Origin of the sequence: Paucibacter sp. Y2R2-4, from assembly GCF_025717535.1 — a bacterium.
Classification (GTDB): Bacteria; Pseudomonadota; Gammaproteobacteria; order Burkholderiales; family Burkholderiaceae_C; genus Paucibacter_A.
This window is the reverse complement of the sequence record NZ_JAJIRO010000006.1, coordinates 282,612-340,282: the sequence shown is the minus strand read 5'-3', so window position 1 is coordinate 340,282 and position 57,671 is coordinate 282,612. Positions and strand designations below refer to the sequence as shown.

The 57,671-nt window shown below is 62.7% G+C and carries 46 protein-coding genes (2 of these 46 cut by a window edge); 28 read left to right on the top strand and 18 right to left on the bottom strand.

Annotation, left to right across the window (positions count from 1 at the left end; all coding sequences use genetic code 11):
- The 8 genes from LNV06_RS22440 to LNV06_RS22405 all read right to left on the bottom strand — a co-directional run.
- Window positions 1–1,124, bottom strand: partial view of a tryptophan halogenase family protein gene (locus LNV06_RS22440; RefSeq protein WP_263540536.1) — the 5' portion only. Its footprint begins 403 nt before the window's first position; 1,124 of the gene's 1,527 nt are visible here — the first part of the coding sequence; the start codon lies at window positions 1,122–1,124; its stop codon lies beyond the left edge, outside the window.
- Window positions 1,125–1,172: 48 nt separating this feature from the next.
- A complete protein-coding gene (locus tag LNV06_RS22435; protein WP_263540535.1) occupies window positions 1,173–2,279 on the bottom strand; it encodes an ABC transporter ATP-binding protein in 1,107 nt (368 codons plus the stop codon).
- A gap of 14 nt (window positions 2,280–2,293) precedes the next feature.
- Window positions 2,294–3,187 carry a carbohydrate ABC transporter permease gene (locus LNV06_RS22430; RefSeq protein ID WP_263540557.1) on the bottom strand — a complete coding sequence of 298 codons (894 nt, stop codon included), beginning with the start codon at window positions 3,185–3,187 and terminating at the stop codon, window positions 2,294–2,296.
- A 14-nt stretch (window positions 3,188–3,201) separates the two neighbouring features.
- Window positions 3,202–4,113, bottom strand: coding sequence for a carbohydrate ABC transporter permease (locus tag LNV06_RS22425; RefSeq protein WP_263540534.1), 912 nt, complete (start codon window positions 4,111–4,113; stop codon window positions 3,202–3,204).
- Between the two features lie 13 nt (window positions 4,114–4,126).
- Entirely contained in the window at window positions 4,127–5,362 is a 1,236-nt protein-coding gene (locus LNV06_RS22420) for an ABC transporter substrate-binding protein (protein WP_263540556.1), read from the bottom strand.
- Between the two features lie 41 nt (window positions 5,363–5,403).
- Complete coding sequence (locus tag LNV06_RS22415) at window positions 5,404–6,810, bottom strand: GH1 family beta-glucosidase (protein WP_263540533.1); 1,407 nt, start codon at window positions 6,808–6,810, stop codon at window positions 5,404–5,406.
- The gene (locus tag LNV06_RS22410) at window positions 6,807–9,392 is read right to left on the bottom strand and encodes a glycoside hydrolase family 3 protein (RefSeq protein ID WP_263540532.1); all 2,586 of its coding nucleotides are present in this window, start codon (window positions 9,390–9,392) and stop codon (window positions 6,807–6,809) included. The genes LNV06_RS22415 and LNV06_RS22410 overlap by 4 nt, the downstream gene beginning before the upstream one ends.
- 155 nt (window positions 9,393–9,547) lie before the next feature.
- Window positions 9,548–12,328, bottom strand: a complete 2,781-nt coding sequence (locus LNV06_RS22405; RefSeq protein ID WP_263540531.1) for a TonB-dependent receptor — start codon at window positions 12,326–12,328, stop codon at window positions 9,548–9,550.
- Between the two features lie 187 nt (window positions 12,329–12,515).
- On the opposite strand from LNV06_RS22405, the gene LNV06_RS22400 reads away from it, so the two are divergent.
- The 7 genes from LNV06_RS22400 to LNV06_RS22370 all read left to right on the top strand — a co-directional run bounded on the left by LNV06_RS22400 (window position 12,516) and on the right by LNV06_RS22370 (window position 21,299).
- On the top strand, window positions 12,516–13,208 hold the full coding sequence (locus tag LNV06_RS22400; protein WP_263540530.1) for a response regulator transcription factor: 693 nt from the start codon (window positions 12,516–12,518) through the stop codon (window positions 13,206–13,208).
- A 10-nt stretch (window positions 13,209–13,218) separates the two neighbouring features.
- Window positions 13,219–14,730 (top strand): sensor histidine kinase, encoded by a 1,512-nt coding sequence (locus tag LNV06_RS22395; protein WP_263540529.1) that lies wholly within the window; start codon window positions 13,219–13,221, stop codon window positions 14,728–14,730.
- Between the two features lie 77 nt (window positions 14,731–14,807).
- Window positions 14,808–16,145, top strand: a complete 1,338-nt coding sequence (locus LNV06_RS22390; protein WP_263540528.1) for an ABC transporter substrate-binding protein — start codon at window positions 14,808–14,810, stop codon at window positions 16,143–16,145.
- A gap of 88 nt (window positions 16,146–16,233) precedes the next feature.
- Complete coding sequence (locus LNV06_RS22385; RefSeq protein WP_263540527.1) at window positions 16,234–16,713, top strand: VOC family protein; 480 nt, start codon at window positions 16,234–16,236, stop codon at window positions 16,711–16,713.
- A gap of 242 nt (window positions 16,714–16,955) precedes the next feature.
- Window positions 16,956–17,246 carry a co-chaperone GroES gene (gene groES / locus LNV06_RS22380; RefSeq protein ID WP_263540526.1) on the top strand — a complete coding sequence of 97 codons (291 nt, stop codon included), beginning with the start codon at window positions 16,956–16,958 and terminating at the stop codon, window positions 17,244–17,246.
- Window positions 17,247–17,427: 181 nt separating this feature from the next.
- Window positions 17,428–19,077 (top strand): chaperonin GroEL, encoded by a 1,650-nt coding sequence (gene groL, locus LNV06_RS22375; RefSeq protein ID WP_263540525.1) that lies wholly within the window; start codon window positions 17,428–17,430, stop codon window positions 19,075–19,077.
- 209 nt (window positions 19,078–19,286) lie between these two features.
- Window positions 19,287–21,299, top strand: a complete 2,013-nt coding sequence (locus tag LNV06_RS22370; RefSeq protein ID WP_263540524.1) for a DUF1631 family protein — start codon at window positions 19,287–19,289, stop codon at window positions 21,297–21,299.
- Window positions 21,300–21,330: 31 nt separating this feature from the next.
- On the opposite strand, the gene yihA is transcribed toward LNV06_RS22370, so the two are convergent.
- Window positions 21,331–22,143, bottom strand: coding sequence for a ribosome biogenesis GTP-binding protein YihA/YsxC (gene yihA, locus LNV06_RS22365; protein ID WP_263540523.1), 813 nt, complete (start codon window positions 22,141–22,143; stop codon window positions 21,331–21,333).
- Between the two features lie 68 nt (window positions 22,144–22,211).
- Here yihA and LNV06_RS22360 point away from each other — a divergent pair, with 68 nt between their 5' ends.
- From LNV06_RS22360 to LNV06_RS22300, 13 genes are all read left to right on the top strand, one after another.
- Entirely contained in the window at window positions 22,212–22,835 is a 624-nt protein-coding gene (locus tag LNV06_RS22360) for a c-type cytochrome (protein ID WP_263540522.1), read from the top strand.
- A gap of 107 nt (window positions 22,836–22,942) precedes the next feature.
- A complete protein-coding gene (locus tag LNV06_RS22355) occupies window positions 22,943–25,111 on the top strand; it encodes a cytochrome c biogenesis protein ResB (protein WP_411970149.1) in 2,169 nt (722 codons plus the stop codon).
- Entirely contained in the window at window positions 25,108–26,520 is a 1,413-nt protein-coding gene (gene ccsB, locus LNV06_RS22350; protein WP_263540521.1) for a c-type cytochrome biogenesis protein CcsB, read from the top strand. The genes LNV06_RS22355 and ccsB overlap by 4 nt, the downstream gene beginning before the upstream one ends.
- Window positions 26,521–26,553: 33 nt before the next feature.
- Window positions 26,554–27,387 (top strand): substrate-binding periplasmic protein, encoded by an 834-nt coding sequence (locus LNV06_RS22345; protein ID WP_263540520.1) that lies wholly within the window; start codon window positions 26,554–26,556, stop codon window positions 27,385–27,387.
- Between the two features lie 148 nt (window positions 27,388–27,535).
- Complete coding sequence (msrP, locus tag LNV06_RS22340) at window positions 27,536–28,534, top strand: protein-methionine-sulfoxide reductase catalytic subunit MsrP (RefSeq protein ID WP_263540519.1); 999 nt, start codon at window positions 27,536–27,538, stop codon at window positions 28,532–28,534.
- A gap of 12 nt (window positions 28,535–28,546) precedes the next feature.
- Entirely contained in the window at window positions 28,547–29,176 is a 630-nt protein-coding gene (gene msrQ, locus LNV06_RS22335) for a protein-methionine-sulfoxide reductase heme-binding subunit MsrQ (protein ID WP_263540518.1), read from the top strand.
- A gap of 59 nt (window positions 29,177–29,235) precedes the next feature.
- Window positions 29,236–30,018: an SDR family oxidoreductase gene (locus LNV06_RS22330; RefSeq protein WP_263540517.1), complete on the top strand. Its 783-nt coding sequence runs from the start codon at window positions 29,236–29,238 to the stop codon at window positions 30,016–30,018.
- 21 nt (window positions 30,019–30,039) lie between these two features.
- Entirely contained in the window at window positions 30,040–30,450 is a 411-nt protein-coding gene (locus tag LNV06_RS22325; protein ID WP_263540516.1) for a dihydroneopterin aldolase, read from the top strand.
- Window positions 30,447–31,412 carry a tRNA 2-thiocytidine(32) synthetase TtcA gene (ttcA, locus tag LNV06_RS22320; RefSeq protein ID WP_263540515.1) on the top strand — a complete coding sequence of 322 codons (966 nt, stop codon included), beginning with the start codon at window positions 30,447–30,449 and terminating at the stop codon, window positions 31,410–31,412. Before LNV06_RS22325 ends, ttcA begins: the two co-directional genes overlap by 4 nt.
- A gap of 56 nt (window positions 31,413–31,468) precedes the next feature.
- Window positions 31,469–32,095: a DUF4136 domain-containing protein gene (locus tag LNV06_RS22315; RefSeq protein ID WP_263540514.1), complete on the top strand. Its 627-nt coding sequence runs from the start codon at window positions 31,469–31,471 to the stop codon at window positions 32,093–32,095.
- A gap of 100 nt (window positions 32,096–32,195) precedes the next feature.
- Window positions 32,196–33,587, top strand: coding sequence for a bifunctional UDP-N-acetylglucosamine diphosphorylase/glucosamine-1-phosphate N-acetyltransferase GlmU (gene glmU / locus LNV06_RS22310; protein WP_263540513.1), 1,392 nt, complete (start codon window positions 32,196–32,198; stop codon window positions 33,585–33,587).
- Window positions 33,588–33,717: 130 nt separating this feature from the next.
- The gene (locus LNV06_RS22305) at window positions 33,718–34,167 is read left to right on the top strand and encodes a hypothetical protein (RefSeq protein WP_263540512.1); all 450 of its coding nucleotides are present in this window, start codon (window positions 33,718–33,720) and stop codon (window positions 34,165–34,167) included.
- A gap of 85 nt (window positions 34,168–34,252) precedes the next feature.
- A complete protein-coding gene (locus tag LNV06_RS22300) occupies window positions 34,253–34,786 on the top strand; it encodes an SRPBCC family protein (protein ID WP_263540511.1) in 534 nt (177 codons plus the stop codon).
- Window positions 34,787–34,909: 123 nt separating this feature from the next.
- On the opposite strand, the gene LNV06_RS22295 is transcribed toward LNV06_RS22300, so the two are convergent.
- Together LNV06_RS22295 and LNV06_RS22290 are read right to left on the bottom strand one after the other, a co-directional pair.
- Window positions 34,910–35,794, bottom strand: a complete 885-nt coding sequence (locus LNV06_RS22295) for an N-formylglutamate amidohydrolase (RefSeq protein ID WP_263540510.1) — start codon at window positions 35,792–35,794, stop codon at window positions 34,910–34,912.
- Window positions 35,795–35,799: 5 nt separating this feature from the next.
- The gene (locus tag LNV06_RS22290; RefSeq protein WP_263540509.1) at window positions 35,800–36,783 is read right to left on the bottom strand and encodes a tripartite tricarboxylate transporter substrate binding protein BugE; all 984 of its coding nucleotides are present in this window, start codon (window positions 36,781–36,783) and stop codon (window positions 35,800–35,802) included.
- Window positions 36,784–36,893: 110 nt separating this feature from the next.
- On the opposite strand from LNV06_RS22290, the gene LNV06_RS22285 reads away from it, so the two are divergent.
- Complete coding sequence (locus LNV06_RS22285) at window positions 36,894–37,817, top strand: LysR substrate-binding domain-containing protein (protein WP_263540508.1); 924 nt, start codon at window positions 36,894–36,896, stop codon at window positions 37,815–37,817.
- Here the strand turns inward: LNV06_RS22285 and LNV06_RS22280 are convergent.
- Both LNV06_RS22280 and LNV06_RS22275 read right to left on the bottom strand, forming a co-directional pair.
- Window positions 37,814–38,707: a transposase gene (locus tag LNV06_RS22280; protein WP_263540507.1), complete on the bottom strand. Its 894-nt coding sequence runs from the start codon at window positions 38,705–38,707 to the stop codon at window positions 37,814–37,816. The genes LNV06_RS22285 and LNV06_RS22280 overlap by 4 nt on opposite strands.
- A gap of 115 nt (window positions 38,708–38,822) precedes the next feature.
- Window positions 38,823–39,323 (bottom strand): thioredoxin family protein, encoded by a 501-nt coding sequence (locus LNV06_RS22275; protein WP_263540506.1) that lies wholly within the window; start codon window positions 39,321–39,323, stop codon window positions 38,823–38,825.
- Between the two features lie 93 nt (window positions 39,324–39,416).
- Between LNV06_RS22275 and LNV06_RS22270 the strand changes: the two genes are divergently transcribed.
- From LNV06_RS22270 to LNV06_RS22255, 4 genes are all read left to right on the top strand, one after another.
- The gene (locus LNV06_RS22270) at window positions 39,417–40,334 is read left to right on the top strand and encodes a DUF808 domain-containing protein (protein WP_263540505.1); all 918 of its coding nucleotides are present in this window, start codon (window positions 39,417–39,419) and stop codon (window positions 40,332–40,334) included.
- 94 nt (window positions 40,335–40,428) lie between these two features.
- A complete protein-coding gene (locus tag LNV06_RS22265) occupies window positions 40,429–40,656 on the top strand; it encodes a hypothetical protein (RefSeq protein WP_263540504.1) in 228 nt (75 codons plus the stop codon).
- Window positions 40,657–40,680: 24 nt separating this feature from the next.
- Window positions 40,681–41,331, top strand: coding sequence for a UPF0149 family protein (locus tag LNV06_RS22260; RefSeq protein ID WP_263540503.1), 651 nt, complete (start codon window positions 40,681–40,683; stop codon window positions 41,329–41,331).
- Between the two features lie 19 nt (window positions 41,332–41,350).
- Window positions 41,351–42,874, top strand: coding sequence for a M48 family metalloprotease (locus tag LNV06_RS22255; RefSeq protein ID WP_263540502.1), 1,524 nt, complete (start codon window positions 41,351–41,353; stop codon window positions 42,872–42,874).
- On the opposite strand, the gene LNV06_RS22250 is transcribed toward LNV06_RS22255, so the two are convergent.
- Window positions 42,871–44,022 (bottom strand): PEP-CTERM sorting domain-containing protein, encoded by a 1,152-nt coding sequence (locus LNV06_RS22250; RefSeq protein ID WP_263540501.1) that lies wholly within the window; start codon window positions 44,020–44,022, stop codon window positions 42,871–42,873. The two genes, LNV06_RS22255 and LNV06_RS22250, sit on opposite strands and share 4 nt — an antisense overlap.
- Before the next feature lie 227 nt (window positions 44,023–44,249).
- The gene (locus LNV06_RS22245; RefSeq protein WP_263540500.1) at window positions 44,250–46,964 is read right to left on the bottom strand and encodes a S9 family peptidase; all 2,715 of its coding nucleotides are present in this window, start codon (window positions 46,962–46,964) and stop codon (window positions 44,250–44,252) included.
- 109 nt (window positions 46,965–47,073) lie between these two features.
- Between LNV06_RS22245 and LNV06_RS22240 the strand changes: the two genes are divergently transcribed.
- A complete protein-coding gene (locus LNV06_RS22240; protein WP_263540499.1) occupies window positions 47,074–47,448 on the top strand; it encodes a hypothetical protein in 375 nt (124 codons plus the stop codon).
- Window positions 47,449–47,510: 62 nt separating this feature from the next.
- On the opposite strand, the gene LNV06_RS22235 is transcribed toward LNV06_RS22240, so the two are convergent.
- On the bottom strand, window positions 47,511–48,920 hold the full coding sequence (locus LNV06_RS22235; protein WP_263540498.1) for an esterase-like activity of phytase family protein: 1,410 nt from the start codon (window positions 48,918–48,920) through the stop codon (window positions 47,511–47,513).
- 217 nt (window positions 48,921–49,137) lie between these two features.
- Between LNV06_RS22235 and LNV06_RS22230 the strand changes: the two genes are divergently transcribed.
- Window positions 49,138–50,658, top strand: coding sequence for a BCCT family transporter (locus tag LNV06_RS22230; protein WP_263540497.1), 1,521 nt, complete (start codon window positions 49,138–49,140; stop codon window positions 50,656–50,658).
- A gap of 64 nt (window positions 50,659–50,722) precedes the next feature.
- Here the strand turns inward: LNV06_RS22230 and uvrA are convergent, their stop codons facing one another.
- Window positions 50,723–56,377, bottom strand: coding sequence for an excinuclease ABC subunit UvrA (uvrA, locus tag LNV06_RS22225; RefSeq protein ID WP_263540496.1), 5,655 nt, complete (start codon window positions 56,375–56,377; stop codon window positions 50,723–50,725).
- Window positions 56,378–56,834: 457 nt separating this feature from the next.
- On the opposite strand from uvrA, the gene LNV06_RS22220 reads away from it, so the two are divergent.
- On the top strand, window positions 56,835–57,389 hold the full coding sequence (locus tag LNV06_RS22220; protein ID WP_263540495.1) for a response regulator: 555 nt from the start codon (window positions 56,835–56,837) through the stop codon (window positions 57,387–57,389).
- 150 nt (window positions 57,390–57,539) lie between these two features.
- Here the strand turns inward: LNV06_RS22220 and LNV06_RS22215 are convergent, their stop codons facing one another.
- A protein-coding gene (locus LNV06_RS22215; protein WP_263540554.1) for a 3-hydroxybutyrate oligomer hydrolase family protein crosses the window boundary here: on the bottom strand, window positions 57,540–57,671 show its 3' end. Its footprint extends 2,010 nt past the window's final position; the window shows 132 of its 2,142 coding nt (coding positions 2,011–2,142); its start codon lies off the right edge, out of view; the stop codon is at window positions 57,540–57,542.

Genomic DNA, 57,671 nt, shown 5'->3' with positions numbered 1-57,671 from the left:
TACTCATCGATGTCGGCCGCATCGAGCCCGCCGTGCGGGAAAAAGCTGATCAGCCGCGCCAAAGCGGTCTGGATCAAATGAATGCTGGTCGACTCCAAAGGCTCCAAAAAGCCTCCGGCCAGGCCCACGCCCACGCAGTTCTGCTGCCATGCCTTATCGCGCCGACCGGGCTGGAACTTGATCAAGCGTGGCTCGGCCAGCGGCTTACCGTCCAGATGGCGCATCAGCACCTCTTTGGCCTCGGCCTCATCCATGAATCGACTGGCGAAGACATGGCCGTTTCCGGTGCGGTGCTGCAGCGGGATGCGCCACTGCCAGCCAGCGCTGTGGGCCGTAGCGCGGGTGATGGGCAGCAAGGGGCCGGCGGACTCGCAAGGCACGGCGATGGCCCGGTCACAAGGCAGCCAGTGCGACCAGTCTTCAAAGCCCACGCCCAAAGTCTTGGCCATCAGCATGGCATGCATGCCGGTGCAGTCGAGGAAGAAGTCGCCCTCAATCAAAGCGCCGCCGTCCAGGCGCAAGGCTTGCAAGCGGCCGTCTATGGATGAGCGTTGCACCTCGGTGATGCGCCCCTCGCTGCGGCGCACGCCGCGCTGCTCGGCATAACGACGCAAATAGCGGGCGTAGAGCGAAGCATCGAATTGATAGGCGCTGGCAATGTCCGCCAAGGGAGAACCTGCCATATCGGGCCGGGCGCGCATGAACTTGGCTTGCAGCGGCGCCATGGTGTTGATCGAGTACTCACCCAGCTCTGCAGCCAGGCCTGCGCGGCGCAAGCGCAACCATTGCTGGTGAAAGCCGACCGAGCCAAAGTCCTGACCAAACTTGCCAAATCCGTGGATGTAGCGCTCGCCGATGGCGCCCCAGTTGACGAACTCAATACCCAGCTTGAACGTGCCTTGAGTCGCGCGGATGAAGTCGTCTTCATCAATGCCCAAAGCGGCATTGAAGTTCTTGATATTGGGAATGGTGGCTTCGCCCACCCCAATCGTGCCGATCTCCTCCGACTCGACCAGATGGATCTCATAAGCGTCGGGCAGCAGGCGGGACAGCGCCGCAGCGCTCATCCAACCCGCCGTGCCGCCGCCCGCAATGACGATGCGGCGCAAGGGTGGAAGGCTCATCTGAAAACTCTCCGCGGATGGGGCTCGGGTCTTGATGCTGAAAGGCGCTTAAAGCCGCTGCTCGCTGCGCTGATCAAACAGCGAGGCGCGCGCCAGGTCGAGCTGGAAGCTCACCGTTTGATCCGGCTGCAACTGCACATGGTCTTCGACGATGGCGGCCAAGAGCTGCTCGCCCGACTTCAACCAGACCACCTGGTGGTTGCCCATGGGCTCGATCAAATGGACGACGCCGCGCCAGGCGCCTTGCGGGTCCAGGCGCACATGTTCGGGGCGAACGCCCAGCAGCACCTGCTGATTCGACTGTGGGCGAGTCTGGAAGGGATAGGCGCTCAGCTCGGCATTCAGGCCGCCGCGCAAAGACACCGCGCCATCGGCTGCAAGGTCCAGCGTGCCCGGCACCAGATTCATGCCCGGCGCGCCCAAAAAGCCCGCCACGAAGAGATTGGCCGGCCGCTCATAGACCTCGGTCGGCGCGCCAATTTGCTGGATCACGCCGCCCTTCATCACCACGATGCGGCTGGCCAGAGTCATGGCCTCCACCTGATCGTGGGTGACGTAAATCATGGTCGAGCCAAGGTTTTTGTGCAGCAGCTTGAGCTCGCGGCGCAGCTCGGCGCGCAGCTTGGCGTCCAGATTGGACAGGGGCTCGTCAAACAACAGCACCGCCGCCTCGCGCACCAAGGCGCGGCCGATGGCCACGCGCTGACGTTGGCCGCCGGACAGCTGGCCCGGCTTGCGCTGCAAGAGCGGCTCCAGCTGCAGCATGGCGGCCACGCGCTGCACCCGGCGTTGCAACTCGTCCTTGGGGCAGCCGGCAACGCGCAGGCCGAAGGACATATTTTTCTCCACCGTCATCGTCGGGTAGAGGGCGTAGGACTGAAACACCATGCCGATGCCGCGCTCGCTGGGGTCGGCGAAGGTCATGTCCTGACCGGCAATCTCAACGGTGCCTTCGGCAATGCTCTCAAAATCGGTCAAGCCGGCAATGCTGTGCAACAAGGTGGACTTGCCGCAGCCCGAGGGGCCGAGCAAAACCAAGAACTCGCCCTCATGGATCTCCAGATTCAGGCCCTTGATGACCTCGTTGCCATCGAAGCGAATGCACAAGTCGCGGATGCTGACTCCACTCTTGGGCTGTGGGCTCGTCGTCGTCATCATTTTTCTCTCAATCAACCTTTGACCGCGCCGGCCGCAATGCCGCGCACAAACCAGCGTCCGGAGACGAAATAAACCAGCAAGGGCACCATGGAGGTGAGGATGGTGGCCGCCATGTTCACGTTGTAAAGCCGCTCACCGGTGGTGGTGTTGATCACGTTGTTGAGCTGCACCGTCATCGGCAGATGCTCGCGACCGGCGAAGACCAGGCCGAGGATGTAGTCGTTCCACACACCGGTCACTTGCATGATGGCCGCCACCACGATGATGGGCGTGGACATGGGCAACATCAGCTGCAAGAAGATGCGCCAGAAGCCGCCACCATCGATGCGCGCCGCCTTGAACAGCTCTTGCGGAATGGCGCTGTAATAGTTGCGAAACAGCAGCGTCATCACCGGCATGCTGAAGATCAAATGCACCGCCACGATGCCGGGCAGCGAGCTGTAAATGCCCAGCGTCGCCATCACCTTGACCAGCGGATAAATCATCACTTGCACGGGAATGAAAGCGCCCAGCATCAAGATGCCAAACAGCAGATTGGCGCCACGCGGCCGCCAAAAGCTCAGCGCATAGCCATTCAAAGCACCGATGAACACCGGCAGGATGGTGCTGGGCACGACGATGGCGACCGAGTTCCAGAAGCCCGCGCTGATGCCTTCGCAAGACACGCCCGTGCAGACCTCACTCCAGGCAGCGCGCCAGGGGTCCAGCGTGGCCTGCATGGGCAGCGCAAAGAGCTGGCCCAGGCGAATCTCCTCCATGGTCTTGAAAGAGGTGACCAGCATGATGTAGAGCGGCGCCAGGAAGAACAGGGCCGCCGTCACCAAGAAGGCGTAGATGCCCCAGCGCGCTGGGTTGAACTGCCCGCGCGCTTTGGCGCGGCGGGCGGCCTGAGTTTTTTCCATCATTGCAGCTGAGTGGCTCATGCGCCTCTCCCCTGCCCTGCCTTGCGGCTGCGGGCGTAGAAAAATGGCGCCACCAAGGCCAGCACGGTCAGCAGCAACACGATGGCGCCGGCTGAAGCCAGGGCGATATTGGCGCGACCGAACAAGTGGTCCATGATGAATTTGGCCGGCACATCACTGGCCGTGCCGGGTCCGCCTTGGGTCATGGCGGCGACGGCGTCAAACACTTTCACCGCGGCGGTGAAGAGCAGCACGAAGACGGTAGCGAATGAAGCTCCGAGCATCGGCAAAACGATAGACAGATACACACGCCAGGGCTTGATGCCGTCGATGCGCGCAGCCTTCCAGATGTCTTCATCAATGCCGCGCAGGCCGGCCAAGAGCAGCGCCATCACTAGGCCCGAAGCCTGCCAGACCGAAGCGATCACCACGGTGTAGATGACCTTGTCCTGGTCAATGATCCAGTCAAAAGTGAAGTTCTCGAAGCCCATTTGGCGCACCGCTTGCTGGATCCCGTCGGTGGGATTGAGTACCCATTGCCAGACCAGGCCGGTGGCCACGAAGGACATGGCGTAGGGGTAGAGAAAGATGGTGCGCAAGAGGCCCTCGCCCCTCACTTTTTGGTCGATGAAGACGGCCAACAAAAAGCCGATCACCATGCAGGCCAGGATGAACAGAACGCCGTAGATGGCCAAGTTCTCCAGCGAGAGCAACCAGCGTTCATTGCCGAACAAACGCTCGAACTGAGCCAGGCCGACGAAATCATCCTTGGGGAAGGTGCGCGAGCTGCTGAGCGAGACGCGCAGGGTCCAGAGCACCGCGCCGAGATAGCCCAGCAGCACCGTCAGCGCCATGGGCAGCAGAGCCGCCCAGGGCGTGAGACCGCGCCATTTTGAAAGCCGCTTTGAAGGCTGTTTGGGGGAGGACATCAGCGGACAGCCATCAGTTGCTATTGAGCGCCGCGATCAGGTCTTTTTGTACCTTCTCGACCGGGATGTTGCGGTTCCAGTAGGCGGTGACGATGTCTTGCATGGCGCCGTTTTGATCCGGCGTCAGGTAGACCTCGCCATTGCCCAGGTGCCGCGTCTTGTCCTTCATGATGGCCACGCCTTGCTGACCGCAGATGTCCAGCTGGCTGGCATCCACATCGGTACGCGCTGGGATGGAGCCCTTCTTGATGCTGAAGGCGATCTGCGTGGCCGGCGTCGTGGCCACGGTGGCGAGCAGCTTTTGCGCCTTGATGGCCTCGGGCTGGTTGGTCTTGGGGAAGACCAAGACATCGCCCTGGATGATGTAAGGCGAGTTGGGGCCAAAACCGGCGATGCAGCCATAGTCGCGCCCGGCTTCTTGCTTGGCCAGGGCGAACTCACCCTTGGCCCAGTCACCCATGAACTGCACGCCGGCCTTGCCATTGATCAGCAAGGCGGTGGCGTCGTTCCAGTTGCGGCCCGGCGAGCCCTTGTCCACATAGCTCTGCAAGCGCTTGAAGCTCAGCAGCACATTCTTGAACTCGGGCGACATGATGGCCTTGGGGTCGCGGTCGCGCATCACCTTGAGGTAGAGCTCGCGCCCGCCCACATTGCTGAGCACAGCGGCAAACACCGTGTTGTCCTGCCAGGGCTGGCCGCCATGAGCCAGGCCGATCAGGCCGGCGGCCTTGAGCTTGTCGAGCGCGGCAAAAAGCTCGTCCATGGTCTTGGGTTCGCCCGCGATGCCGGCCTTTTTGAAGGCGGCCTTGGAGGTCCAGATCCAAGCCGGCATATGGATATTGACCGGTGCGGCGTAGTAGTGCCCCTTGACCTTTATGACCTTGAGCACGGTCTCAGGCAAGACCTGATCCCATTTTCCGGCGGCGGCGGCCTCGTCGATATTGTTCAGCAGGCCCTGGTCCACCACATCCAAAAACTGCTTGGAGGTGTTGAACTGCGCCGCCGTCGGCGGATTGCCACCGACGATGCGGTTGATGGCCACCGAGCGGGCTTGCTCGCCCAGGGCCACGGCCGTGTCCTTCCAAGCGCCACCGGCGGCGCTGTAGGCGTCGGCCAGGGCCTTGACGGCGGCCGACTCACCGCCGGAGGTCCACCAGTGAATCACTTCGGCTTTCAGCGGCGCTGCTGCCGAAGCTGCCCCGGGCTTGGTCTGCGCCTGGGCTGCGCAGACGCTGCCAAGTGCGGCCATCAAGCCAATGATCTGGCTCAGAACAGGACGAGAGGTGAGCTTCATTTTTCAGCGTCTCCAGGCTGCAGAAACTGGGCGTACCACTGGCCGCTGGCCTTCAGGGTACGTTGCTGGGTTTCAAAGTCGACATAACTCAGACCGAAGCGGCGCAGATAGCCTTCGGCCCACTCGAAGTTATCGAGCAAGCTCCAGGCAAAGTAGCCCTTCAAAGGCACCCCGGCGGCCATAGAGCGCTGCGCGGCCGCCAGATGGCGGGCCAGATAGCTGCGGCGCTGCACATCCTCGACCCGACCGTCGGGCAGCATCTCGTCCTCGAAGGTCGAGCCGTTCTCGGTCAGGTAGACGCAGTTCGGCGCGTAGTCGCGCTGGATGCGGGTTAGCAGGGTCACCATGCCCTCGGGGTCAACTTCCCAGCCAAAGGCGGTGCGCTCGACACCGGGCGTTTCGACCACGCGGGTGGCGATGGGGGCCACGCCGGGCGCGTTCTCAATCCGCTCAGGGAAGTAGTAATTGACGCCCAAGAAATCGGTCGGCGTGGCGATCTCGCGCAAATCGGTACTGAGGGCGTGGGGCGCCTCGTCACCCAAGAGAGCCAAGATGTCTTGCGGGTAGCCACGACCATGCAAGGGGTCGAGGAACCAACGGTTGCGCAGGCCGTCGTGGCGCTCGGCCGCGGCGGCATCGGCCGCGCTGTCGCTGGCCGGCGAGATCGGGTGCAGGCTCAGGGTGATGCCCACTTGCGCATCCGGCACCAAGCGCTTGATCAGCGGCACGGCGCGGCCATGCGAGAGCAGCAGGTGGTGGCAGACCAGCAAGGCGGTCTTGTGGTCCTTCAAACCCGGCGCATGGTTGCCCTCGAAGTTGCCGAGGAAGGCGGTGCAATAGGGCTCGTTGTGGGTGATCCAGTGCTTGACCCGGTCGCCCAGGCGGCGCGCCACCAGTTCGGTGTACTCCAAGAAGGCATCGACGGTGGCGCGGTTGGCCCAGCCGCCCTTGTCTTGCAGGGCCTGCGGCAGGTCCCAGTGGTAAAGCGTGGCCCAGGGTTGCAGGCCGCGCTCCAGCATGCCGTCGACCAGGCGGGAATAAAAGTCCAAACCCTTTTCATTGACGGCACCACGCCCTTGCGGCAGCAGGCGCGGCCAGGCGATGGAGAAGCGGTAGGCGTTGACGCCCAGTTGCTGCGCCATGTCCAGGTCTTCGGGCCAGCGGTGGTAATGGTCGCAGGCGACCGCGCCACTGCTGCCGTCACGGATGCGACCGGGTTCGCTGCAGAAACGATCCCAAATCGATTCGCCACGGCCGTCTTCATGGATCGCGCCTTCGATCTGGTAGGAGGAGGTGGAGCAACCCCAGCGGAAGTCGCTGGGGAAATCGCGACGCGTGATTTGCGGCATGGCGGCTGCGGCGCTCAGTTCAGTATTCAAAGACAAGGAATTCGGCAAAGTCATGGTTGAGAAGCGTTGGAAAGCTGAGAGCAGCTGAGGGCGTCGGCATCGCGGGCGGCCCCCGAGACGACGCGGATATTGGCGATGGCCGCAGCAAAAGGTGCGTCGGCCGTGAGGCTGAAAGGTGAGCCTATGCGGCTCAGATTGGCGCCCTGCTCAGCAAAGCAGGCGAGCGGAATCTTCAAGCTCTGGCGCTGGGCTATGGGCCGGCTGGCCAGGGCCGCGTTCAGGGTCAAGCTGCCCGAGCAAGCGGGGCCGCATTCCATGCGCAAGCGCACCGGCTGGGTGGCGGCTTGCTCGACGATCAGATCGAACACCAGGGCTGGCGCGGGGTAAACCGTCAGATCACTTTGCTGGTTAGCGCCGATATGGAAGGTGGCCGGTCCCATCCATACCAAACGCTTGGCATCTTGCTGGGTGTTGACCTGGCTGCTGGAGACCCGGATGGCGGGCTGATCGGCTGGCACCTCCAGCACCGCATTCAAATCCGAACCCAGGCCGCGATTCGGCCAGGCTCCCGTGGGGCTGCCCACATGCATCTGGAAAGGACCCTGGCCGGTCTGGCGGAAGATCAGCAACTCTTTGGACACATCGCAGCCGCCGCTCATTTGCCTCACCGGCAGTTGCGCCACATGGCCGGGCTTGGCATAGCTCAGGCCGTAGCCCGCCTTGAACAAAGGCTTGCTCTTGGCGCTGACGCAAGGTGCGGCCGGCCAAGCAAAAGGCAGCTTGGCGCGGAAGTCATGGGCCGGCTGACCGTTCGCGCCTTTGAACAAGACGTCGGCCACGCCCCCGGCTTCGCTGCCGGGCAGCCAGGCGGCCACAAAGGCGTCGGACAGGTTGAGCAAATCATGGGTGTAGATGGTGCGGCCACTCATGAAGACGGTGGTCACCGGCACGCCTTTGCCGCTGACGGCGCGCAAAACGGCCAAGTCTTCGGGGTAGCGCTGGCTGTGCTGCAAGCTGCTGGAAGGCGAGATATCACCCACGCCTTCGGCATAGGGGGTTTCGCCGAGCACCGCGATGACGACGTCAAAGCGGCTCACATCCACATCGGCGGCGTTGGCGCTGAAGGCGACTTCGGCCGCGCCGGCCACTTCACGAATACCCGCCAGCAGCGATTGCGAAGCCGGGAAATCGGCGTTTTGCGTGTCGGTGCCCTGCCAGGTCAAGCTCCAGCCGCCGGCCTGGTTGGCCAAGTTGTCGGCGCTCTTGCCTACCACCAGGATGCGTTTACCTTGCGCCAGCGGCAGCGTGCCGCGCTCGTTCTTCAAGAGCACCAAGGTCTGGCGCACTGCACGGCGAGCCAAGTCGCGGTCCAGCAAGGCCTCGGACTTACCAGCCACAGCACTTTGATTGGGCGAGGTTTCGAACAAACCAGCACGCAGCTTGACGCGCAGGATGCGGCTCACCGCATCGTCAATGCGAGCCATGGGGATCTCACCGCGCTCGACTTGAGCGATGGTGTTCTTGATGAAGGCGCGCCAGTCCTCGGGCACCATCACCATGTCCACCCCGGCCTTGATGGCCTGGGCGCAGCTGTTGTCGCTGCAGCCGGGCACCTGGCCGATGCCGTTCCAGTCGGAGACAACAAAGCCGTCAAAACCCATCTTTTGCTTCAGGGCCTCGGTCAGCAGGGCGTGGCTGCCGTGCATCTTGCCGTAGTCATGGCCGCCTGCTTTGGCTGCCGATTTAGCGGCAACATCGGTCCAGCTGTGGAAGGAGGCCATCACCGTCTGCACGCCGGTCGCCAAAGTGGCGTAATAGCCCTGGCCGTGCACATTGATCATCTGCGCACGGCTGATCTTGCTGTGGCCTTGGTCGCGGCCAAACTCGGTGCTGCCGTCGCCGATGAAATGCTTGGCGGTGGCGACCACCTTGCTGTCACTCTTCAGGTCGCTCTTCAGGTCACCCTGCAGGCCGCGCACCGAAGCGGCACCCAGGCGAGCCACCACTTGCGGATCGGCCGCAAAGCTCTCGTAGGTGCGGCCCCAGCGGGCATCTTGGGCCACCGCCAGGGTCGGAGCGAACACCCACTGAATGCCCGTGGCGCGCACCGCTTTGGCGGTGGCCGCGCCGATGGCTTCAACCAAGGCGGCGTCATTCGCAGCGCCCAGGCCGATGTTGTGGGGGAACAGGGTGGCGCCGCGCACATTGCCGTGGCCGTGGACCGCGTCGGTGCCCCAGATCAGCGGAATCGGCGTGCGCGCGCCGCTGGCCATCGAAGCCTCGTAATAGGCTTGCGACAAGGCCAACCAATCGGCAGCCGAGGCATCGCGCTGATTGCCCGGCCAGGTGCCGCCGCCATTCAACACCGAGCCAATGTAGTAGCGCCCCACTTCTGCGGGGGTGATCGATTTGATCTCTGGCTGGGTCATCTGACCCACCTTCTCGGCCAAGCTCATGCCCGCCACGATGGCCGCAATGCGCGCCTCCATCGCCGGGTCTTGCGCAACTGCACTCTTCACAGCCGGCCAGTCGCGCAAGGTCGGAGCGGCCTGGGTCTGCGCCGCAACACAGGCCAAGAGAGCCGCTGCACTCAGGCAGGACAAGAGCGATGGAACTCGGGTCAGGTTCATGGGCATGGCGGACTCAAAAAGTTTCGTGATTCGGCTGTGACGCCGCGGGCAGGGGGATGGAAACGGCCTCAATCGTCCATCAAGGACCCATCAAGGCTGAGTTCACCCCACCTGCCCATCGGTTCTTCCCTAATGCCCGCCGAAGGCGAGCAGTTTGGCGCTTAGAACTTGTAGTTCACCCCCATCATGACCTGACGGCCGTAGGTGGTGTAGCGCTCGGGCATCAGGTTATCCGGGTTCTTGCCGTTGCCGACACTGACGCTGGTCCGATAGGGCTCATCCGTCAGGTTGTTGACCTGCAAGAGCAGGCCCAGACCCTTGAACATGCCGGAATCGAAGCTGTAGCCCACCTGCATATCGGTCACCGTTTCTTGGTTGATATTGCTGATGGCTTCCGAGTAGAAGATGCCGCGAGTCTTGGCGGTGTAGTCGGAGCGATAGCGTTGGCCGATACGCGCCGAGAAACCGCCCTTCTCGTAATAAGCCGACCAGCTGCGCACGATGCCGGACAGACCGTCGATGCCGTTCTTGAAGCCGTCGTCGTTCAGATTGCTGCGGGTGTTGGAGTAGCTCCCCACCAGACCAAAACCATCCAGGGCCTGGCTCAGCATTGAGGCTTCCAGCGAAGCCGCCAACTCATAACCGGCCACCATGCCGCCATTGCCGTTTTGCAGCGTGGTCAGGGTACCGATATTGGAGATAGGCACCACCGGCGGCTTGCCGTTGTTGGGGAAGCCGGTAAAGTCATACTGGACCGTGCCCGAGCCAATGAAGTTCAGCAGCTTCTTGTGGAAGATGGCATAGGACAGGTAGCTGCGCTTACCGATGTACTTCTCGATCGACAGGTCCACCGAATCGGCCAGCCATGGCTTCAGGGTGGGGTTGCCACCGCTGCCGCTCCAGGTCTTGATGATGGGGTCCACGCTCACGCCGGTGAAGCCGGCACGCATATCGTTCATGCGGGGGCGCGCGTTGGAGCGAGCCATACCGAAGCGCACGATGGTGTCAGCCGGCAACTCGGACACCAGGTTCAAGCTAGGCAGCCAGTCCACGTAATCGGTACCGCCGGTGATGGGCACCGACTTGCTGCCGTCCCACACAAAGCCGTTCGATTCCTGATGCGTGCGCACATATTGCACACCCATATTGCCGCGCAGCGGACGGCCGAACAAGGTGGTGTCGATATTGGCCTGCAGATAGGCGGTGGAGACTTTCTCCGACACGCCGTAGTGGCGAGCAAAGGTCTTGTCGGCACCAATTTCGGTCTGGTTGTAGAGCGAATCCTTGGCCGCCATCACATCGTAAGAAAGGATGGACGGAATGCCACCAAAGGCCAGCGAGCTGCTTCCCAACAAGAGATTGGCAGGCACAGCGACGGGCGCACGGCCGTTCTTCAGATTGAGCTCGTACTCCATCATGTCGACTTCTTTGCTGCGCTGATTCAGGTTCAGACCCAACTCAACACTGCTGAAGAAGCCGTCCAGATCACGCTTGGCCGAGAGGCGCAAGGCCTTGATCTCGTCGTTGGACATCGGGTAGTTGCTGCGGCCGTCATGGCCCCAACCTGCCGGGTCGCTCAACAAGATCTTGCTGGAATCGGCGTAATTGAACGGCGTAGTGATCTGCGAGATGCCACTGCCGGTCTGCACATTGATGTCCAGCGTGGTCGGCAAGACCGAGCCGGCGCTCAGCTCCATGAACTGCTCTTGACGCTTGGCGCGTGAGTAGCTCAGGTCGGCCGTGGCGACCCAAGAGTCGCCAATCTTCAGCTTGTTGTTCCAACCAAAGGCGCGGATGTCGTCATCGCGGGTGTTGAACTGGCTCAGATGCACCGGCTTCAAGTTGCCGACGGTGGCATTGGTGACGAACAGATCGCCATTGACCTCGCCCGTCTTCACATTCGAATAGACCGGCTCGGTCGCGTCATTCCAAGTGGGGCCGAGGTTGGACATCAGGGCGCGGTAATTGCGCTCTTGCTTGAACTTGCTGTAGTACAGGTCCAGCACGCTGTGGAACTGATCATTCGGCTTGTATTCCAGCGCGGCCATCAAACCATTGCGCACTTGCTTGGAGGCAGTGACGGTGTCTTCAAAGCCGTTCAGCGTGGCCGCGCCCTTGGGCACGCCAGCGATCTGCTTGCCCCAAGGGCCGGTGTCGGCCCACCACCAAGATTTGTAATGCTTCTCTTGGCCGGGCGAGTCCAGATGCGCAAAGCCAATCGCCACGCCAATGGTGCGATCGGCGAATTGATCAATGTAGGACGCGCTCAGGCGGTTGCCATTGGCGCCGGGGCCGGGGGTGACTTGGCCGTTCGAGTTTCTTTCGGCGCGGGCGTTGAAGACCAGTTGGCGGCCGCCGAAGTTCAGCGGACGCACGGTTTGCATATCGATGGTGCCGGCCAGACCTTGGCCGACCAGGCTGGCGTCAGGCGTCTTGTAAACCTTGACCGCGCTCAGCAGCTCGGAGGGGAACTGGTCGAACTCCACACCGCGGTTGTCGCTGGTGCTGACCATTTCACGGCCATTCAACAAGGTGCCGGCAAAGTTGCCCGCCAGACCGCGGACCTGGATGCCTTGGGCACGACCGTCCACGCGCTGCGCGGTCAGACCGGGTAGGCGCGACAGCGATTCGGCAATGCTGGTGTCGGGCAGCTTGCCGATGTCTTCGGCCGAGATCACTTCCACGATGGAGTCGGAGTTGCGCTTGGACGCTACCGAGGCCTCGATGCCGCGCCGGATGCCGCTGACCACAATGGTTTCGAGCTGCTGCGGGTTGTCGGCCTGGGCCTTGTTGTCCGCGGCCGCGGCCGATTGGGCTTGGCAGACCTGGGCTGCAAACAAAAGCGTGGCGCAGGCGGCCGCAACCGGGCTGATCTGCAAGGCCAAACCACGCCGGCGCACTGCGCTTTGCTGCGTGTCGCTGAAATGCTGGGAGTTCTTCATCTCGGGTTGTCTCCTGTGACTGTCCTGGGGCAAGGCATCGGCATCAGCGAACGGACATTACACTGCCCTGTCATAAAGCGCTGAAACTGGAATGCATTCTTAACGATGTTAATGTTTCGTTAATTTGGTATTAACCCTTGAATTGATGTTTTAAAACCATCACCTGCGGCCAACCGCCTGACACCCCATGAACCTATTGCTAGCCGAAGACGATGCCATCCTGGCCGACGCCCTGACCGTGCAGCTGCGGCGCTCTGGATTTGAGGTCGAACATGCGCCCAATGGGGCGGTGGCCGAGTACCTGTTGCTGAAGTCGCCCTTTGACATTGCCATCCTGGATCTGGGCCTGCCCATGGTCGACGGCTTAACGGTTTTAAAGAAACTGCGGGCGGCGCGGCGCAATCTGCCGGTCTTGGTCTTGACCGCGCTGGACAGCCTGGACGACCGCGTCTCCGGCCTGAACGCCGGTGCAGATGACTATCTGACCAAGCCTTTTGACTTCCCCGAACTGAAGGCGCGGCTGCATGCCCTGCTGCGCCGCGGCCGGCCGCTGACGGCCGGGCAAGAACTGGGCAATCTGAACTTCGACCGCAATGCGCGGCGCGCCAGCGTACATGGCGAATCGCTGGAGCTGAGCCCGCGCGAATGGCTCTTGTTGGACTTGCTGCTGCTGGAACGTGACCGCGTCGTCACCAAGGAGCAAATCGTCGCTGCCTGGGCGCAAGACCGGGGCGAAAACGGCGGTGGCAATTCGGTGGAGGTCTACATCCACCGCCTGCGCCGCAAGCTCGAAGGCACGGGCCTGCAGATTCGCACCGTGCGCGGCCTGGGCTATTTGCTGGAAGCCGAAGCCGGCGGCGGCATGACTACACCGACTTGAGCAGCCGCCTATGACAAGCCTCGAGACGGTCAGCGAAGCGCCCCATGTGAGCACGGCCGCCCGCTCGCTGCACCGGCAGCTGTTTGTCTGGCTGCTGATGCCGCAGGTGGTCTTGTGGCTGGCCGCCGCCCTGTTCACCTACAAACTGGCCGAGCATTACGCCAACGCGGCCATTGACGCGAGCTTGTCGCAAACCTCGCGAACCCTCGCGCGCCAGGTCAAGCCGCTAGACAACGGCCTGTTCATCGACTTCCCGCGCGCCGCGCAAGACATTCTGGAAGCCGACCCCAGCGACCGGGTGCTCTACACCGTCAGCATGCCTCCCGGCCAATTCATCCTCGGCAACCGCAATCTGCCGCCACTGCCGCCAGGCGCCAAGCCGGTCTACGGCGAGCCTTTTTTCTACAACGGCAAGCTGGCCGCCAGCGACGCTGCGGCCGCGCCCGAGTCCAGCGCCAGCGGCGCACCCGCCAGCTCCGAGCCGCAGCGCCTGCGTGTAGCGGCCTTGCTGCTGCGCTACGGCACGCCCGATTCGCCCGGCCAGAGCATGTTGGTGCAAGTGGCCCGCTCCAGCACCAACCGCGAGCTGCTGGCACGGCAGATCCTGCTCGATACGGTGCTGCCGCTATCGGTGTTGATGGCCTTGATGACCATGATTGTCTGGGCCGGCGTGCGCACCGGCCTGAAACCACTGGCCCTGCTGCAGCGCCAAGTGGAGGGGCGCGCCGCCAATGACCTGACCCCCATCAAGATCAATGCCGCGCCGCCCGAGGTGCGTTCGCTGGCCCTGGCCATGAACAGCTTGCTGGTCGAGGTGAACCACAACGTCGTAGCGCAAAAGCGCTTCATCAGCGATGCCGCCCACCAGTTGCGCACCCCGCTGGCGGGACTGAAAAGCCAGACCGAGCTGGCCCTCTTGGACACCAAAGACCCGGCCTTGCAAGCCCGACTGCAGTTGGTGCACAGCAGCGCCACCCGCAGCGCCCACTTGGTGAACCAGCTCTTAAGCCTGGCGCGAGCCGAGCCCGAATCAGCCAGCCAACAAGCCCGCAGCCGCTTGGACCTGAGCCAGCTGGCCCGTGAAATCAGCACCGAGATGGTCCCGCGCGCGTTGGCGGCTGGGGTGGATCTGGGCTTTGAGCCCTCAGAGCAGGGGCGCAGCTGCCCGGTGCGCGGCTTTGAGTCTTTGCTGCGCGAAGCCCTGGTCAATTTGATTGACAACGCGATTCGTTACGCCGGCCGAGGCGCCAGCGTCACCGTGCGTGTCTATGCCAAAGACGGTCAGGCGTTCTTGGAGGTGGAAGACAACGGCCCCGGTGTGCCGGAGAGCGAGTCGGAGCGCGTCTTCGAGCGCTTTGTGCGCGCCACCCATGACGGCACCGGCTGCGGACTGGGTTTGGCCATCGTGCGCGAGATCGTCGAGCGCCACGCCGGGCGTGTGCAAATGCTGCCGGTTCAGCCGCACGGCGCGCTGGCTCGCGTCAGTCTGCCGGCCGCCGTTCAGGGATTGTCCTCAAGCTAATTCGTTAATTTTTTGTTAATAATTCAAAGTTCCCCTGCGCCGCAAGCGTCGGGCTCACGCTAGGAACTCATGCATCAATGAAGCCCACCCAAGCCTTGGAGCGCCAGCACGCCTGTGATCGTCAAGGCTCACGCGCGCCTATCGGACGGCCCTTGAAAGCCAGCCCACACAAGTCTGCCGCTTTGCTGCTGGCCTGGGCTTGTTTGCAGTTCGGCGCTGGCCCTGGGCTGGCCGGCGAGATCGAGGTTTTGCACTGGTGGACCAGCGGCGGCGAAGCCCGCGCCGCCCAAGCCCTGAAGGCCAGCATGCAGGCCAAGGGCCACAGCTGGAAAGACTTTGCGGTGGCCGGCAGCGGCGGCGATTCGGCCATCACCGTACTGAAGTCGCGGGTAGTGTCGGGCAATGCACCGGCGGCCGCGCAGATCAAAGGCCCTTCGCTGCAAGCCTGGGCCAATGAGGGGGTGCTCGCCAGCATCAATGATGTTGCCAAGGCCGAGCGCTGGGACGAGTTGCTGCCCAAGGTGGTCAGCGAGCAAATGAAGTACCGCGGCGACTACATCGCTGTACCCGTGAATGTGCACCGGGTCAATTGGTTATGGGTGAACCCCGTGGTTTTTGCCCGCACCGGCGCCAAGGTACCCAGCAATTGGGACGAGTTCTTTGCTGCGGCTGAAACCCTCAAGAAAGCCGGCGTCATCGCCCTGGCCCACGGCGGCCAGAGCTGGCAAGACCTGACCCTGTTTGAAACCGTGGCCTTAGGGGTCGGCGGGCCGGAGTTTTATCAGCAGGCCTTGGTGCAGCGGGATCTTGAGGCGCTGAGTGGTCCGACGATGGAAAAGGTCTTGAGCACCTACAAGCGCATCAAGCCTTATACCGACAAGAACGCGCCGGGCCGCGACTGGAACTTGGCCACCGCCATGGTGATCCGCGGCGAGGCCGGCATGCAGTTGATGGGCGACTGGGCCAAGGGCGAGTTCCTGGCCGCCGGCAGCCTGCCGGGCAAGGGTTTCATCTGCGCGCCGGCGCCCAGCACCAGCAAGGCGTTCATCTTTGTGATCGACTCCTTTGCGATGTTCAAGCTGAAGACCGCCGCCAACACTGCCGCCCAAAAAGACCTGGCCAGCGCCGTCATGTCGCCCGAGTTTCAGGAAGTCTTCAATCTGAACAAGGGCAGCATCCCGGTGCGCATGGGCATGAAGATGGACAAGTTCGACGACTGCGCCAAAGCCTCGGCCCAAGAATTCACCGCAGCGGCCAAGTCAGCCTCCCTGCTGCCCTCGGTGGCCAATGGCATGGCCGTCACTTCGCCGATTGAATGGGCGCTGAAGGACGCAGTCAGCCAGTTCTGGAACAGCGACAAGATGAGCAGCGCTGAGGCCATCAAGCGCATCGTGGCCGCCGCCAAATCGCGGTGAAAACCCGAAAGGCGCGCTCGATGCGAGGCCTTGTACAGTAAGAGCGCATTGCCCCAACAATCGCTTAACTCTGGTCGGAAAGACTGCCATGGCTGCAAAAAACACCATCTGCCTTTGGTACAACGGCGGCGCCTTGGACGCCGCGCGTTTCTATGCCGCCACCTTCCCCGACAGCGCGGTGACTGGCATCCACCAAGCGCCCGGCGACTACCCCTCGGGCAAGGAGGACGACATCTTGACCGTCGAGTTCACCGTGCTGGGCGTCCCCTGCCTGGGCTTGAACGGCGGACCTATGTTTGCGCAAAGCGAGGCTTTTTCCTTCCAGGTCTCCACCGAGGACCAAGCCGAAACCGATCGCCTGTGGCACGCCATCATCGACAACGGCGGCCAGGCCAGTGCCTGCGGTTGGTGCAAAGACCCATGGGGCGTGTCCTGGCAAATCACGCCACGCGCGCTGATCGAGGCGCTGTCTGACCCCGACCGAGCCGCCGCCAAGCGCGCCTTCGAGGCCATGATGGAGATGGGCAAGATTGATATCGCAGCCATTGAGGCGGCGCGCCGGGGCTAATGCCCCCTGCCCCAGTTTGGCAAACAAGAACGACAAAAGCGCCCAACTGAAGAGACCAGGGACTTGAAAGCGTCACACCCGCCCATATAATTCGACTGCTAGCACTCGCTCCCTGTGAGTGCTAACGACGTAAGAGACCCGGCGTGCCGGGTGTCCCAAGTCTCGAAATTCCCAGGCCGGGTGGCTGGCAGATCCTGCTGGTGCCCAGTTCAACGAAGTCCCGAAACTCTCTAGGAGATGTGATGAATCTGCGTCCTCTGCACGATCGCGTGATCGTTAAGCGCCTCGAACAAGAAACCAAGACTGCCTCGGGCATCTTCATCCCTGACGCCGCCGCTGAAAAGCCGGACCAAGGTGAAGTGCTGGCCGTCGGTAACGGCAAGCGCAACGACCGTGGCGACCTGATCGCCCTGAACGTCAAGGTCGGTGACCGCGTTTTGTTCGGCAAGTACTCGGGCCAGACCGTTAAGGTTGATGGCAATGAACTGCTCGTGATGCGCGAAGAAGACCTCTTCGCCGTTGTTGAGAAGTAAAGCTACTGCGCGGCCGCCGTGCGTCGTTGGCCGAATGCTCGGAATCCTCACGTGCAGCAAGCACGTTCCGGTTCCTGCGCTTCGTCCGCCTAGCCCGACAGCCGCTCGCTACGCTTTTCTTCTCAACCATTGATTGGGCAAGCAAAAGCGTGGTCCTTATTCACGAATTTGGAGAAATTTCATGGCAGCAAAAGACGTAGTTTTCGGCGGCGAAGCCCGCGCACGCATGGTTGAAGGCGTGAACATCTTGGCCAATGCGGTCAAGGTGACCCTGGGTCCTAAGGGCCGCAATGTGGTGCTGGAGCGTTCGTACGGCGCCCCGACCGTGACCAAGGACGGTGTGTCCGTGGCCAAGGAAGTCGAACTGAAAGACAAGCTGCAGAACATGGGCGCGCAGATGGTCAAGGAAGTCGCTTCCAAGACTTCTGACAACGCCGGTGACGGCACCACCACCGCGACCGTGCTGGCTCAAGCCATCGTGCGCGAAGGCATGAAGTACGTGGCCGCCGGTATGAACCCGATGGACCTGAAGCGCGGCATCGACAAGGCTGTGACAGCCCTGGTCGCCGAGCTGAAGAAGGCTTCGAAGGCCACCACCACGTCCAAGGAAATCGCTCAAGTTGGCTCGATCTCGGCCAATAGCGACGAGTCGATCGGCAAGATCATTGCTGACGCGATGGACAAGGTCGGCAAGGAAGGCGTCATCACCGTCGAAGACGGCAAGTCGCTGGACAACGAGCTGGACGTCGTCGAAGGCATGCAATTCGACCGCGGCTACCTGAGCCCTTACTTCATCAACAACCCAGAGAAGCAAGCCGCTCTGTTGGACAACCCCTTCGTGCTGCTGTACGACAAGAAGATCTCCAACATCCGCGACCTGCTGCCCACACTGGAGCAAGTGGCCAAGTCGGGCCGCCCGCTGCTGATCATTGCTGAAGATGTGGACGGCGAAGCGCTGGCGACTCTGGTGGTCAACACCATCCGCGGCATCCTGAAGGTTGTGGCTGTGAAGGCCCCTGGCTTCGGCGACCGCCGCAAGGCCATGCTGGAAGACATCGCCATCCTGACCGGCGGCAAGGTCATCGCCGAAGAAGTCGGCCTGACTCTGGAGAAGGTCACTTTGGCCGATCTGGGCCAAGCCAAGCGCGTCGAAGTGGGCAAGGAAAACACCACCATCATCGACGGCCTGGGCGCTGCAGCTGACATCGAAGCTCGCGTCAAGCAAGTGCGTATTCAGATCGAAGAAGCGACCAGCGACTACGACCGTGAAAAGCTGCAAGAGCGCGTGGCCAAGCTGGCCGGCGGTGTTGCACTGATCAAGGTTGGCGCTGCCACCGAAGTCGAAATGAAGGAAAAGAAGGCCCGCGTTGAAGACGCCCTGCACGCCACTCGCGCTGCTGTGGAAGAAGGCATCGTGGCCGGTGGTGGCGTGGCTCTGCTGCGCGCCAAGCAAGCGGCTGGCGCCATCAAGGGTGACAACGCTGACCAAGACGCCGGCATCAAGCTGGTGCTCAAGGCCATCGAAGCTCCTCTGCGCGAAATCGTGGCCAACGCCGGTGGCGAAGCCTCGGTGGTCGTGAACGCTGTGTTGGCCGGTTCGGGCAACCACGGCTTCAACGCCGCCAACGACACCTATGGCGACATGATCGAAATGGGCATTCTGGACCCCACCAAGGTGACCCGTACTGCGCTGCAGAACGCCGCTTCGGTGGCTTCGCTGATGCTGACCACTGAGTGCATGATCGCTGAAACACCGAAGGACGAAGCGCCTGCCGGTGGCATGCCTGGCGGCATGGGCGGCATGGGTGGCATGGGCGATATGGGCATGTAATGCCTGCGGGGTCAGGACTTGCCTGCAAAGGCAAGACCCGGCCCCCGTCGCTCGGCTCTTGAGATGCCGATCGGTGAGATTTTTCTCACAAAGAAGGGGACCGTTCACGCGGTCCCTTTTTTTTCGTCCCTCGAGACTGCAAGATGCGCGATGGCCCGGCGCAGCCCTTGCCGACTGATAATTGAGCCCTCCCCGGCCTAGCCCCTTCCATGTCCACGCCCCCCACCCTGATCTCCCTGTTAGAAGAAGCCATGAGCGAAGCGCCGGCCTTGGCCCGCCATCTGCTCAATGCCACCCAAGCAGCGCTGGACTCGCGCACCCAGTACTTCCCTTTGCTCGAGGGCTGGCGGCGCATGCGCGCCCGCTTCACCCACGACTTTGAAGCGGCCCTCTTGCCCTTGCTGCAAAGCGCCAGCCAGGGCCAAGACCCTTTGCAACAGCAAAAACGTGCCGGTGGTGGCCTCGATGCCCTGTGCCTGGTGGATGAGCGCCAGGCCCTGCAGGATGTGGCGGTGGCCCATGTGATCCAGGTCGTGGAAGACCAATCGCGCCCCGAGTTGCATCAGCTGGGCAATTTTTTCGCCGCTTTGCGCGGCACCGCGCGTGCGCGCAAGAACGAGAACCCGCTGCGCCCGGCGCTGTTTGCGCAGGCCTTGCTGGTAGCTTTGTCCAGTGTGGAGATGGACCCGCAGCGTCGTTATGAGCTGATGCAAGTGGCCGCCACGCCCATGGCACAAGGCCTACACCGCATTTATTCACAACTCTGCGCCCGGCTGCGCGCCGCCGAACTGAGCCAGTTGGTGGCCAGCCACGCGGCCCGCGACCAAGATGCTGACGCCGCCCACCGCTTTGCGCTGGCCAATCGCCAAAGCGAACCCGCCACCTTGGACGGCCTGGCGCGCCGTGTGCACGAGCACAACACCCGCCCGGCGAATATCAGCGCCCGTACGACAGCTCAGGCACAGGTCTTCAGCCCCAAGGCCGGCCCGGATATGTTGAGCCGCTTGTACGACCAGATCCTGGCCGACCCGCGCTTGCTGGCGCCGCTGAAGGCCTTGCTGGCGCGACTGCAAGTCGCGGTGGTGCGCTTATCGAGAAGCGATTCCAGCCTCTTGCACCGCCAGGATCACCCGACCTGGGCCTTGCTGAACCGCGTGGCCGCGCATGGCATGGCCTTTGAGCGCGCCGATGACGAACAGTTCCAGAGCTTTTTGCGCAGCATGGATGCCGAGGTGCAGGCCCTGGTCGACGCGCCCTTGCCCACGGCCTATCTGTTCGAACAGTCGCTGGCCCGCGTGGACGCCATGCTCAACAAGCAAGCCCAGCAGCGCAGCGAACGCAGCGCCGCCGCCTTGGCCTCGCTGGAGCGCGAGCAAATGCGCAAGCAATGGCTAGATCTACTGCGCGAGCAAATTCGCGCCCAGACGGCCGATGCACCTTTGGGCCGAAAATTGCGCCATTTCTTGCAGACGGCCTGGGTCGAGGTGATCGTGCAGGCCATGATCTTGCATGGCCGCGAGTCCGCGGCTGCCATGTTGCGCATCGAATGGGTGGATGAGCTGTTGGAAAGTTTGCAAACCCCCAAGGACGAAGCGGCACGCCACGCCTTGCGCCACCGCCTACCCGGCTTGATCGAAGCGCTGCGCTCCGGCTGCGATGCAATTGCACTGCCCGAAGAAAAGCGTGAACCGGTCTTGCATGAGCTGATGCTGCAGCATGGCCGACTCTTGCGCGGTTTGAGCGCGCTGGACGAAGGCGACACCGTGCCGCAAGCCTTGGCGGACGCCAAGGAGCGTCGCGAACTGAGCCAAGAGGAGTTGCTGCAACGCCTGCTGAACGAGCGCGAATCGCAGCTGCCCGAGCACTGGGCACATACGCGAGTGGATCGCGGCGAGCTGCCGACCGTGCCGGTGCAGCAGTTCGACCAAGACGATCAGCGCGCCGCGCTGGCGGCCATCAAACACTGGATGGACGCGGTGCACATCGGCGCTTGGTACCACCTCTTTGTGCAGAGCCAATGGCTGACAGCCCAAGTCGCCTGGATCAGCGAAAACCAGCAGTACTACTTGTTCGTCGGTCAAGACGCCGACGAGCGCCACTCCTTGACGCACGCCGCTTTGGAGCGGCTCTTGGCCAATGGCTTGATCACCGCGCTGGACGAAACCAGCCTGCTGCAACGCGCGGTCGACACCTTGATGCAAGACCTGGAGAGCCAGGGCTGAGCCAACCCTGGTTTCGGTCCTTCACGCTGATTTAAGCCGACGGCAGCGTTGGTGCAGCACCCGACTCGGTCGTTTCGCCGGCCCCTGCAGCAGCGGCTGCTGCAGACGATGCGGCGGCGGCCGCGAACTCGGCTTCAGTCACCACACGCGCCGCCTGCACCCAGCCGTGCAGGGTCTGCGCCACCTTGGCCACGCCCAGTTTTTTCAGCGCCGAGAACAGGGTGACGGTGATGTCCGAGGCCTCGGTCTCCAGCTGCTTCATATAGGCGCGAGTGCCAAACAAAGCCGCATCGGCATCCTTGCGATTGAGCTTGTCGGCCTTGGTCAACAAGACCAGCAGCTTGACTTCGCCCGAGCGCACGCGTGGCTCGACGAACTCCAGCAATTGCTTGTCCAGATCGGTCAAGCCCAGGCGCGAGTCCACCATCAGCACCACACCCGAGAGGCTGCGGCGCACGGCCAGATAGTCGGCCATGACTTTTTGCCAACGCAGCTTGGCGGCCTTGGCCACGGCGGCGTAGCCATAACCGGGCAAATCGGCGAACCAGGCATTTGCTGCATCTTTGGGACCCAGCTCAAACAAATTGATATGCTGCGTCCGACCGGGTGTTTTGGAGGCAAAAGCCAAGCGCTTTTGCTGAGCCAAGGTGTTGATCGCGGTGGACTTGCCGGCATTGGAGCGGCCCACGAAAGCAATTTCGGGCAACTCACTCGCAGGCAGATGCACCAACTCGCTGGCCGTTGTCAAGAAACGGGCCGTGTGGGTCCATCCCAACACCACCTTGTCCGATGGCGATGTCTCAATTTCCGCAGAATGCTGCGGCACAGAAGAGGTGTTGGTCATGAAGTGTTCTGGCTGAATGGATTGCCATTGTAAAATCTTAAAGTTGCGCTTACCGAATCTATAAATTCATGACTAAGACTGCTGCTTTCCTGTTGTCGAGCCTGCTGCTTGCCGCTTCCGCTGCAAATGCCAATGAGGCCAAGGCCCCATCCAAGCCAGACCTGGCCAAGGGTCAAGCCATTTCGGCCCAGGTTTGCGCCGCCTGCCACACGGCAGACGGCTCGCGCGGCAGCCCCGCCAACCCCATCCTGCAAGGCCAGCACACCGAGTACTTGGCCAAGCAATTGACCGAATTCAAGTCCGGCGCCCGCAATAACGCGGTCATGAAGGGCATGGCTTCGACCCTGTCCGACGAGGACATCAAGAACGTCGCCGCCTTCTACGCTTCGAAGACCGCCAAGGCCGGCTTTGCCAAGAACAAGGAACTGATCACCTTGGGCGAAAAGATCTATCGCGGTGGCATTGCTGACCGTCAGATCCCCGCTTGCGCAGGCTGCCACAGCCCCTCCGGCGCCGGTCTGCCCGCGCAGTACCCCCGCCTGGCTGGCCAGCACAGCGACTACACCGAAGCTCAGCTGAATGCCTTCCGCGCCGGCACCCGTGCCAACAATATTCAGATGGCTGGCGTGGCCGCCAAGATGAACGATCGCGAGATCAAGGCCGTGTCCGACTACATCGCCGGCCTGCGTTGAGCCCTGCTCGGCTCATCGCTTGCTGAGCCGCCCACAGGCTGCAAAAAACTCAAAAAGGCCGGTGAATCTCACCGGCCTTTTTTCTTGGCCCCTGCTCCAGATCCCCGATGTCCACCGACACCTCTCCCCTCAGCGAACCCAACCTTAGCCCCGCCCCGCCCCCCATTCAGCGCGGCAATGACTGGGCGCGTGAGTTGCTCGACTTGCTGGCTTCGATGCGTTTTGCTATCGCCTTGCTGACGGTGATCTGCATCGCCTCGGTCATCGGCACCGTGGTCAAGCAGCGCGAGCCGCTGAACAACTACGTCAACCAGTTCGGCCCCTTCTGGGCCGAGGTCTTCGGCAAGTTTGATCTCTACACCGTCTATGGCGCCTGGTGGTTCCTGCTGATCTTGGCCTTTTTGGTCATCTCCACCAGCCTGTGCATTGCGCGCAATGCACCCAAGATCTTTCAGGACTTGAAGAACTACAAAGAGCATGTGCGCGAGCAATCGCTGCAGGCTTTTCATCACAAGGCTCTGGGGCACTTGCCAGTCGCGCCGGAAGCGGCACTGGCTCAAGTGGCCAGCTATTTGACGGCCGAGGGCTGGAAGGCCAAGGTGCAGGCGCGCGAGCGAGGTGTGATGGTGGCTGCGCGCCGCGGCTCGGCCAACAAGATTGGCTATCTGGCGGCGCACTCTTCCATCGTGCTGATCTGTTTGGGAGGCCTGCTGGACGGCGATCTACTGGTGCGCGGCCTGATGTGGGCACAAGGCAAGACCATTTACCAAGGCGGGGGCTTCATCAGCGAAGTCAAAGCCGAACACCGCCTCGGCCCCAACAACCCGAGTTTCCGCGGCAACCTGATGGTGCCCGAGGGCGGCCGCGCTGCCACTGCCATTTTGTCCATGCCCAATGGCGTGGTGCTGCAGGACTTGCCCTTTGACGTGGAGCTGAAGAAGTTCATCGTCGAGTATTACGACACCGGCATGCCCAAGCTCTTCGCCAGCGATGTCAGCATCCGTGACCATGAAACCGGCGCCATCACCGAAGCCAAGATCAAGGTCAACGAACCGCTGATCTACAAAGGCATTGCGCTGTACCAAAGCAGCTTCGAAGACGGCGGCTCGGATCTCAAGCTCAAGGCGAGGCCGCTGGGTCGCGCCGATGCGAGCGGCGGCCCGGCCTTCATGATCGAAGGCAAGGTCGGCGGCAACACCGAGCTGAAGAACGAGAGCCAAAAACTCACGCTCGAGTTCGCGGGCCTGCGCGTCATCAACGTTGAGAATCTCGGCGGCAATGCCAGCGGCCCGGGCAGCACCGATGTGCGCAAGGTCGATCTGGTGGACTCGCTGCAAAGCCATCTGGGCAGCGGCGCCAAGACCAAGACCGACAAAGCCCTGCACAACGTCGGACCCTCCTTCAGCTACCGCCTGCGCGACGCGGCCGGCCAAGCGCGCGAGTACAACAACTACATGGTGCCGATGGAGTTGGACGGCCAGCGGGTCTTCCTCGCCGGGGTTCGCGAGACGCCGGCCGAAGCCTTCCGCTACCTGCGCATCCCGGCCGACGAGCAGATGAGCATGGACGGCTGGCTGCGCCTGCGCGAAGCCTTGATGGACAAAGCCCTGCGCGAACGCGCCGCACGCCGTTACGCCGAGGCCGCCACACCGAATGACAAGCCGCAGATGACGCCGCAGCTGCAGGCCACGGCACGCCGTGCCTTGGCTTTGTTCTCGGGTGCCGAGGGTGTCAAGCCCGATGACAAGGCAGCCAATATCACCGGCGGCCTGCCGGCGCTGTCGCAATTCATTGAGACCGAGGTGCCCGAAGCCGAGCGCCAGCGCGTCTCCGAGGTGCTTTTGCGCATCCTCAATGGCAGCTTGTTTGAACTCTACAAACTGTGCCGCGAAGAAGCCAAGCTGAGCCTGCCCACGCCGGACGCCAACACCCAGGCCTTCATGACCCAGTCGGTGCTGGCGCTCTCCGACAGTATGTTCTACCCTGCCCCGGTCTTGCTGCAATTGGAAGACTTCAAGCAAGTGCAGGCCAGTGTCTTTCAGGTGGCACGAGCACCGGGGCAGAAACTCGTATATCTTGGCGCCATCCTGCTCATCATCGGCGTGTTTGCGATGCTCTATGTGAAAGAGCGCCGCTTGTGGATTTGGTTAGAGCCCGCGCCGGGTCAGATCGAAACCACTCGGGTTCGCATGGCTTTGTCCAGCACCCGTGAGACGCCCGACACGGGCACCGAATTTGAGCAAATCAAGCTTGATCTTTTGAAGGAAGGCGTATGAACTCCGCCAGCAGCACCGTCAGCCCCACCTCCAGCGCCAGCAACAACTCAGGCTCCGCCCCAAGCGCCAGCATTCATATCGGGCGGCGCGGCTTCTTTTCAGGCCGCGACGTCTTTGACTGGCTGTTCGCCGCCCTGATCATTGCCGGCGGTTTGTTCGCCTTCTCGCGCTACGGTGCATCGATGGACGGCTACGAAGAGGGCATTCTGATCTTCGCCATGCCGGCCTTGATTGCCTTGGGCTGGTTCTGGCGTCCGCTGCGCATCCTGGTGCTGGCCGCCGGCGCTGCCAGCTTGCTGGCCATCAATCTTTACGGACAACACAGCGACGCCTTTGGCGCCGATTTGGCGGCGGCCGACAAGGTCTTCTTGCTCAAGTACGCCCTCTCCAGCCAAAGCGCGATCTTGTGGATGAGCTTGCTGTTCTTCATGAGCACACTGTTCTACTGGGGCGGCTTTTTCGTCAAGAACGGCGAGAACAGTGCGGCCGAAGCGATTGGCTCGCGCCTGGCCTGGGGCGCGGTCTTCATGGCCTTGGTCGGCACCCTGGTGCGCTGGTTTGAGAGTCACCAGATCGGCCCCGACATCGGCCACATCCCGGTCAGCAATCTCTACGAAGTGTTCGTGCTGTTTTGCTGGATGACGGCTTTGTTCTACCTCTACTACGAAGCCCGCTTCAAGACGCGCGCCCTGGGTGCCTATGTCCTGTTGGTGATCAGCGCTGCAGTGAGCTTTTTGCTTTGGTACACGGTAGCCCGCGAAGCGCATGAAATTCAACCGCTGGTGCCGGCCCTGCAAAGTTGGTGGATGAAAATCCATGTGCCGGCCAACTTCGTCGGCTACGGCACCTTCGCCCTGGCGGCCATGGTGGCCATGGCCTATCTGCTCAAGACCGCCTCGCAACGCGCGCTGCTGATCGGCTTGATCGGCCTGCCCGTCGGCCTGATTGCCGCCATCTTGGCGGCCCGCTTCTTCGCCGCCGACCTGCCGCCTGAAACCATTCAGGGCCTGGACGGCTGGGCCCGCAAGATGACGGGGCTGTTGGTCTTCTTTGGCGTTTGCGTGGCCTTGCGCAAGCCTTTGACCGCGCGCCTGCCGGCCTTGGCGACGCTGGAAGACCTGATGTACAAGTCGATCGCCCTGGGCTTTGCCTTCTTCACCATTGCCACCATCTTGGGCGCCTTCTGGGCCGCCGAGGCTTGGGGCGGTTATTGGAGCTGGGACCCGAAAGAAACCTGGGCCCTGATCGTCTGGCTGAACTATGCAGCCTGGCTGCATATGCGCCTGATGAAAGGCCTGCGCGGCATGGTCTCGGCTTGGTGGGCCTTGTGCGGCTTGGTGATCACCACCTTTGCCTTCCTTGGCGTCAATATGTTCCTGTCCGGTCTGCATTCCTACGGCACGCTGTAAGCAACCAACGCAAACAGCAGAAACCAGCGGCTCATGCCCCCCTCGCAACACGCCGCGCGAAGTCGCACTTCCATTGAGCCGCTGCGTGCCTGGGGTCGGGGCCTGATCCTGGCATTGGCCGGCTGGGGCGCCCTGATCAGCCCGACGACCCTGGCCGCGCCCTTGCAAATCGCCACCGGCGAATTGCCACCCTATGCGACGCAGTCACGCGCGGACCAGGGCATTGCGCTGGAAATCGTGCGCCGCGCGTTTGCGCTCTCCGGCCATGAAGTGGAGTACCACTTTCTGCCCTGGCCGCGGGCCCAGCAAGAAACCAAGGCCGGGCATTTCGACGCCTCGGCCTACTGGGGCGCCTCCGCCGAGAGGCGGCGCGACTTCTTGCTCAGCGACAACGTCTTGACCGAGCAATGGCTGATCGTGCACCGTCGATCCGTACCTTTGCAATGGCGCGAAATGAAGGACCTGAAGGCCTACTCCCTCGGCTTCATTCGCGACTACACCTACACACCCGAGCTCTGGGACTTGATCAAAAGCGGCGAGATCAAGGGCGACGCCACGCCCACCGATCTGGCCGGCTTACGCAAAATGTTGCTGGGGCGGATGGACGCCATGCCCATGGAGCGCAATGTCGCGTGCGACCTCTTGAGCCGGCACTTCAAGCCCAGCGAAGCGGCAAAGTTCGCGGCCTATCCGCGCGCACTGACCGATAGTTTCACCACCCATCTGATCCTGCCTCCGCAAGGCCCGCGCAGTGCAGGGCTGCTGGCCGACTTCAATCGCGGCCTCAAACGCCTCAAGGACAGCGGCGAGCATGCCGCCTTGATGAAGTCGGTGTCATGCCCGATGGGTTGGAACGACGGTCCATGAACCCAGGCGCGGCGGGCTCGATCGGCAGAGTTAGAGTTTTCTGCGCCCCATAATAGGCCCGCACTGAGCGGAAATTTCTAGCAAGCCGTAAGCTTTGGCCCTGCTGTCACGACTGACAGTCATTGCAACTTGACCAATAAAGGCTGCCATGCGCCGTGCTGAGCTTCTTTCCGCCTTCGGATCCCAGATTCTGGGCTCTGACATCACGCCACAAGAGGTCTATCTGCGACGCCGGCAATGGTTGCAAGTCATGGCCGCAGGCAGCGCCGGCACCGCCTTGGCCACCTGGGCCGGTCGAGAGGCATTGGCGCAAGTGCCGGGCGGCGGCAAGTTGGCCAAGCTGCCCGGTGCCCGCAGCGCGGTGGCCGGAGCCATGACCCTGGACAAGCCGACCCGCTACCAAGACGCCAGCAGCTACAACAATTTCTACGAATTCGGCACCGACAAGGCCGACCCGGCCCGCACTGCCGGCAGCCTGAGAACGCGCCCTTGGACCGTCAGTGTCGAGGGCGAGGTCGGCAAGCCCATGGTGTTTGACCTGGACAGTCTGCTCAAGCTCAGCCCTATGGAAGAGCGCATCTATCGGCTGCGCTGCGTCGAAGGCTGGTCGATGGTGATCCCTTGGGTGGGCTACTCACTGGCCGAGCTGATCAAAAAAGTGGAACCCACGTCCAAGGCCAAGTTCGTCGAATTCACCACACTGGCCGACAAGAGCCAAATGCCTGGCCTGCGCAATGGTTCGCTGGACTGGCCCTATGTTGAAGGCCTGCGCATCGACGAGGCCATGCACCCGCTGACCCTGTTGAGCTTTGGCATGTATGGCGAGGTGCTGCCCAATCAAAACGGCGCGCCCGTACGCTTGGTCGTGCCCTGGAAGTACGGCTTCAAGTCGGCCAAGTCCATCGTCAAGATTCGCTTGGTCGAAAAGCAACCCGTCAGCAGCTGGACCAAAGCCGCGCAACAGGAATATGGCTTTTACTCCAATGTGAACCCGCAGGTGGATCACCCGCGCTGGAGCCAAGCCAGCGAACGCCGCATTGGCGAAGACGGCCTGTTTGCCAAGAAGCGCCCAACGCTGATGTTCAACGGCTATGAGGCGCAAGTCGGACAGCTTTACGCCGGCATGGACCTGAAAAAGAACTACTGAGTCACGGTCGGCATGCGCAAGATCAATGCCTGGGGCCTGCACCCCGCGGCCAAACCTTTGTTGTTTCTTTTCTGCATGTGGCCCTTGGCGGCGCTGGTCTGGGGCGCAGCCCACGATCAGCTCGGCGCCAACCCGGCCGAGACGCTGATACGGCAGTTGGGCGACTGGAGCTTGCGGGCTCTGTGCCTGACGCTGGCCATCACCCCGCTGCGCACGGTCTTCAATCTACCGGCGCTGGCGCGCTTTCGGCGCATGTTGGGGCTGTTCACTTTCTTCTATGCCAGCCTGCACTTGCTGGCCTATGGCTGGCTGGACATGGGCCTGGCGCTGGCCGACATCGGCCGAGACATTCTCAAGCGACCTTTCATCCTGATGGGCTTCGCGGCCTGGCTCTTGCTGCTACCGCTGGCGGCCACTTCTTTCAATCGCGCCATCAAGGCACTGGGCGCCAAAACCTGGCAAAAGCTGCACAAGTTGGTCTATCTGATTGCCGGCATCGGCCTGCTGCATTTCTTTTGGATGCGAGCGGGCAAGCAGAACTTTGGCGAGCCGCTGCTGTACGCGGCGGTGGTCGCCGCCCTGCTCGGCTGGCGTGTCTGGAGGGCGCTACGGCGGCCGCAGAGCCAGGCCCTCGGCCGCTGATCTGCGGGCTTCTTCGCCCCCAGCGGGCCGAAATCCGGCTCGGCTGAGATAATCCGCGGATGAATGAACGTCCCGTCGTCTTGATCACCGGCTGCGCGCGCCGCCTGGGTCGCAGCATGGCGCTTGATTTGGCCCGCCACGGCTATGACATCGCCGTGCATTACCGCCATTCGCGCGCCGAGGCCGAAGCCTTGGCCGGCGAGTTGCAGGCCCTGGGTGCGCGCGCGTCCCTGTTCGGCGCCGACCTGGCCCAAGAGGCCGACTGCGAGGGCCTGGTGCCCGCCGTGATGGCGCACTTCGGCCGCCTGGACGCCGTGGTCAACAATGCCTCGCTGTTCGAGTACGACGATATCGAGAGCTTCAGCTACACCTCGATGGACTTGCATTGGCGCGCCAACACCGGGCCGGCCATCGTGCTGGCCCGCGCGCTGCGCCGTGCCTTGCCCTCCGCTGAAGCGCGCGCCTGCGTCGTCAATGTGCTGGACCAAAAGCTCTGGAACCCGAATCCGGACTATCTGTCATATACGCTCTCCAAAGCGGCGCTGGAAAGCGCCACCACCTTGCTGGCGCAAGCCCTGGCCCCGCAACTGCGGGTCTGCGGCGTGGCGCCTGGCGTCACCTTGGTCTCCGGGCCGATGGCCGACAGCGAATTCGCCCAAGCCCACCGCATGACGCCGCTGCAACGCTCGTCCACGCCCGAAGACATCGCGCAAGCCGTACGCTATCTGATCGAGGCTCGTGCGGTCACCGGCACCACCTTGCTGGTCGATGGTGGCCAGCACCTCAGCGCGCAAGCGCGCGATGTCATGTTTCTCACCACCCCCGCCACGTCGGGCCACTGATTCCCCTTGCCTCATCGTCTTATGCACAGCTCTCTTGCCCACCCTTCCCTGCTCGACTGTCGCCGCCTGTTTTTGCGCAATTACGAGGTCAATATCAATATCGGCGTGCACGACTTCGAGAAAAAAGGCGAGCAGCGCGTGCTGATCAATGTGGATCTCTACATCCCTCTGCGCCTGTCCACGCCCCAGCACGACGAGTTGAATGAAGTGCTGGACTACGACTTCATTCGCAGCAGCATTGCCGAGCGCGTCAGCCAAGGCCATATTCATCTGCAAGAAACCCTGTGCGACGACGTGCTGGCCTTGATGCTCAAGCACCCGATGGTGAAAGCCGCCCGCGTCTCGACCGAAAAGCCCGACGTCTACCCCGACTGCGACGCGGTCGGCGTGGAAGTGTTTGGCCTGAAACCCGAAGCCGCCTCGCAAGCATGATGAACCCTGAAATTCTCGAAGCCGCCGCGCCCACTGAAACGGCCGCCGAGCCCGGCGCAGAACCGAGCGCGAAGGCCTCGTTGGCGATCAACAAGCTGTCCAAGCGCCTGCACCGCCAGGTGGGCCAGGCCATCGTCGACTACAACATGATCGAAGAGGGTGACAAGGTCATGGTCTGCCTGTCCGGCGGCAAAGACAGTTATTCGCTGCTCGACATCCTGCTGAATATGCAGCAGCGTGCACCGATCAACTTCGAGATCGTGGCCGTCAATCTGGACCAAAAGCAACCCGGCTTTCCTGAGCATGTGCTGCCCGAGTATCTGAAGAGTCGCGGCGTGCCCTTCCACATCGAAGAGGCCGACACCTACTCCATCGTCAAGCGCCTGGTGCCTGAAGGCAAGACCACTTGCTCGCTGTGCTCGCGGCTGCGCCGTGGCAACCTCTACCGCGTGGCTGAAGAGTTAGGGGCGACCAAGATTGCGTTGGGCCACCACCGCGACGACATCATCGTCACGCTCTTGCTGAATATGTTCTTCGGCGCTCGCATGAAGGGCATGCCGCCGAAACTGGTCAGCGACACCGGCAAGCATGTGGTGATCCGGCCGCTGGCCTATGTGGCCGAGCCCGATCTGGTGCGCTGGGCTGCGCATCGCGAGTTCCCCATCATTCCTTGCAATCTGTGTGGCAGCCAAGAGAACCTGCAGCGCGTGCAAGTCAAGGCCATGATCAATGACTGGGAGAAGAAATTCCCCGGCCGCATTGAAAACATGTTCACCGCCATGGGCAATATCGTGCCTTCACACATGATGGACCGGGATCTCTTCCCCTTCCAAACCCTCAAAGCCACCGGACTGCCCGATGCGAACGGGGACATCGCCTTTGATGAAGAGGAAAGCTGCGCGCCGCCACAGGCCGCCAGCTCGGTGATCACCTTGCACCGAGACAAAACCACGACCGATTGATCACAAACGGTCAAACAAGCAGGATCAAAATGGGCGTCAAACCCAAGGAGACTCTGATGAAAACGCAACGTCGCATCGTCTTGACCGGATTGGCCGGCCTCGCAGTGCTGGGCCTCTCCGCTTGCAGCGGGCCGTATATGGTCAGCAGCGAGGTCGCCAGCTTCGGGGCTTGGCCTGAGGGGCGTAAGCCAGGCAGCTTTTACTTTGAACGCCTGCCTTCACAACAAGGTGGCGGTGAACGCGCGGACTTGCAGACGCAGGCCGAAGACAGCGCCCGCGCGGCGCTCTTGAAGGCCGGCTTCAGCGAAAGCAAGGACGCCAAGAGCGCCGATGTGCTGGTCTCTTTGGGCCAGCGCATCCGCGCCCAAGACTACGCGCCTTGGGATGACCCGCTGTGGTGGCGTTGGCATGGCAATTACAACTACTGGCGCTATGGCGCGCCGGGCCGCCATGCTTATCTCTACCACCCGTCCGACCTGATGGACCGGCGCTATGAACGCTCGGTGGCGGTCTTGCTGCGCGACCGGGCCAGCTCGGAACCGCTGTACGAGGCCCGCGCCAGCAATGAAGGCTCGGTGCCGGGCAATAGCGCTTTGCTGGGCGCCATGTTTGAAGCAGCGATGAGTGACTTCCCCAAGGTGCGCACCGAGCCGCACCGCGTCAGCGTCCAAGTGATGCGCTGACAAAGTGGCAGGCTGACACCGCGCCAGCGGTGCCCTGTCACTGGCCTGCAGCGCAGCACCGCCATAATTGCGGCTTCTCAGACGGAGCCGCAACTCTTTTATGTCGCTGAACATTGTCATCATGGCCGCGGGCAAGGGCACCCGCATGAAATCGGCCTTGCCCAAGGTCTTGCACAAACTGGCTGGCCGCTCGCTCTTGCGCCATGTGCTGGACATGACGCAGGGCCTGCAGGCTCAGCGCAATGTGGTGATCACCGGCCATGGAGCCGAAGCCGTGGAAACTGCAGTCGCCGGCCCCGGCGTGCAGTTCGTGCGCCAGATGCCCCAGCTGGGCACCGGCCACGCCATCCAGCAAGCCGTGCCGGCCTTGCCCGAGGACGAGGGCACGACCCTGATCCTGAACGGCGATGTGCCGCTGATCAAGCAAGCCACCGCCCAAGCCTTGGTCCAAGCCTGTGATGGCAAGGCCCTGGTGCTGCTGACCATCCACCTGAGCGACCCGAGCGGCTACGGCCGCATCGTGCGCCAGGGCGGCCAAGCGGACGGCAATGTGCTGGCCATCGTCGAGCACAAGGACGCGAGCGCCGAGCAACGCGCCATCCGCGAGGGTTACACCGGCATGATGGCCGCGCCCACCGGCGCGCTGAAACGCTGGGTCAGCCAGCTGAACAATCAAAACGCCCAGGGCGAGTACTACCTGACCGACATCGTCGCCATGGCCGTGGCCGAAGGCGTGCCGGTGCTGGGCATTGCCGCACCGAACGAGACCGAAGTGCTGGGCGTCAACAGCCCGGTGCAGCTGGCCGATCTGGAGCGCCGCTTCCAGTTGGAGCAGGCTGAAACGCTGCTGGAAGCCGGTGTGCGCCTGGCCGACCCGTGCCGCTTCGATCTGCGCGGCTCGCTCCAATGCGGCCAAGACGTGGAGATCGACGTCAACTGCGTGTTTGAAGGCACTGTCGTCCTGGGCGACAACGTGCGCATCGGCGCCAACTGTGTGATCCGCAATGCCAGCATCGGCGCCGGCGCCCGCATCCATGAATTCACCCATATCGACGGCGAGAAGGCCGGCGGCGCCAAGGTCGGCGCCGGTGCGCTGATCGGCCCCTTCGCCCGCCTGCGCCCCGGCGCAGACCTGGGCGAAGAAGTCCACATCGGCAACTTCGTCGAGGTCAAGAACTCGACCCTGGCCAAGGGCGCCAAGGCCAACCACCTGGCCTATCTGGGCGACGCCACGGTGGGCGAACGCGTCAACTATGGCGCCGGCTCCATCACCGCCAACTACGACGGCGCCAACAAGCACCGCACCGAGATCGGTGCCGACGTCCATGTCGGCAGCAACTGCGTGCTGGTGGCACCGATCACCATCGGCGCTGGCGCCACCATCGGCGGCGGCTCAACCGTCACCAAACCGGTGGCGGCAGGTGAGCTGACTGTGGCGCGCGGCAAACAGGTGGCCATCCCCGGCTGGACCCGTCCGGTCAAGAAGCGCTGACAAGCCCGCAGCGGGGCGTGATAATTGCACGTGAGCGCGCCCTTTGGGCGCCCGCCTCCCCCGGTCTGCGGGAGGCGCTGGCGAACAGAGGCGCCTAAGCTTGGGACCAATGCATTGAAGGCAAACAATCATGGCGCGCAGTACCGCTCGGCTCCCAGCATCCAACACGCAAGCTCAGTTGGATGACAGCATTTTGATCGACAGCCCCTGGCTCAGTCTGGACGAAGAAACCGCCCGCCAAGAGCAGGCGGCGCGCAGCGCTGCCCTGGAAACCCAGGCGCAGTACCACGCCCAGTGTGACGATGCAGCCAGCGCCTGCTGGTATCTGTGCCGCAGTCTGGGTCTGGCGCGCCAAATGGAAGCCGGCGGCGAGCCCACGCTGGAGTTGCTGTTTGAATTGCTCGGTGCCCTGGCTGATTTGCCGGCCGACATCGGCAGCGCGCCCATGCCCGAACAAGTCGGTGCCGACAATTTGGGCGTGTTTGAACTCTGCCAGCAATTGGCTGCCGCTCGCGAGGCCAGTCAAGAAGCCTGGGTCGAGGCCGAGATCGCCGCACCCGAGCACCAGCTCAAACACTGAGCGCGGCTGAGGCTCTGGTTTGCCCCTTTGCAAACCGCCTCCCTGATGGGCATGCTGCAGGGCACCTCGTTCTGGAGTGCCTGCTATGAAACTCGTTAAAACCCTGATCCTGCTGGTCCTGATTCTGGTGGGCGGCCTCTATTTCGGCGGCATGGCCCTGTCGTCCAAGTTCCATGTCTCGCGCACGGTACAAATTGAAGCCAGCCCCGACAAGGTCTATGCCCTGGTCGCCAGCCCACGCCAGTGGAAGCAATGGAGCGTCTGGAATCAGCGTGACCCCATGATGGCCATCGAATACAGCGGCCCCGAATCGGGCCCGGGTGCCGTCTGGGCCTGGAAGAGCAAGAGCGAGGGCGACGGCAAGATGACCTTCACCACCGCCGAGCCTCCCAAACGCATGGGCTATGAGCTCTACTTCCCCGATTTCGGCACCACTTCCAGCGGCGAGTTCCGCTTTGAATCCACCTCCCCCAGCGCCTGCAGCGTCACCTGGTCCATGGATGGCGATATGGGCAGCAATCCCTTGTTCCGCTGGATCGCGCTGTTCAGCGACAAGATGGTGGGCGCCGATTTTGAGGCCGGCCTGGCCCGTTTGAAAGCGCTTGCGGAGAAGTCTTGAGGCCTGTTTCGCCAGCTGCCTCAATTTGCAGCAAGTCAATGTTTTTCATGACAAATCAATGACTTGCCGCAGCGGCGGACAGCTTGCCCACGAACTTATCCACAGATGACGGGGATAGTTCCTTCAAGCCCCGATCTGCGTTCGGATATGGCCTGCCAGGGCTTGCAGGGTGGCCTGCAAGCATTGCTGCAAGGGCGCGAAGCCCGCATTCGGCTCACGGCTGGCTTCATCCATGTAAATCGGCCGGCGGATTTCGATTTGCAGGCTGTGCCGACGAAGCGCCGGTTGGCCGATCTGAGCAATCAGCGCCACACCCTTGTAAGGATTGTTGCGGGCCACGCGATAGCCATGCGCTCGCACGCTGGCCTCGATGACGTCCAGCAAAGCCGGCTCACAGGTGCTGCCATCCCGGTCGCCGAGCACAAAGTCCGCCAGCGGCTGCTCGCTATTGCGCCCCAGCCGAGCAAACGCATTGCCCGGCATCGAGTGCAAATTGAGGTGCCAAACCGCGCCATGGGCTTGGTAGGCCGAGTCCACCGCCGCCGACAAAGCCTGGTGGTAGGGCTGCCAACAGTTGCGGAGGCGCGCGTCCACCTCGGCCACGCTCAAGCGACGCTGATACATGGGCTGGTCGGCCGACAGGCCCCGCCAGATCAAACCAAAGCCCAGGCGCGACTTCTCTCCGGGTGACAGCGGATGCGGCCAGGGCCCATCCAGCAGTTCCGGGTCTAAATCACTCAGTTCGCGATTCACGTCCACATAGGTGCGAGGGAACAAGGCCTCGATCAAGGTGCCGCCCAAGGCTGGCACGGCAGACCAAAGCTTAGCCACATGGGTGTCCTCGCCCTGGCGCAGCGCCGCCAGCGGCTGACAACTGCCAAAGTCCGCCGGGTAGCACACGCCGCTGTGAGGTGAATCACACACCAAGGGCAAAACAGGCCCGGCTGCCGCCAAGGGCGGATGCACCCGCACCGCATTGCTGGGTTTGAATTGATAGTTGACTTGCATACGGCTCAGTCCAGGCTGATTTTGGCCTTGGCCACGATGCGGCGGTATTTGTCCAAGGCCAGTTTGATCTGCTGGCCGAACTGCTCGGGCGTGTTGGCCATGCTGATGCCGCCAATCGCCGTGGCGCGCGACTTGAACTCTTCGTTTTGCATGGCCTTGTGTGCGGCCTCATTCAGCTTTTTGATGATGGCCGGAGGGGTGCCGGCGGGTGCCACCAAGCCAAACCAGCCGCCCTCACTCATTTCTGTGAAGCCCAGTTCCTTGTAGGTGGGCACCTCGGGCAGCAAGGGGCTGCGTTGCGGCGCCAGCAGCGCCAGCGCGCGCAGTTTGCCGGCTTTCACGTGCGGCAAGGTTGAAGGCAGGTTGTCGGTCATCGCATTCACCACGCCGGCCAAGGCGTCATTGGAGGCCTGGGCCGCTCCCTTGTAGGGGATGTGCAGCATCTCAATGCCGGCCAGGTCCATGAATAGCTCGATATTCACATGACCCAAGGAGCCATTGCCGGGCGAGGCAAAGATGTATTTGCCCGGCGAAGCTTTGGCCAGGGCGATGAACTCTTTCATGCTCTTGGCCGGCACGCTGGGATGCACCACAAAGACGCTGGGCACTTGCATGATGTTGCTGATGGGACTGAAGTCCTTGATCGGGTCATAGCTCAAGCGCGGGTTGATGGCTGGGTTAGCGCCATGGGTGCTGACCGTGGCCATGCCAATGGTGTAGCCATCGGCCGCAGCCTTGGCCACCGCATCGGCCCCCAAAGCCCCGCCGCCACCCCCGCGGTTCTCCACCAACACCGTCTTGCCCAAGATGGGGCCCATCTTCTCGGCCAGCAAGCGCGCCACCATATCGGTCGACCCACCGGGTGCGAAGGGAACGATCAATTTGACGGGCTTGTCTGGATACTCGGCAGCATGCGCAGAAACCGGCAACAACAAGACCGACACACCGAAGGCCAGGAGACAGTTTCTGATCGGGGAAAAAACAGACATGGCGAAGAAGAAAGGGGTGACAGAGGCTTGCCATTCTGGAGCCAGCATCAAGCGCATGAGACGAATAGTTCTCACACAGACATGCCGCAGACTCATAGCAAAATAGCCACATGCGCATTCGTTCCCCCTCCCTGCATGAGTTGCATGCCTTCGCTTCGGCGGCCCGACACGGCAGCTTTTCCAAGGCTGCGGAAGACCTGTGCGTGACTCAAGGCGCCATCAGCCGCGCCATCGCCCGGCTCGAAGAGCACTTGGGTCAGACCTTCTTCTTTCGGCAGGCACGCGGCATCGAACTCACTGCCAGCGGCCGAGCCTACCTGGACCTGGTCGGACCGGCCTTGCAGACCCTGGAGTCGGCCGCCATCGCCCAGCGCGTGCCAGCGGCCACCACTCGCTTGCGCCTGTCCGTCGCCCCCACCTTGGCGATCAAATGGTTGATTCCGCGACTGGCCGACTGGCAAGCGCTGCACCCTCAGATCACCTTGTCGTTGGCCCCCTACCAGCACGATGAAGACTTCAGCAGCCCCGACATCGACGCCTGGCTGCGCCCTGGCGAGGACGATTGGCCGAACGGCATCGCCGCCGACTACATCGTCGGGCGCGAGATCGTGGCGATTTGCCACCCCAAGGAATTGCGCGGCCGCCACCCATTGCGCGAGCCGGTCGATCTGCTCAGCCGCCCTTTGCTTTATCACACCAACTATCCGAACAATTGGCGGGTCTGGCTGGATGCTGTAGGCGTGAGCAATATGTCGCTGACGCCCAGCGCAGACTTCGAACAGGTGTCCATGCTCGTGCAGGCGGTGATGGCCGGCCTGGGCGTGGCCATCGTGCAGCGCTGCTTGATCGACGAAGAGCTCAGCAGCGGCCGCATCGCCATTCCCTTCGACCGCCCCATTTCCATCAAGCGCGGCTATATGCTTTGCACCCGGCGCGCCAGCCACTCGAACCGAGCTTTGCAGCAGTTGCATCAATGGTTGAAAGCGCAGGCGGCAGCCAATCACCCCAAGCCCGTGATCACGGGCAACGCTTAGGTGGAGCCCGCTTTCATCGCTCGCTCATACAAAGCCACCAAACGGCTGATGCGCGACACCGACAAGTCCAACTGCTGAGCCAGAGCAGTCATCGCATACCCTCCTTCGGTATGCGCGCGGTAAAGCGCTTGTTCGCGTGAGGCGCTGCCCCTCAACCAATGAGCCCAGTCCAGGCGATTGGCCTTGGCCTTGGTTCGAGAACCCAATGGAGCCGGGCGCGCCGTGGGAACCGCAGCCGCGTGCTGCGCCAACATCCGGCGAGCAAAGGCCGCATCGCCTAAAAAGATCTGCCGCTGCACCTGACCAGGCCAGAGCTGCAAGTCCGGCTCAGCCGCCACCAGCTTGGCATAGCGCTGTGCCGCACGACGACGGTCGGCCGCTGAATTCAAGGCCTGTCCCGCCACATAGCGCCACAAGCCCTCGGTATCCAACCAGTCTGGCGCTGCCTCTAGCCCAATATGCGCGCGATAGCTGGACCATGGCCAGGCTTCCACCGCCTTCACCAAACCCATTCTCAGCGGATTGAGCTCGACATAGCGGCAGGCATCCAAGAGGTAGCGATCGCGGTCCACCACGAGAGCCTTGAACCGGCCATGGAACAACTCGCCGTTGCCGCCGTGGCGACGGTTGTGGTGCTGGGTGTAGACGCCGTTCAAATGCCGCATCAAACGCGACAAATTGGCCGCTCGTGTGTAGAGCAGCAGGTGATAGTGGTCTTGCAACAGGCTGTAGGCCAAGACCTGGGCATCAAAACGATGCATGGCTTGGGCCATCAGATCGATCAGCCCTTGGCGATCCAAATCGTCGGCAAAAGCCTGCTGCCCCGCTTCACAGCGGGCGCTGATGTAATAAACCGCGCCAGGAAATTCGATGCGTGGAGGGCGAGCCATGCATCAACTTAGGCGACGCACTCTCAAAAGGCAAGGCCTGACCCCATTCAGCAAAATGAAACTGCAGCCTTGGGGGTCAGATCTTGCCTGCGGCCTGCATAGCAAGCTTCAGGGCTCAACGCTTGGCGTGCAAGCCTTCCAAAACCTTCAGCACAGCGTCGTCGCCCATGTTTCGTGCGTCCGCCAACTCACCGCCATTGGTCGCCTTGATGACCTCCCCTTCGCGTGACAACACCGCCACGGCGGGAATGCCCTTTTTTAACGACACCCCGATTTGCGCCGCGAGGTCGGTGTTGCGATCAAAACGGCCCACATTCACCTTCAACACCACCAGGCGCTGGTCCACATGTTCGGCCAGAGAACCCGAGGACATCTTGCGATCGAGCGCCAAGCAGTCACCGCACCAATTAGCACCAAATACCAGCAAGACATTCTTGTGCTGAGCCTGCGCGCGCGCCAAAGCCAGATTCAACTCAGCACGCGCATCGGCGGCTTCGTTGTAGACCGTCTTCACGCCTGCACCAGCGCTGGGCTGAGCCGGGCTAGGCTGCTGGGCATGGGCTACGAAACAAGACGCAACGGTGAGCGCCAAGAAAGCGAGAACTTTTGTTTTCATGATGTGCGTGAGAGCAGAGCAGTGGCACGCAGTTTGCCATGTCGAATAGGGTACAAAGCGAAGCTTGTTCAATCCCACCGGAAAGCCGACACGATGGCTGGCGCAAGTCTTTTAGCCCTGCTCGACGACATCACCTCCGTCCTTGACGATGTGGCCCTGCTCAGCAAGGTGGCCGCGAAAAAAACCACCGGTGTGCTCGGCGACGATTTGGCGCTCAATGCCCAGCAGGTCAGCGGCGTCAGGGCCGACCGAGAACTCCCAGTCGTTTGGGCGGTCGCCAAAGGCTCGATGCGCAACAAAGCCATTCTGGTGCCTGCGGCACTGGCCATCAGTGCTTGGGCGCCTTGGGCTGTGGTGCCGCTGTTGATGGTGGGCGGCGCCTACCTTTGTTTCGAAGGCTTCGAGAAGCTGGCCCACAAATACTTGCACAGCCCCGCAGAGCAAGAGGCTGCGCAACATAGTTTGGACGCTGCCTTGCTGAATGCAGAACAAGACTTGCGCAGCTTCGAGCGCGACAAGATTCAAGGGGCGATACGCACCGACTTTGTCTTATCAGCCGAAATCATTGCCATCACTCTGGGAACGGTGGCGGATGCCAGCTTTGACAAGCAGGTGATGGTGCTGAGCGCCATTGCCGTGCTCATGACGGTGGGGGTTTACGGCCTGGTAGCCGCCATCGTGAAGTTGGACGACGCCGGCCTCTATCTCAGCCAACGCAAGGGCGGCGCTACGCAGGCCCTGGGCCGTGGCCTGTTGGCCCTGGCTCCGTGGATGATGCGCGCCTTGACGGTGGCCGGTACGATTGCGATGTTCCTGGTGGGCGGCGGCATTCTGAGCCACGGCGTGCATGCACTCCACGAGTTGCCGCAAAGCCTGGCGCCCCTGCTAGGCCCAGCAGCGCCGCTGGCGTCTTTGCTGGTGGATGGTGCGGTCGGGCTGCTGGCTGGCGCGATCTGCTTGCTGTTGGTCAGCATCGGGCAGAAACTCTGGGGCCTGCTGCGCCCCCATTGACCGGTCAAATACAGCAGTTCAGATCAGGCGTTAGGCGCAGGCAGCCCAAGTCAAAGAATCAGCGTTCAAAACCACACAAGGTTAGGATGACGAGATGAAGACTCACACGATTGAAATCCAGAAGTTCAAGGTCGCCTCGAACAACACCCACGGTCAGATGATGTTCAAGGTCGATGCCTTGGTCACGCCGAAGGCGCCGGTCGAAGGCATCGAACCCAGCACCATCATCACGCTCAGCGAAGCCAATGCCCGCGTGCTGATGGCCTTGCTGAAAAAGCAATTGCTGGAATTCGACAGCAAAAAAGCGCGCAGCCGCTTCTGATGCGACAGACTGCGACAATCAAGCATGGAATATCCCCAATACGACCCCAAGTCTGACAACCTGCCCCTCTCCGATGAGGAGTTGTCGACACTGGACGACATGCTGACCCGGTTGCCCACCGAAGCCAGCATGAATATCGAAGCACTGGACGGCTACTTGGCCGGCCTGCTGCTGAGCCCACAGGCCTTGGCCGAACTGCCCGGCGCCGCCTGGTTGCCCACCGTCTGGGGCGGCGATGGTGAAGACCTCGAGGCCGCCGGCAAATCTGAGAACTACCCCTTCGTCAGCGGCAAGCAGCGCAAGCGGGTGATGCTGCTGGTGCTGCGTCATCTGCGCTCGATTGCCTGGCAATGGGCCGCCAAACCAGAGCTGTGGGAACCCATCTTCAGCGTGGCCGAAAGCGACGAAGAAGGCCAAGACGATTTGACCGATGCCGAAGAATGGGCCATCGGTTTCTTGACCGCCGTTGACTTGGCGCCCGATGCCTGGGCGCCACTGTTTGACGACGCGGCTACCGGCCCGCTGCTGGCGCCCATCGCCTTGCTGGGCGGCGACGACTCGCAGCTGAGCGAAGCCGATCGCGCCCGCCTGAACGACCCGATTGAGCGCGATGCGCTCAGCCGCGCCGTGCTCGACAACGTGCTGCAACTCTGGGCCGCACGCAGCAAGACCTGACCCTGTATTTGATGTATCGATGGTTGCTTTGAAGTTCTTCCGTCCGCGCTTGCTGGCGCTCAGCTTGGCCGCGGGCCTGCTGAGCGCCTGCGGCACCACCGTGGTCAACCCGGTCACCGGCCAAGCCGAGCGATCGGTGATGGACGAGGCCAGCGAGATCGCGGAAGGCCGCAAAGCCCATGAGCAAGTGCTCAAGGAATACACGCCACTGGCCAATCCCAAGCTGCAAGCCTATGTGAATGAGATTGGCCAGAAGCTGGCTGCGGCCTCGCACCGCAGCCATCTGCAATGGCACTTCACAGTCTTGGACAGCCCCGAGGTGAATGCCTTCGCCCTGCCCGGCGGCTATGTCTACATCACCCGCGGCATCATGGCCTACCTGGAGAGCGAGGCCGATTTGGCCGGCGTGATCGGGCATGAGATTGGCCACGTCACCGCGCGCCACGGGGCGCAGCGCGCGACGCGTCAACAAACCGCCGGCTTCGGTGTCTTGGCTGCCAGCGTGCTCGGCGCAGTGCTGGAGTCGCAAGGCTTAGGCGGCGCTGGGCAGATGTTGGGCCAGGCCTCGCAAAACGTGGCGGCCGGCTATATCGCATCCTATGGCCGTGAGCAAGAACTGCAAGCCGACGGCCTCGGCGCTGAGTATCTTGCCCGCACCCGCTACGACCCCAAGAATATGGTCGAGGTGATTCGGGTACTGAAGAACCAAGAGCGCTTCGCCGCCGAGCAGGCCCGTCTGGAGGGCCGCGCCGCGCCCTCAGGCAGCAACTGGCTGGCCTCGCATCCTAGCAATGACCAACGCTTGGCCCAAATCAGCCAAACTGCACGCAACTACGCCAGTGACGGCGAAACTTACCAAGACGAAGGTCGGGCGCGCTACCTGACGGCGATTGAAGGCATCGCCTTTGGCGAAAGTGCCGACCAAGGCCTGAGCCGGGGCCAGAACTTCTACCACCCAGCACTCGGCTTCGCCATCACCGCCCCGGCCGGTTGGAAGATTCAAAACAGCGCCGAGGCGCTGCTCCTGGTCAACCCCGAGCAAGACGCTGGCCTGATCCTGCGCCCGGCCCCGCCCAAGCTGAGCGGCAGCCAAGACCAGATGTTGAAGCAGCTGCTGCCCCAGGCCGAACAGATGCAGGTGGACCGCCTGAGCCTCAACGGCCTGCCGGCCAGCCACGTGAATGCGGTGGTGCGTAACGCGCAGGGCCAGCGGCAAGGGCTGGAGTTTAGCTTGATCGGCGGACCGAACAAGAACAACTATCTGCTGCTCTACCGCGCCCGCGATGCCAACGCCATGGCCAGAGCCTCACGCCGAATGCAAGAAGCGGAAGCCAGCTTCCGCGCCATGTCGCCAGCTGATCGCACCGCAGCCCGCCCCTGGCTGCTGCGCAAGACCACCATGCCGGCAGGGGGCTTTGCCCAGCTGGCCAAGACTTCCCCCTTGGGTGAAAGGGCCGAAGCGCAGCTGCGTTTGCTCAACGGCGCCTTGGACCGCGAGCCGAAACCGGGTCAAACCGTCAAGGTCGTGGCGCTGGGCAACTAGCGCAGCAAAGCGGCGCGCCGCCGTGCCGCACCCGCCAAGAGCCCCAAGCCCAGCAGCATCAAGGCATAGCTTGAGGGCTCAGGCACTGGCACGGGCGTCAGCAAGAAAGCGCGGGTATCGCCGCTCAGCGTCTTGCCATAACCAACAATTTGACCGGCATCGTTGACGGCTGTGGCCAGCTCCAGGTAGGCAAAGCTCCCCAAGCCACCGAGCACGGCGCCATTCAGATCCAACCAACTGCTGCCCGACCACAGCGTTGCATGCTCGACCGCGTTATTGCTCAGCCAGGCGCCGCCCACCACCCAATCGTTCTTGTTGATGCCGCGCGCTTCGCTGGCGTCACCACCCAGAGTCCCCAGGTCAATCATCTGGCCGTTCTTCCACAAGACGCCGGTGGTGAAGTTCTGGTTGTTGTCTTTGTCGGCATAGCCGATCACATGGCCTTGCGCGTTGATGCCCCATGCGGAGCTGTAGGTTCCGCCACTCAAGGTTCCCAAGTCGGTGACCGCCCCATTGGTCCACAAAGTGGCATGGGAAGTGACATCACCGCTAAGCCCTGAATCACCGACGATTTGGCCGGCATCATTGAGGGCCCAAGCTCCGCTGACGCTGCCCCCCAGGCCAGGCAAACTGCTCATCACCCCATTCACCCAGCGTACGGCTTGGTTGGTGCTTTGCCCCGCCACGGTGCCGCTGGCATTGACGGCCACAGCCATGCTGAAGCTATTGCCAGAGCCCAAATCTGTGGGCGAGCCAGGACTCGCGGCCGGCCATTGGATACCGTGATAGGACAACGCCCCGGTGGTGTAGCCCGACCCGACCACGGTTCCCGCTGCATTGATACCGTAAGCGATGCTGCCGTAAACGCCGTTGGCATCCAAGGAGGGCAAGGCTGTCATGCTGCCTGCCGTCCAGATAAAGCCATATTCATGCGGTGTTGGTCCACCGGTATTGCTAACGCCAACGACCTGCCCCGCGGCGTTCAGGCCAAAAGCCATGCTGGAGGCATGGGCCGCCCCAGATTGGCCCAAGGTGCCCAGCTCGGTCAGCTGAAAACTAAAGGCATGGGCCGCAGAAGCAGCCGATAGCGCACAGGCCAAGAGCAAAAGGCGAGGCCCAGACTTGCTGGTGAAGGATGTGTGTTGCATTGGCTTGACTCCCTGAAGACCCATCGGAAGAGACTGAAACGAGGCCGCCAACTACCTGAAACGCCTTTGAGCAAACGCGCATGTTTCACACCAACAGCCGATGGAGCCTCGTTCCCCACCACGGCCAGGGCGGTGCACTGATCTTCGGTAGGAATGCCTCAAGGGTCAAGAAAGAAAAAAGCCCGGAACCAGTCCGGGCTTCAATTAAGGCTTTTAGGGATTGCAACTCAAGGCTTGGTGCGGCCCAGATGCTGCAACCAGAAGGCTTCGTACTTGCGGTGCCAGCCGACGGTCTTGACCGCGCCGCCCATGCCGTGCTCGCCTTCGGGGTCGAGGAAGAGGTCCACCAAGCCCTCTTTGCCTGACTCCAAGAGTGCGCGATAGACGTTCACCGTGTCTTGATACAAGACGTTAGGGTCCATCATGCCGTGCACCAGCAGCAGCGGCTTGCGCAGGCCCTTGGCCATGGGAATCAAGGAGTACTTGCGCAGATTGGGCTTGCTGCGATCGACCTTGCCGATGGTGCGGCCGCTGTACCAGCTGTTGTAGTTCTCCCATTCGGTCGGGCCTGCACCGGCGATGCCGGCGGCGAACAGATCGGGCTTGCTGTACAGGGTGTACTGCGTCTGGAAGCCGCCAAAACTCCAACCGTTCAGGCCGACGCGCGCGGGGTCGATGCCGAAGTCTTTGCTCATCAGCGCGTGCAAGTCCTCCAGGTCCTCGGTCTGCGGCAGGCCAGCCTGTTCCCAGTTGGCGTCCGAGAAGCGCCGGCCGTAGTTCGAGTGTCCGCGCGAATCAATCGTCACCATCACATAGCCATGCTTGGCCGCCATATACATGGCGAACATATAGGCGCTGGGCTGGAAGCTATCGGCTTCGACCGAATGGCGGTCATTCAAAGGGCCACCATAGATATAAACCACGGCCGGGCGTTTGTCTGAAGCCTTCCAGCCTTGCGGCTTGAAGACATAGGCCGGGATGCTGTCGCCATGGCGGTTCTTGAAGCTGAAACGCTCCGGGCGCAGCACGTCGATTTGGCCCCAGGCCTTGTCGTGGCTGTCGGTCAAGACCTTGGCCACCGGCTTGCTCGGCTGCGCCGCGTTGATCAACTTCAGCTCGGGGCGCGAAGCCCAGTGGCCGGCATTGGCGGCCACCCATTGGCCGTCATGCGAAACCGCTGGCGTGCGGTGATAGTCCGCCGCATCGCCCAGGGCTTGCATGCTGCCGTCGGCCAGCGTGACGCGGTACAGATTCATGGCCGCCAAGTCGTCCTTATTGGCCAGCACGAACAGAGCCTTGCTGTCGGGCGTGAAGCCTAAGACCTGATGCGCTTCAAACTCACCTTTCACCAACGCACGCAGGCTGCGCGACGCAATGTCCAAGGCATAGGGTTGGCGGAAGCCCGCCTCATCCAGGGTCAGGACTAGGGTCTTGCCATCGGGGGTGAACTGGGGCTTGACCACATTGACCACCTCGTGGCCCACATCGCCGCGACGCTCCAGCACCATTTCTGGCTTGGCGCTTTCGTCGGCATTGCCGATGTAGACGCGCAGCAGTTCTTTCTCTCGCTCCCAGGTGCTGAAAGCATAGCGGCTGCCATCGCGCGCCCAGGCAATCGGGCTGAGTTCAAACCAGACATCGCCGCCTGCGTTGGTAAAGACCGGTGCGGGCTGCTTGGCCGGGGCGCCTTCAGCGCCGGGCACCTTGCGGATATAGATCGCCAAAGGCTTGATCTGACGCTTGTCATCCGAGACCTCGCGGTCCACCTTCTTGGCGGTGGCAAAGCGCTCGGCATAACCCATGATCTCGACCTTGCGGCCGGCAGGCTCCGCGGCCGGCTTGCCTTCTTCCGGCGCCTTCAGCGGCGCACGTCCGACCAGGGCCATCCAGCGACCATCTTCGCTGATGGTGGTCGACTCAATGCTGTACTTTTTGTCTGCGTCATCCGGGTGAATCAGCTCACGGTTGATGACCTGCACAGCACCCGCATTGAACTTGGCGCGCAGCACGCGCTTGTCGTCCATGAAGACATAGCCCTGATCATCCGCGGTGTAAGCCACCATGCGCAGATCGCGCTGCGTCAACTGCAGCGGCTGTAGGCTGGCCTCGCCAGCCACCCAGCGGAACAAGCTACCGCGGTACTGAACGATCAGCTCGTCCTTCTTGTTAGCCCACACCACCTGGGCGGCGCCAGGGTAGAGGTCGGTCGGTTTGAGCTTTTCCTTGGCGAGCTTCTTCTTCAGCTCGTCGCGCCATTCCCAAAGCTCTTTGTCTTTCTCGGGCTTGTCGGCCGCTGCAACCGCAGACGCTGCCGATGCGGCTGGGGCCGCCGCCAAGGGCTTGCCGGCGCGCTTGGCGGCCAAAGCCTCGGCGGCGCGCTTTTCGGCTTCCGCCTCGGCCTTGTCGGCCGCTTTTTGAGCATCCTCGCGCGCCTTTTTGGCGGCGAATTCTTTCTTCACCAGCTCCAGCTGCGCGGCTTCCCATTGGCCCAGGTCCACCTTCTCGCCGCGCAGATAAGCGACCTGCGCCTCTTCCTTGGCTTGGCGCTCGGCCAACTCGCGGCGCTTTTGCTGCAGCTTTTTGTCGAAGCGTTCCAGGTCTTCCGGCGCATCGAAGGCGGCCATGATGGCCGGCGAAGTCAGGCGCAAGGTCTTGCCGGTCTTGCTGTCATGCACATACAAGTCGCTGCCGGGCTCGCCGAAGGGGTTCCACAAATAGGCCAGATACCGGCCGCTGCGGCTGAACGTGGCCTCCTTGGCGTTCTCGCCACGGTAGGGCTCGGCGCGGAACACCTGCTCCAGGCTAGGCGCAGCCGTGCTCAGGGCTGGCGCCGCTGCGAGCGGCTGGGCGACCACCGCCTGAGCGGTGATGGCGCCGATCAAGGCGAGCACAAAGCAGCTGGTGGCTGCGATCTTTTTCGGTGGGGGAGTAAGAAAGCGCAATCGGATCTCCGAACGAGCCCAAGGTCAGGGCGCGCGAATTTTACGGGGCCCGCACTTGTCAGACCTTGGTCATAGCAAGTCGCAAGCGTAGATCGGCGAAACTTGCGTCATGAGCTTCTCCATCTCCAGCCTGTTCGCCGTCATCGTTCTGCTGATCTGCTTGTTTATGGGTGTGCGCATGCTGCTCAAGCCGCAGCAACAGCGGCAGATCGACGCCCGCCTGAGGCGCATGCAGTTTTTGCTGCTTCAGCAGTTACAAGGCCTGAAGCGCAAGGCCCAGCATCGTCCGAATAAAAAGGCAGCCTCCGCAGAGGCGGAAGCCGCCATCCGTCGCGCCCAGAGCAAGGCTCGCGGCGCCAACAAGCCCGAGGGCAGCTGGGAAGGCAATGTCTACAAGCCCAAGCGTTTTGGCGGCAAGGCTGACGACTCAGGCGCCGATGGAAGCGAAGAACAAGACGAAAAAAAGCCGCGCAATCTGCACTGAGACTGCACGGCTCTTTGACTCAGTGGCTGGGACTAGGCCCCAAGCACAGCTAAACCCTGTAATCAGGCCTGGCGACGGCGCGCCAAAGCGCCCACGGCCAACAAGCCAACGACCATCAGCGCCCAAGTACCGGGTTCTGGCACGGCAGTGACGTAATTGCCCAGTTCAGCGGCGTCGATGGTGTAGGCATGCAAGACGCCGGGCAGCAGCTTGTAGCTGCCGTCGGTCGGCACGCTGCTGGCAGCGCCGGTGCAACCGGTGGTCTGGCCCAGTGGGCACTGGATGGAGCCCATATAAGGATCGGCATCGCCAAAGCGGAAGTAGACATCCAACTGCTCACCGCTGGCGTTTTGCGTCACGCTGTAATCGTTGTCGGTGCCCGCCAAGATCAGGTACTTGCCATTGGCCAGCTTAGGCCCAATGGCCAGGCCTTCCCACTTCTCAGGCGACTTGTTTCCCAGGGCGGCCAGGGTGTTGGCGTCCAGGTCCAAGATCTGACCCGACTTGCTGACCTTGGTGTAGCTGCCGGTGCTCAGATTGATGCTGGACACATCGCTGGCGCCGTTCAGATCGATGCGATAGACCTCTTTGTCGGCCGTGGCGAACTCGGCGCCCACGCCCACACCCCGGTTGTTGCGCTCCAGCACATAAAACTCGTGGTCATTGATGGCCACCAGGGCCGAGATGCCCTGGCCTTGACCGCTGCGCTTCATTTGGTAGGCGTACTGCGCCACCGCCGTGCCGGTTTCGATGTCGAACTTGACGATGCGATTGACTGAACCATTGCCGCCGCCCTCGTCCAGCATGGCGCTTTGCAACATGGCAAACGCGTACTTGCCATCGGGGCTGATGGCCAAGCCTTCAAAGCCGCGGTTGGTGCGCTTACCCGCGGTGTTGCCGGAGTCATCAGCGTAGTTGGCAAGGCCGGTGCTGCCATTGCGCGGGATCAGATTGGCGGGCGTGGTGAAGGTGCGCAGCAACTCGCCGCTGCGGTTGAACTCCCGCACCGAGGGGCCGTACTCGTCAGAAATCAGGAAGTTGCCGTTCTTCGGATTGATGACCACGCCTTCTGGGTCATGGGCCAGACCCAGCTGACTCTTGGGGTTAGGCGCAATGCCATTCAGGCCTTGCGAGCCACTCTTGAATACCACCGTCTCGGCGATTTTGAAGTTGCTGATCGCGCCGGTGTTTTGGTCCACGTCCAGCGTAAAACGCTGCACCCGGGTGTCGTAGTTCAAAGTGCCGCCGCCAGGGCCGCGATCCGACAGGCCCCACCACTCATTGCGGTTGGTGTCGTAATAGATGTCAGAGAAATAGCCGAGGCGACCGTTGTTGACGCTGCTGCCGCCCGACAAGTCCAAGGCTGCGCCGTCCAGCGCCAGGCCGTTGACGAAGGAAGGGGCGGCCTGAGCGGCCATGCCAGAGCATGCCAAGAGCACGGCAGCCGATGTGAGACGGAGAGTTGAAATCATGGTGCGGAATTCCCAACAGAGTCGCTAAGCAGCCGCGCAGGCTAGGCTCGCGATATGACAGAGCCGTGACAACCCCCTCGGATGAGGGTTGTTCAAGCCCCAAGTCCCATTCGGTTCTCACGCGGCCGAGTCGCAAGACCCGCAGGCACAATCTTGAGTCGAGGCGGGCGCTGAAATCAGCGCGCCACAAACGACCCACAACAAGGCGCACTCCTCCATGCAAGGACTCTTTTCCATTCTCATCATTGCAGCCGTGGTCGCATGGGGCTTGGTTGCGCCGATTGAAATGGACGCCTTTTTCAGCGGCGCGCTGAAGCAGCTGACGCGCAATTTCGGCTGGCTGTATTTGTGGGTGGTGCTGGGCTTGGTGGTGTGCTGCCTGAGCCTGGCCTTTGGTCGCTACGGACAACTGCGACTCGGACGAGACGACGAAGAGCCGGAGTTCTCTCGCGCCGCTTGGTTCGCCATGCTCTTCTCCGCCGGCATGGGCATCGGCCTGGTGTTCTACGGCGTGGCCGAGCCGCTCTCCCACTTTCTGAAGCCCCCACCCGGCATTGCGCCGCAGAGCGTGGATGCCGCCAACGCCGCCATGCGCTACAGCTTCTTTCACTGGGGCCTGCACCCTTGGGCCGTTTACAGCATGGTCGGTTTGGCGATCGGCTTCTTTCAGTTCCGACGCGGCCGACCGGCCTTGATCAGTTCGGTCACCGATGAACTGGCATGGTCCTGGGCCAAGGCGTTGGGCCCGGTGATCAATGTCTTGGCCGTCGTGGCTACGGCCTTCGGCGTGGCCGCCTCGCTGGGCGTGGGCGCCTTGCAAATCAATGCAGGTCTGGCACGACTTTTGGGCCTGCCCATCCAGTTGAACGTGCAGCTCAGCATCATCGCCGTGACCACCGCCTTGTTCCTGGCCTCGGCACTCAGCGGCATAGGCCGCGGCGTGAAATGGTTGTCCAGCGCCAATTTGCTGATCGCCGCCGCGCTGGCCCTGACGGTCTTCATCCTCGGTCCCACCGTCGCCATCATCGACACCTTCACCAACAATCTCGGCGCCTACCTCAGCGAGTTCGTGCGCATGAGTTTGCGCATGACGCCCTTCAGAGACAGCGCCTGGGTCAGCGACTGGACGGTCTTCTACTGGGCTTGGTGGATTTCTTGGTCGCCTTTTGTCGGCGTCTTCATTGCGCGGGTTTCGCGCGGCCGCAGCATCAAGGAGTTCATCTTAGGCACCATGCTGGCGCCTACGCTGGCGGCTTGCCTGTGGTTCTCCATCTTCGGCGGCACCGCCTTGCATATGCAGATCTTCGAGGGCGTGCCCATCGCTGCAGCGGTGCAGTCCAATGTCGCCACCGCATTGTTCAGCGTCTTCGATGCCCTGCCCTTGGGCGGCTTGATGAGCGTGGCCGCCACGCTGCTGGTCATCGTGTTTTTTGTGACCTCAGGCGACTCGGCCACCTTGGTGCTCAGCATGATGAGCAGCGGCGGCAAAGCGGCACCGCATGCGGCGGCCAAGCTGATGTGGGGCTTGCTGGTGGCCGCCATCGCCGCCAGCCTGCTCAGCGTCGGCGGGGTCAGCGCGCTGCAGACCGCCACCATTGTGTTTGCCCTGCCCTTCACCCTGGTCTTGGTCTTGCTGGCCATTGCGCTGTGGCGAGGCGTAAAGGCCGACCATGACGCACTGATGCAAAAGGAACGCTTGTTACGTCGTCGCCTGGAGGCATTGGCCAAGCAAGACTAAAGCCTCTGCGCAAGGGCCTCAGGCCGCCTGCCAAGTCGACCCGCGCCCGTCTGGCCATGCCCCATCAACTGCGCGCCAACACCGGCCGCAAGGCCTGCCCCGTGTGCGAACCCTGGGCCACCACCTGCTCCGGCGTGCCGGCCACCACCACCTCGCCGCCGGCCGTGCCGCCGTCCGGGCCCAGGTCGATGACCCAGTCGGCTTCGGCGATCACGTCCAGATCGTGCTCGATCACCACCACCGAGTGGCCGCCGGCCACCAGCCGGTGCAGCACGCGGATCAGGCGCTCGACGTCGGCCATGTGCAGGCCCACGGTGGGTTCGTCCAGCACATAGAGCGTGTGCGGCGCCTTCTGGCCGCGGCGGCCGACCTCGTCGCGCACCTTGACCAGCTCGGACACCAGCTTGATACGCTGCGCCTCGCCGCCCGACAGGGTCGGTGAAGGTTGGCCCAGGGTCAGATACCCGAGGCCCACATCCTGCAAGAGCTTGAGCGGGTGGCCGATGGCCGGCATGGCGGCAAAGAACTCGACGGCCTCGTCGACCTCCATGGCCAGCACATCGCCAATGCTCTTGCCACGCCAGCTAACGCCCAAGGTCTCCGGATTGAAGCGCTGGCCATGGCATTGATCGCAGAGCACCTTCACATCCGGCAGGAAGCTCATCTCGATGGTGCGCATGCCCTGGCCTTCGCAGCCGGGGCAACGGCCTTCGCCGGTGTTGAAGCTGAAGCGATTCGGCGCATAGCCACGCGCCTTGCTCTCCAGCGTCTCGGCAAAGAGCTTGCGGATGGCGTCCCAGAAGCCGATGTAGGTGGCCGGGCAGCTGCGCGGGGTCTTGCCGATGGGGGTCTGGTCCACTTCAAGCACGCGGTCCACCTTCTCGTGGCCTTCGATGCCGGCACAGCCGATCCAGTGGGCTGGGGCCTTTCTCAAAGGCACGGCTACCGCCATATTGGCCAGCAGCACATCGCGCGCCAGGGTGGACTTGCCCGAGCCCGACACACCGGTCACCGCCACCAGGCGGTGCAGCGGCACATCGATGTTCACCTTCTGCAGGTTGTGCAAGGTGGCATCAAGCACGCGCAGGCGCGGGGCGTCGTCCAGCATCTCGCGCCGTGCCTGCAGCGGGTGGATCAGCGGATGCGCCAGGAAGCGGCCGGTGACCGAATCGGCCTGCAAGGCCAGATCGGCTGCCGTGCCCTGGGCCACCACATGGCCACCGCGTTTGCCGGCGCCGGGGCCGATGTCGATGATGTGGTCGGCGCGGCGGATGGTGTCCTCGTCATGTTCCACCACCACCAGGGTGTTGCCCAGATCGCTGAGCCGGCCCAGGGCCTTGAGCAGGATCTGGTTGTCGCGCGGATGCAGGCCGATGGTGGGCTCGTCCAGCACATAGCACACGCCTTGCAGGTTCGAGCCTAACTGCGCCGCCAGGCGGATGCGCTGCGCCTCGCCGCCCGAGAGCGTGGGCGCCGCGCGGTCCAAGGTCAGATAGCCCAGGCCGACTTCCTCCAGGAATTCCAGGCGGCCCTGGATTTCGCTGACCACATCGCGGGCGATCTCGGCGTCGCGGCCGAGTAACTCCAGGCTGTCGACCCAGGCACGCGCCTGCTTGACGCTCCAGGACGCGACCGTGCTGATGGCTTGCGACTCAAAGGTCACGGCACGAGCTGAGGGGTTCAAGCGCGAACCGTGGCAATCGCCACAGGGCTGGTCGGCCAAGCCTTCGATGTCCACCTCCTGGCCGGCAAAGCTCTGCTCGCGGCCGCCCTTGTCGTCGACGACCGAGTCGTCCAGCGCCTTGCGCTGTTCGCGCGTCAGGGCAAGACCTGTCCCCACGCAGCTGTTGCACCAGCCATGCTTGCTGTTGTAGCTGAACATGCGCGGGTCCAGCTCGCCATAGCTGGTGCCGCAGGTCGGGCAGGCGCGCTTGGTGCTGAACACCTTGACGGTGCCTAAGCCCACGGTCGAGCGGCCGGAAGCGATGGCTTCGTGCAGCCCATCCAGCGGGGTCAACAGGTGCAGCACGCCCTTGCCGAAGTCCAGGGCCTTGGCCAGCAGCTCGCGCAGCTCGGCCTCCTTGTCCACGCTGATGATGAGGTCGCCGACCGGCAGCTCCAGCGTGTGCTCCTTGAAGCGGTCCAGACGCGGCCAGGGCGCGGTGGGCGTGAACTCGCCGTCCACGCGCAGATGGGTGTAGCCACGGCCCTTGGCCCATTTGGCCAGGTCGGTGTAGAGGCCCTTGCGATTCACCACCAGCGGTGCCAGCAGACCGACATGCTGGCCCTTGTGATCGCGCAGCAGCTGGGCGGCGATGGACTCCACGCTCTGCGGCCGCACCGGCGTGCCGTCGTGCACGCAGTGCTGCACGCCCAGCTTCACATAGAGCAGACGCAGGAAATGCCAGACCTCGGTGGTGGTGGCCACCGTGCTCTTGCGGCCGCCGCGGCTCAGACGCTGCTCGATGGCCACCGTGGGCGGAATGCCCCAGACCGCATCGACCTCGGGCCGGCCCGCCGGCTGCACGATGGAGCGGGCGTAGGCATTGAGCGATTCGAGATAGCGCCGCTGGCCCTCGTTGAACAGGATGTCAAAGGCCAGCGTCGATTTGCCCGAGCCCGAGACGCCGGTGATCACATTGAACTTGCCGCGCGGGATGTTGACGTTGACCGACTTGAGGTTGTGTTCCTTGGCGTTGACGATCTGGATTTTGTTGTCCAGATTGGCCGACTGGCGGCGCGCGCGGATCAGGCTTTGCAGTGGCCGGCCTTCTTCCACTTTCATGGCCGGGCGGTCCATCTGCGCCGAGTACTCGCGCAGGGCCAACGCAGTGTGCGAAGTCGGGTGCTCCTTGACCTCCTCCGGCGTGCCAACGCAAACCAGTTCGCCGCCGCCCTCGCCGCCCTCGGGGCCGAGGTCGATCAACCAGTCGGCCGCGCGGATCACATCGAGGTTGTGCTCGATCAGGATCAGAGAATGGCCGATGGCCAGCAGCTTGCGCAGCGCACGCATCAGCTTGGCGATGTCGTCGAAATGCAGGCCGGTGGTGGGCTCGTCGAACATGAAGAGCGTGCCCTTTTTGGCCACGGCCTGGCGTGGCTTGCTCGCGGCCTCGGCCAAGAAGCCGGCCAGCTTGAGCCGCTGCGCCTCGCCGCCCGAGAGCGTGGGTACGGGCTGGCCCAGCTTCACATACTCCAGGCCCACATCGATGATGGGCTGCAGCTTGGCCAGCACCTCGCGGTCGTCCTTGAACAAGCGCACCGCTTCGCTCACCGTCAGCTCCAGCACGTCGGCCACGCTCATCTCGCGCTCGGCACGCTGCAGCTTCACATCGAGCATCTCGGCGCGGTAGCGACGGCCGTCGCAGTCCGGGCAGCGCAGATACACGTCGGAGAGGAACTGCATCTCCACGTGCTCAAAGCCCGAGCCGCCGCAAGTGGGGCAGCGGCCGTCGCCGGCGTTGAAGCTGAACATGCCGGCCGTGTAGCTGCGCTCGGCCGCCAGCGGCGTGGCGGCAAACAGCTTGCGCAGCTCATCGAAAGCACCGACGTAAGAGGCCGGGTTGGAGCGCGCGGTCTTGCCGATCGGCGACTGGTCCACAAACACCGCATCGGCCAGCCAGTCGGCGCCGAGCAGGCGATCATGCTGGCCCGGCGTCTCGGTGGCCTGGCCGAAGTGGCGGGCCAGGGCCGGGTACAGCACGTCCTGCATCAGCGTGCTCTTGCCCGAGCCTGACACGCCGGTCACCACCACCATGCGCTGCAACGGGAACTCGACGCTGACGTTACGGACGTTGTGCTCACGCACGCCTTCGAGAATCAGCTTGGGCGTGCTGGCCTCGACCGGTCGCTTCAAGCCCATGCCGACGAATTTGCGCGAGCCGAGGTAGGCACCGGTCAGCGTGTCGGCGGCGCGGATGGCCTCCGGCGTGCCGTCAAAGACGATCTGCCCGCCCTTCTCGCCTGGGCCGGGGCCCATATCGATGAGTCGGTCGGCCGCCAGCATCACGGCCGGGTCATGCTCCACCACCACCAAGGTGTTGCCGGCATCGCGCAGGCGGTGCATGGCCTGGACGATGCGGTTCATATCGCGTGGGTGCAGGCCAATGCTGGGCTCGTCCAGCACAAACAGCGTGTTGACCAGCGAGGTGCCCAGGGCCGTGGTCAGGTTGATGCGCTGCACCTCGCCACCGCTGAGCGTGCGGCTCTGGCGGTCCAGCGTGAGGTAGCCGATGCCGACATCGCAGAGGTATTTGAGCCGGTTGCGGATTTCCTCCAGCAGCAGCTTGAGTGCGTCATCGAGGAGGCTGCTTGGCAGCTGAAGCTGATCGAGAAAGCTGCGCAGGCGGTGGATGGGCAGCTGCATCAAATCATGTAGGGCCAGGCCCGGCAGGGCTTCCAGCTGGGCGCGGTTCCAGTCGACGCCTTTGGGCATCAGGCGCTGGACAGGCGGCAGCAGGGAATCGGCCAATTCCTTGGAGCCGACGCGCCAAAGCAGGGCCTCGGTCTTGAGCCGAGCGCCGTCGCAGGTGCCGCAGGTGGTGTAGCTGCGGTACTTGGACAGCAGCACCCGGATGTGCATCTTGTAGGCCTTGCTCTCCAGGTACTCGAAGAAGCGCATGACCCCGTACCACTGCTTGTTCCAGTTGCCAGTCCAGTTCGGCGAGCCGTGGATCACCCAGTCGCGCTGCGCCTGCGAGAGCTGGCTCCAGGGCGTGTCGCGGGGAATGCCGGCGTCGCCGGCATAGCGCAGCAAATCATCCTGGCTGTCCTTCCAGGCTGGGGTGGAGAGCGTCTTGATTGCGCCATTGCGCAGCGTCTTTTTCTCGTCCGGGATCACCAGGCCCAGGTCCACGCCGATGACGCGGCCGAAGCCACGGCAGGTCTCGCAGGCGCCCATGGCCGAGTTGAAGGAGAACAGCGGCGGCTGCGGCTCCTGGTAGCGCAGATCACTGTCGGGGCAATGCAGGCCGGTGGAATAACGCCACAGGACGGCGTCACCGTCATCGGCAGGCAAGACATACACATTCAATCGACCCGATCCGCGCTTGAGACACAGCTCGATCGCTTCCATCGCCCGTTGCTTGTCGGTGCCTTGTAAACGGAAACGGTCCGCCACCACATCGAGCAGCTTGCGCGGCCCGGTCGGCGTGGCGACTTCGCGCTCGGCCTGCACGCGCGTGAACCCACTGGCCGACAGCCACTGCGTCACTTCCTCGCTGCTGGTCGTGGCCGGCAGCTCGACTGGAAAGGTCAACACGATGCGAGGATCTTGCTCCTTGGTGCGCTCCAGCAGCTCCAGATAAATCGTCTGCGCCGTGTCGTGACGAACGGCCTGGGCGGTCTTTTTATCGAACAACTCAGCCGAGCGGGCGAACAAGAGCTTGAGGTGGTCGTTCAGCTCGGTCATGGTGCCGACCGTGGAGCGGCTGGTGCGCACCGGGTTGGTCTGGTCGATGGCAATCGCCGGCGGCACGCCCTCGACCTTGTCCACCGCCGGACGGTCCATGCGGTCCAGGAATTGGCGCGCATAGGCCGAGAAGGTCTCGACATAGCGTCGCTGTCCTTCGGCATACAGGGTGTCGAACACCAGGCTGGATTTGCCGGAGCCACTGGGCCCGGTCACAACGGTCAACTCCCCCGTATGCAGGTCCAGATCAAGATTCTTCAGATTGTGTTGACGGGCGCCGCGGATGCGGATGGTGCCTTCGAAGGACATAGAGGAGTGCCTGCTGCTGCGCTGGGAGCGGACATTCTAGGGAGCGGGCCACCCCAAAGCTGTCAGTAGGGCTGAGTGGGCCGAAAAATCAGCGAGGGGCCAGGATTCACCGCCTTGGCCTCGCAATCAGCCGGTCAAGCCCCGACTTGAGGGGGCGCGCCACTTCGGCGCTATTCACTGCAGGCTTCCATTGCTTTGGCCGGCCGCTGCAGCAACAATATCACTCCACTTCAGCAGGGGCGTTGCACTACAAGGGTTAACCCTAGTTTGTCAAGCACCCAGACACAAGCAGGGCTATTGATCTCAGGGGTCAAAAGCCCGCAAGTCCGAGCAAGAAGAGCCGCTGAAGTCGGAACAATCGTCAAAGTCGTTGGGGAGAAGCAGGTGTGGCCATCGTCGAGATGGCAGCCAGACTGCCCGGCCAAACCTTGGTTTGCAGTCTGGATGAGGGAGCAGGATGAACACAATCAGTTTTGAAGGCGCGATTGCCGCCAACTGGTTGCGCCTGACGGCCCAGCAGCCCCCTGCAGCATCGGAGCAATCGGCCGCCTCAGAGTCCCGCTTTGACGCCTCCGGCATTGACGCCGCCGACCTCGACCCCAACCCCGCCCGCGAAGGCTTGGCGCCGGTGGTGTTGCTGGTGGAAGACAACCACATCAACCAAGTGGTGGCCCTGGAGTTTCTCTCGGTGATGGGGCTGCAAAGTCGCCTGGCCAAGAACGGCCTGGAGGCGTTGGAGTTGTGCGCCGCCCAAGCGCCCGACCTGGTTTTGATGGACATCCAAATGCCCGGCATGGACGGCCTGGAATGCACCCGCCGCCTGCGTGAAATGCAGCGCCAGGGCGCGCTGCCCAGCTTCCCGATCTTGGCCCTGACCGCCCATGCGCTGGAAAGCGATATCGCCGCCAGCCTGGCCGCCGGCATGGACGAACACCTGACCAAGCCGCTGGACTTTGTGGCCCTGCAGGCCCGGCTGGGGCGCTGGCTGCAGCTGCCTGGCTTGAGCAGTTGATCTGCTGAAGGCAGGCAGCTCGCCCGGCCTTTGGTGACTATTCACCTTGCGGCCATCAAACCACAGCCGCTGCTGATTTTCTTACCTCCATCGCACCAAGTCAGCCAGTCGCCCTGATCCAAGACGACCGGCTAAGGGCCAGCGATCGCTTCAGTCGGGCACGCGCAAGGTGCTGCCGCTCATGGTGATGGCATCAGCCGCCGCAGGCGTTGCGGCAAAGGCCGGCACATTCGCGGCTGTGATGGCCGGGGCCGCGCCCGGTGTGCCGCCACGCGGTGTGGT

What these genes read in the sequence shown, in the direction of transcription:
- LNV06_RS22435 (WP_263540535.1), bottom strand. Translation starts at nt 2,279, where the DNA reads ATGACGACGACGAGCCCACAGCCCAAGAGTGGAGTCAGCATCCGCGAC.
- LNV06_RS22430 (WP_263540557.1), bottom strand. Translation starts at nt 3,187, where the DNA reads ATGATGGAAAAAACTCAGGCCGCCCGCCGCGCCAAAGCGCGCGGGCAG.
- LNV06_RS22425 (WP_263540534.1), bottom strand. Translation starts at nt 4,113, where the DNA reads ATGTCCTCCCCCAAACAGCCTTCAAAGCGGCTTTCAAAATGGCGCGGT.
- LNV06_RS22420 (WP_263540556.1), bottom strand. Translation starts at nt 5,362, where the DNA reads ATGGCCGCACTTGGCAGCGTCTGCGCAGCCCAGGCGCAGACCAAGCCC.
- LNV06_RS22415 (WP_263540533.1), bottom strand. Translation starts at nt 6,810, where the DNA reads ATGACTTTGCCGAATTCCTTGTCTTTGAATACTGAACTGAGCGCCGCA.
- LNV06_RS22410 (WP_263540532.1), bottom strand. Translation starts at nt 9,392, where the DNA reads ATGCCCATGAACCTGACCCGAGTTCCATCGCTCTTGTCCTGCCTGAGT.
- LNV06_RS22405 (WP_263540531.1), bottom strand. Translation starts at nt 12,328, where the DNA reads ATGAAGAACTCCCAGCATTTCAGCGACACGCAGCAAAGCGCAGTGCGC.
- LNV06_RS22400 (WP_263540530.1), top strand. Translation starts at nt 12,516, where the DNA reads ATGAACCTATTGCTAGCCGAAGACGATGCCATCCTGGCCGACGCCCTG.
- LNV06_RS22395 (WP_263540529.1), top strand. Translation starts at nt 13,219, where the DNA reads ATGACAAGCCTCGAGACGGTCAGCGAAGCGCCCCATGTGAGCACGGCC.
- LNV06_RS22390 (WP_263540528.1), top strand. Translation starts at nt 14,808, where the DNA reads ATGAAGCCCACCCAAGCCTTGGAGCGCCAGCACGCCTGTGATCGTCAA.
- LNV06_RS22385 (WP_263540527.1), top strand. Translation starts at nt 16,234, where the DNA reads ATGGCTGCAAAAAACACCATCTGCCTTTGGTACAACGGCGGCGCCTTG.
- groES (WP_263540526.1), top strand. Translation starts at nt 16,956, where the DNA reads ATGAATCTGCGTCCTCTGCACGATCGCGTGATCGTTAAGCGCCTCGAA.
- groL (WP_263540525.1), top strand. Translation starts at nt 17,428, where the DNA reads ATGGCAGCAAAAGACGTAGTTTTCGGCGGCGAAGCCCGCGCACGCATG.
- LNV06_RS22370 (WP_263540524.1), top strand. Translation starts at nt 19,287, where the DNA reads ATGTCCACGCCCCCCACCCTGATCTCCCTGTTAGAAGAAGCCATGAGC.
- yihA (WP_263540523.1), bottom strand. Translation starts at nt 22,143, where the DNA reads ATGACCAACACCTCTTCTGTGCCGCAGCATTCTGCGGAAATTGAGACA.
- LNV06_RS22360 (WP_263540522.1), top strand. Translation starts at nt 22,212, where the DNA reads ATGACTAAGACTGCTGCTTTCCTGTTGTCGAGCCTGCTGCTTGCCGCT.
- LNV06_RS22355 (WP_411970149.1), top strand. Translation starts at nt 22,943, where the DNA reads ATGTCCACCGACACCTCTCCCCTCAGCGAACCCAACCTTAGCCCCGCC.
- ccsB (WP_263540521.1), top strand. Translation starts at nt 25,108, where the DNA reads ATGAACTCCGCCAGCAGCACCGTCAGCCCCACCTCCAGCGCCAGCAAC.
- LNV06_RS22345 (WP_263540520.1), top strand. Translation starts at nt 26,554, where the DNA reads ATGCCCCCCTCGCAACACGCCGCGCGAAGTCGCACTTCCATTGAGCCG.
- msrP (WP_263540519.1), top strand. Translation starts at nt 27,536, where the DNA reads ATGCGCCGTGCTGAGCTTCTTTCCGCCTTCGGATCCCAGATTCTGGGC.
- msrQ (WP_263540518.1), top strand. Translation starts at nt 28,547, where the DNA reads ATGCGCAAGATCAATGCCTGGGGCCTGCACCCCGCGGCCAAACCTTTG.
- LNV06_RS22330 (WP_263540517.1), top strand. Translation starts at nt 29,236, where the DNA reads ATGAATGAACGTCCCGTCGTCTTGATCACCGGCTGCGCGCGCCGCCTG.
- LNV06_RS22325 (WP_263540516.1), top strand. Translation starts at nt 30,040, where the DNA reads ATGCACAGCTCTCTTGCCCACCCTTCCCTGCTCGACTGTCGCCGCCTG.
- ttcA (WP_263540515.1), top strand. Translation starts at nt 30,447, where the DNA reads ATGATGAACCCTGAAATTCTCGAAGCCGCCGCGCCCACTGAAACGGCC.
- LNV06_RS22315 (WP_263540514.1), top strand. Translation starts at nt 31,469, where the DNA reads ATGAAAACGCAACGTCGCATCGTCTTGACCGGATTGGCCGGCCTCGCA.
- glmU (WP_263540513.1), top strand. Translation starts at nt 32,196, where the DNA reads ATGTCGCTGAACATTGTCATCATGGCCGCGGGCAAGGGCACCCGCATG.
- LNV06_RS22305 (WP_263540512.1), top strand. Translation starts at nt 33,718, where the DNA reads ATGGCGCGCAGTACCGCTCGGCTCCCAGCATCCAACACGCAAGCTCAG.
- LNV06_RS22300 (WP_263540511.1), top strand. Translation starts at nt 34,253, where the DNA reads ATGAAACTCGTTAAAACCCTGATCCTGCTGGTCCTGATTCTGGTGGGC.
- LNV06_RS22295 (WP_263540510.1), bottom strand. Translation starts at nt 35,794, where the DNA reads ATGCAAGTCAACTATCAATTCAAACCCAGCAATGCGGTGCGGGTGCAT.
- LNV06_RS22290 (WP_263540509.1), bottom strand. Translation starts at nt 36,783, where the DNA reads ATGTCTGTTTTTTCCCCGATCAGAAACTGTCTCCTGGCCTTCGGTGTG.
- LNV06_RS22285 (WP_263540508.1), top strand. Translation starts at nt 36,894, where the DNA reads ATGCGCATTCGTTCCCCCTCCCTGCATGAGTTGCATGCCTTCGCTTCG.
- LNV06_RS22280 (WP_263540507.1), bottom strand. Translation starts at nt 38,707, where the DNA reads ATGGCTCGCCCTCCACGCATCGAATTTCCTGGCGCGGTTTATTACATC.
- LNV06_RS22275 (WP_263540506.1), bottom strand. Translation starts at nt 39,323, where the DNA reads ATGAAAACAAAAGTTCTCGCTTTCTTGGCGCTCACCGTTGCGTCTTGT.
- LNV06_RS22270 (WP_263540505.1), top strand. Translation starts at nt 39,417, where the DNA reads ATGGCTGGCGCAAGTCTTTTAGCCCTGCTCGACGACATCACCTCCGTC.
- LNV06_RS22265 (WP_263540504.1), top strand. Translation starts at nt 40,429, where the DNA reads ATGAAGACTCACACGATTGAAATCCAGAAGTTCAAGGTCGCCTCGAAC.
- LNV06_RS22260 (WP_263540503.1), top strand. Translation starts at nt 40,681, where the DNA reads ATGGAATATCCCCAATACGACCCCAAGTCTGACAACCTGCCCCTCTCC.
- LNV06_RS22255 (WP_263540502.1), top strand. Translation starts at nt 41,351, where the DNA reads ATGGTTGCTTTGAAGTTCTTCCGTCCGCGCTTGCTGGCGCTCAGCTTG.
- LNV06_RS22250 (WP_263540501.1), bottom strand. Translation starts at nt 44,022, where the DNA reads ATGCAACACACATCCTTCACCAGCAAGTCTGGGCCTCGCCTTTTGCTC.
- LNV06_RS22240 (WP_263540499.1), top strand. Translation starts at nt 47,074, where the DNA reads ATGAGCTTCTCCATCTCCAGCCTGTTCGCCGTCATCGTTCTGCTGATC.
- LNV06_RS22235 (WP_263540498.1), bottom strand. Translation starts at nt 48,920, where the DNA reads ATGATTTCAACTCTCCGTCTCACATCGGCTGCCGTGCTCTTGGCATGC.
- LNV06_RS22230 (WP_263540497.1), top strand. Translation starts at nt 49,138, where the DNA reads ATGCAAGGACTCTTTTCCATTCTCATCATTGCAGCCGTGGTCGCATGG.
- uvrA (WP_263540496.1), bottom strand. Translation starts at nt 56,377, where the DNA reads ATGTCCTTCGAAGGCACCATCCGCATCCGCGGCGCCCGTCAACACAAT.
- LNV06_RS22220 (WP_263540495.1), top strand. Translation starts at nt 56,835, where the DNA reads ATGAACACAATCAGTTTTGAAGGCGCGATTGCCGCCAACTGGTTGCGC.